The sequence below is a fragment of the Bradyrhizobium sp. sGM-13 genome (assembly GCF_018398875.1).
In the GTDB taxonomy this organism is placed as follows: Bacteria; Pseudomonadota; Alphaproteobacteria; order Rhizobiales; family Xanthobacteraceae; genus Bradyrhizobium.
Genome location: NZ_JAGWDK010000036.1, coordinates 1 through 51910 on the forward strand (window position 1 = coordinate 1; position 51910 = coordinate 51910).

Annotated in this window: 44 protein-coding genes, 2 tRNA genes and 2 pseudogenes; 20 read left to right on the forward strand and 28 right to left on the reverse strand. The window is 59.8% G+C overall.

All coding sequences use genetic code 11. The annotated features are described in order from the left end of the window. Positions 1-122 precede the first annotated feature (122 nt). Positions 123-1760: an alkaline phosphatase family protein gene (locus KJQ96_RS32600; RefSeq protein ID WP_213290435.1), complete on the reverse strand. Its 1638-nt coding sequence runs from the start codon at positions 1758-1760 to the stop codon at positions 123-125. 231 nt (positions 1761-1991) lie between these two features. Here KJQ96_RS32600 and KJQ96_RS32605 point away from each other — a divergent pair, with 231 nt between their 5' ends. Together KJQ96_RS32605 and KJQ96_RS32610 are read left to right on the forward strand one after the other, a co-directional pair. Continuing rightward, positions 1992-2438, forward strand: a complete 447-nt coding sequence (locus KJQ96_RS32605; protein ID WP_213290436.1) for a hypothetical protein — start codon at positions 1992-1994, stop codon at positions 2436-2438. A 32-nt stretch (positions 2439-2470) separates the two neighbouring features. After that, positions 2471-2863 (forward strand): hypothetical protein, encoded by a 393-nt coding sequence (locus KJQ96_RS32610; RefSeq protein WP_213290437.1) that lies wholly within the window; start codon positions 2471-2473, stop codon positions 2861-2863. A 56-nt stretch (positions 2864-2919) separates the two neighbouring features. On the opposite strand, the gene rlmB is transcribed toward KJQ96_RS32610, so the two are convergent. Beyond that, positions 2920-3747 carry a 23S rRNA (guanosine(2251)-2'-O)-methyltransferase RlmB gene (gene rlmB / locus KJQ96_RS32615; protein WP_213290438.1) on the reverse strand — a complete coding sequence of 276 codons (828 nt, stop codon included), beginning with the start codon at positions 3745-3747 and terminating at the stop codon, positions 2920-2922. Positions 3748-3953: 206 nt separating this feature from the next. Here rlmB and KJQ96_RS32620 point away from each other — a divergent pair. The 3 genes from KJQ96_RS32620 to KJQ96_RS32630 all read left to right on the forward strand — a co-directional run bounded on the left by KJQ96_RS32620 (position 3954) and on the right by KJQ96_RS32630 (position 6783). Continuing rightward, positions 3954-4039, forward strand: a tRNA-Tyr gene (locus KJQ96_RS32620). A gap of 228 nt (positions 4040-4267) precedes the next feature. After that, positions 4268-5479 (forward strand): hypothetical protein, encoded by a 1212-nt coding sequence (locus tag KJQ96_RS32625; RefSeq protein ID WP_213290439.1) that lies wholly within the window; start codon positions 4268-4270, stop codon positions 5477-5479. Between the two features lie 479 nt (positions 5480-5958). Then, positions 5959-6783 carry a hypothetical protein gene (locus tag KJQ96_RS32630; protein WP_213290440.1) on the forward strand — a complete coding sequence of 275 codons (825 nt, stop codon included), beginning with the start codon at positions 5959-5961 and terminating at the stop codon, positions 6781-6783. Positions 6784-7718: 935 nt separating this feature from the next. Here the strand turns inward: KJQ96_RS32630 and KJQ96_RS42240 are convergent. The 4 genes and pseudogenes from KJQ96_RS42240 to KJQ96_RS32650 form a co-directional block, all read right to left on the reverse strand. Beyond that, positions 7719-7829, reverse strand: a pseudogene (locus KJQ96_RS42240) (hypothetical protein); the annotation flags it as partial. 1042 nt (positions 7830-8871) lie between these two features. Continuing rightward, entirely contained in the window at positions 8872-9717 is an 846-nt protein-coding gene (locus tag KJQ96_RS32640; RefSeq protein WP_213290441.1) for a hypothetical protein, read from the reverse strand. 40 nt (positions 9718-9757) lie between these two features. Beyond that, entirely contained in the window at positions 9758-9952 is a 195-nt protein-coding gene (locus tag KJQ96_RS32645; protein ID WP_213290442.1) for a hypothetical protein, read from the reverse strand. After that, the gene (locus tag KJQ96_RS32650) at positions 9949-10134 is read right to left on the reverse strand and encodes an AlpA family transcriptional regulator (protein WP_213290443.1); all 186 of its coding nucleotides are present in this window, start codon (positions 10132-10134) and stop codon (positions 9949-9951) included. Before KJQ96_RS32650 ends, KJQ96_RS32645 begins: the two co-directional genes overlap by 4 nt. Positions 10135-10560: 426 nt before the next feature. Between KJQ96_RS32650 and KJQ96_RS32655 the strand changes: the two genes are divergently transcribed. After that, positions 10561-10956, forward strand: a complete 396-nt coding sequence (locus KJQ96_RS32655; RefSeq protein ID WP_213290444.1) for a DUF1127 domain-containing protein — start codon at positions 10561-10563, stop codon at positions 10954-10956. A 722-nt stretch (positions 10957-11678) separates the two neighbouring features. Further along, complete coding sequence (locus KJQ96_RS32660; RefSeq protein ID WP_213290445.1) at positions 11679-13589, forward strand: hypothetical protein; 1911 nt, start codon at positions 11679-11681, stop codon at positions 13587-13589. 260 nt (positions 13590-13849) lie between these two features. On the opposite strand, the gene KJQ96_RS32665 is transcribed toward KJQ96_RS32660, so the two are convergent. Both KJQ96_RS32665 and KJQ96_RS32670 read right to left on the reverse strand, forming a co-directional pair. Beyond that, on the reverse strand, positions 13850-14122 hold the full coding sequence (locus KJQ96_RS32665) for a hypothetical protein (RefSeq protein WP_213290446.1): 273 nt from the start codon (positions 14120-14122) through the stop codon (positions 13850-13852). A gap of 32 nt (positions 14123-14154) precedes the next feature. Beyond that, positions 14155-14595, reverse strand: coding sequence for a hypothetical protein (locus tag KJQ96_RS32670; RefSeq protein WP_213290447.1), 441 nt, complete (start codon positions 14593-14595; stop codon positions 14155-14157). Positions 14596-15206: 611 nt separating this feature from the next. On the opposite strand from KJQ96_RS32670, the gene KJQ96_RS32675 reads away from it, so the two are divergent. Further along, positions 15207-20201, forward strand: coding sequence for a hypothetical protein (locus KJQ96_RS32675; RefSeq protein WP_213290448.1), 4995 nt, complete (start codon positions 15207-15209; stop codon positions 20199-20201). A gap of 571 nt (positions 20202-20772) precedes the next feature. On the opposite strand, the gene KJQ96_RS32680 is transcribed toward KJQ96_RS32675, so the two are convergent. The 11 genes from KJQ96_RS32680 to KJQ96_RS32730 form a co-directional block, all read right to left on the reverse strand. Beyond that, positions 20773-21345 (reverse strand): hypothetical protein, encoded by a 573-nt coding sequence (locus KJQ96_RS32680; protein WP_213290449.1) that lies wholly within the window; start codon positions 21343-21345, stop codon positions 20773-20775. Beyond that, positions 21342-22154, reverse strand: a complete 813-nt coding sequence (locus KJQ96_RS32685) for a hypothetical protein (protein WP_213290450.1) — start codon at positions 22152-22154, stop codon at positions 21342-21344. Before KJQ96_RS32685 ends, KJQ96_RS32680 begins: the two co-directional genes overlap by 4 nt. A gap of 789 nt (positions 22155-22943) precedes the next feature. Further along, positions 22944-24107 carry an AAA family ATPase gene (locus KJQ96_RS32690; RefSeq protein WP_213290451.1) on the reverse strand — a complete coding sequence of 388 codons (1164 nt, stop codon included), beginning with the start codon at positions 24105-24107 and terminating at the stop codon, positions 22944-22946. Between the two features lie 3 nt (positions 24108-24110). Next, a complete protein-coding gene (locus tag KJQ96_RS32695) occupies positions 24111-25142 on the reverse strand; it encodes a bifunctional DNA primase/polymerase (RefSeq protein WP_249734795.1) in 1032 nt (343 codons plus the stop codon). A gap of 3 nt (positions 25143-25145) precedes the next feature. Then, the gene (locus KJQ96_RS32700) at positions 25146-25490 is read right to left on the reverse strand and encodes a hypothetical protein (protein ID WP_213290452.1); all 345 of its coding nucleotides are present in this window, start codon (positions 25488-25490) and stop codon (positions 25146-25148) included. A gap of 39 nt (positions 25491-25529) precedes the next feature. Further along, positions 25530-25733 (reverse strand): hypothetical protein, encoded by a 204-nt coding sequence (locus KJQ96_RS32705; protein ID WP_213290453.1) that lies wholly within the window; start codon positions 25731-25733, stop codon positions 25530-25532. A gap of 188 nt (positions 25734-25921) precedes the next feature. Then, the gene (locus tag KJQ96_RS32710) at positions 25922-26086 is read right to left on the reverse strand and encodes a hypothetical protein (protein WP_213290454.1); all 165 of its coding nucleotides are present in this window, start codon (positions 26084-26086) and stop codon (positions 25922-25924) included. A 10-nt stretch (positions 26087-26096) separates the two neighbouring features. Continuing rightward, complete coding sequence (locus tag KJQ96_RS32715) at positions 26097-26291, reverse strand: AlpA family transcriptional regulator (RefSeq protein ID WP_057839020.1); 195 nt, start codon at positions 26289-26291, stop codon at positions 26097-26099. A 120-nt stretch (positions 26292-26411) separates the two neighbouring features. Beyond that, positions 26412-26975: a hypothetical protein gene (locus KJQ96_RS32720; RefSeq protein WP_213290455.1), complete on the reverse strand. Its 564-nt coding sequence runs from the start codon at positions 26973-26975 to the stop codon at positions 26412-26414. 3 nt (positions 26976-26978) lie between these two features. Then, positions 26979-28229, reverse strand: coding sequence for a site-specific integrase (locus tag KJQ96_RS32725; protein WP_213290456.1), 1251 nt, complete (start codon positions 28227-28229; stop codon positions 26979-26981). Positions 28230-29499: 1270 nt separating this feature from the next. Further along, positions 29500-29649, reverse strand: a complete 150-nt coding sequence (locus KJQ96_RS32730) for a hypothetical protein (RefSeq protein WP_213290457.1) — start codon at positions 29647-29649, stop codon at positions 29500-29502. Between the two features lie 795 nt (positions 29650-30444). On the opposite strand from KJQ96_RS32730, the gene KJQ96_RS32735 reads away from it, so the two are divergent. The 3 genes and pseudogenes from KJQ96_RS32735 (at position 30445) to KJQ96_RS32745 (ending at position 32636) form a co-directional block, all read left to right on the forward strand. Continuing rightward, positions 30445-30630, forward strand: a complete 186-nt coding sequence (locus KJQ96_RS32735; RefSeq protein ID WP_213290458.1) for a hypothetical protein — start codon at positions 30445-30447, stop codon at positions 30628-30630. A gap of 110 nt (positions 30631-30740) precedes the next feature. Further along, a pseudogene (locus tag KJQ96_RS32740) lies at positions 30741-30869 on the forward strand (DNA ligase); the annotation flags it as partial. Positions 30870-31940: 1071 nt separating this feature from the next. Continuing rightward, positions 31941-32636, forward strand: coding sequence for a Crp/Fnr family transcriptional regulator (locus KJQ96_RS32745; RefSeq protein ID WP_213290459.1), 696 nt, complete (start codon positions 31941-31943; stop codon positions 32634-32636). Positions 32637-33233: 597 nt separating this feature from the next. On the opposite strand, the gene KJQ96_RS32750 is transcribed toward KJQ96_RS32745, so the two are convergent. Continuing rightward, on the reverse strand, positions 33234-33968 hold the full coding sequence (locus tag KJQ96_RS32750) for a Crp/Fnr family transcriptional regulator (protein WP_213290460.1): 735 nt from the start codon (positions 33966-33968) through the stop codon (positions 33234-33236). A gap of 167 nt (positions 33969-34135) precedes the next feature. After that, positions 34136-34531 carry a YciI family protein gene (locus tag KJQ96_RS32755; protein ID WP_213290461.1) on the reverse strand — a complete coding sequence of 132 codons (396 nt, stop codon included), beginning with the start codon at positions 34529-34531 and terminating at the stop codon, positions 34136-34138. A gap of 356 nt (positions 34532-34887) precedes the next feature. On the opposite strand from KJQ96_RS32755, the gene KJQ96_RS32760 reads away from it, so the two are divergent. Both KJQ96_RS32760 and KJQ96_RS32765 read left to right on the forward strand, forming a co-directional pair. Continuing rightward, positions 34888-34961 (forward strand) — tRNA-Gly (locus KJQ96_RS32760). A gap of 149 nt (positions 34962-35110) precedes the next feature. Continuing rightward, positions 35111-35485, forward strand: a complete 375-nt coding sequence (locus tag KJQ96_RS32765) for a YbaN family protein (protein ID WP_213290462.1) — start codon at positions 35111-35113, stop codon at positions 35483-35485. Positions 35486-35538: 53 nt separating this feature from the next. Here KJQ96_RS32765 and KJQ96_RS32770 read toward each other — a convergent pair whose 3' ends face one another. From KJQ96_RS32770 to KJQ96_RS32780, 3 genes are all read right to left on the reverse strand, one after another. Beyond that, complete coding sequence (locus tag KJQ96_RS32770; RefSeq protein ID WP_213290463.1) at positions 35539-35850, reverse strand: hypothetical protein; 312 nt, start codon at positions 35848-35850, stop codon at positions 35539-35541. Between the two features lie 152 nt (positions 35851-36002). Beyond that, the gene (gene rpoH / locus KJQ96_RS32775; protein WP_213290475.1) at positions 36003-36932 is read right to left on the reverse strand and encodes an RNA polymerase sigma factor RpoH; all 930 of its coding nucleotides are present in this window, start codon (positions 36930-36932) and stop codon (positions 36003-36005) included. A 212-nt stretch (positions 36933-37144) separates the two neighbouring features. Then, positions 37145-37753, reverse strand: a complete 609-nt coding sequence (locus tag KJQ96_RS32780; RefSeq protein WP_249734797.1) for an NADH dehydrogenase ubiquinone Fe-S protein 4 — start codon at positions 37751-37753, stop codon at positions 37145-37147. Positions 37754-38808: 1055 nt separating this feature from the next. On the opposite strand from KJQ96_RS32780, the gene KJQ96_RS32785 reads away from it, so the two are divergent. The 3 genes from KJQ96_RS32785 (at position 38809) to KJQ96_RS32795 (ending at position 40310) form a co-directional block, all read left to right on the forward strand. Beyond that, a complete protein-coding gene (locus KJQ96_RS32785; RefSeq protein ID WP_213290464.1) occupies positions 38809-39276 on the forward strand; it encodes an Hsp20 family protein in 468 nt (155 codons plus the stop codon). A 96-nt stretch (positions 39277-39372) separates the two neighbouring features. Continuing rightward, on the forward strand, positions 39373-39858 hold the full coding sequence (locus KJQ96_RS32790) for an Hsp20/alpha crystallin family protein (protein ID WP_213290465.1): 486 nt from the start codon (positions 39373-39375) through the stop codon (positions 39856-39858). Between the two features lie 89 nt (positions 39859-39947). Continuing rightward, on the forward strand, positions 39948-40310 hold the full coding sequence (locus KJQ96_RS32795; protein WP_213290466.1) for an SPW repeat protein: 363 nt from the start codon (positions 39948-39950) through the stop codon (positions 40308-40310). Between the two features lie 207 nt (positions 40311-40517). Here KJQ96_RS32795 and KJQ96_RS32800 read toward each other — a convergent pair whose 3' ends face one another. After that, positions 40518-41645, reverse strand: coding sequence for a glycosyltransferase family 4 protein (locus KJQ96_RS32800; protein ID WP_213290467.1), 1128 nt, complete (start codon positions 41643-41645; stop codon positions 40518-40520). 578 nt (positions 41646-42223) lie between these two features. Here KJQ96_RS32800 and KJQ96_RS32805 point away from each other — a divergent pair. Together KJQ96_RS32805 and KJQ96_RS32810 are read left to right on the forward strand one after the other, a co-directional pair. Next, a complete protein-coding gene (locus KJQ96_RS32805; protein ID WP_249734799.1) occupies positions 42224-44596 on the forward strand; it encodes an ABC transporter substrate-binding protein in 2373 nt (790 codons plus the stop codon). Between the two features lie 203 nt (positions 44597-44799). Continuing rightward, positions 44800-46026 carry a CaiB/BaiF CoA-transferase family protein gene (locus KJQ96_RS32810; protein ID WP_213290468.1) on the forward strand — a complete coding sequence of 409 codons (1227 nt, stop codon included), beginning with the start codon at positions 44800-44802 and terminating at the stop codon, positions 46024-46026. Positions 46027-46053: 27 nt separating this feature from the next. Here the strand turns inward: KJQ96_RS32810 and KJQ96_RS32815 are convergent, their stop codons facing one another. Continuing rightward, a complete protein-coding gene (locus tag KJQ96_RS32815; protein WP_213290469.1) occupies positions 46054-46380 on the reverse strand; it encodes an antibiotic biosynthesis monooxygenase in 327 nt (108 codons plus the stop codon). 68 nt (positions 46381-46448) lie between these two features. Next, complete coding sequence (locus KJQ96_RS32820) at positions 46449-47402, reverse strand: LysR family transcriptional regulator (RefSeq protein WP_213290470.1); 954 nt, start codon at positions 47400-47402, stop codon at positions 46449-46451. Positions 47403-47526: 124 nt separating this feature from the next. Here KJQ96_RS32820 and KJQ96_RS32825 point away from each other — a divergent pair, with 124 nt between their 5' ends. After that, positions 47527-48489, forward strand: a complete 963-nt coding sequence (locus KJQ96_RS32825) for a tripartite tricarboxylate transporter substrate binding protein (protein WP_213290471.1) — start codon at positions 47527-47529, stop codon at positions 48487-48489. Positions 48490-48612: 123 nt separating this feature from the next. Here the strand turns inward: KJQ96_RS32825 and KJQ96_RS32830 are convergent, their stop codons facing one another. Then, entirely contained in the window at positions 48613-49869 is a 1257-nt protein-coding gene (locus tag KJQ96_RS32830) for a vanadium-dependent haloperoxidase (protein ID WP_213290472.1), read from the reverse strand. A gap of 146 nt (positions 49870-50015) precedes the next feature. On the opposite strand from KJQ96_RS32830, the gene KJQ96_RS32835 reads away from it, so the two are divergent. Next, on the forward strand, positions 50016-51590 hold the full coding sequence (locus KJQ96_RS32835) for a winged helix-turn-helix domain-containing protein (protein WP_213290473.1): 1575 nt from the start codon (positions 50016-50018) through the stop codon (positions 51588-51590). The last annotated feature ends 320 nt before the right edge of the window (positions 51591-51910 follow it).

Sequence of the window (51910 nt, forward strand, 5' to 3'; positions counted from 1 at the left end):
ACCATGCACATGTACGCCGCAAGAAAAAACGTGCTCGAAAATCGCGAAATAACCCTCATTTTAAAGGGCGAAATGTTTTTCGCGACAGAAACTAGACTAGGGCGATAGCGACCGCTTTCTTCTCAAGTCTTGATCCCGATCTTCTCCCTGATGGCGCCGAGCTCGGCCTCGTCCCAGATGCCGATCAGCACGCCGTTCTTGACCTGCAGTTGCTGGGCTGCATAGGCGGCGATTTTCGCATTCGGCGTGGTGATGTGCATCTTCGGGTGTAGCGCCCAATCGAACAGCTCGGCTTGCAGCCGCGCCACGATGTCGGCGCAGGCCGGGTCGGCGCCGTGATCGCAAAATTCCTGCGGATCGGTTTTGAGGTCGTAGAGCATCGGGCGGAAGCCGGAGGCGTGAATGTATTTCCAGCGGCCGTCGAACACCATGAACAGCCGGCAGCGCTCGATCGGCTGGTTCAGCATCACGCGGACGTCCTGCATGGCGTAGTCGTATTCCGAGAACACCACCTTGCGCCAATCGGCAGGCGGCGCGCCATGCAGCAGCGGCACCAGCGAATGTCCTTCCAGGATATGATCCGGCGGCGTGGCGCCGAAATAGTCGATGAAGGTCGGCGCCAGGTCGATCGCCTCGACCAGCGCATCGCTGACCGTGCCGCGCGTGGCGTCGGCGGCAGGCGAGGGATCGATCACGATCAGCGGGATTTTCGCCGATTGTTCGTGGAACAGATCCTTCTCGCCCATCCAGTGATCGCCGAGATAGTCGCCATGGTCCGACGTGAACACGATCATGCTGTTGTCGAGCAGGCCGCGGCTCTCAAGGAACTGCATCAACACGCCCATCTGGTCGTCGATCTGCTTGATCAGGCCCATATAGGTCGGGATGACCTTCTCGCGCGCCTCGTTGCGCGACATGTTGCGCGAATAGCGCATGTCCATATAGGCGGCGAACACCGGATGTGCGTTGGCGCGCTCCTCCTGCGACCGGATCACCGGCTGCACGTCCTGCGGCCCATACATGCTGGCGTAGGGCTCCGGCGCGATGTAGGGCCAGTGCGGCTTGATGTAGGACAGATGCAGGCACCAGGGACGGCCGTCGTCCTCGGCTTCCGCGATGAACTCCATGGCGCGCCGCGTCATATAGGGCGTCTCGGAGTGCTCGTCGGGCACGCGGGCGGCCTTGTCGGCGTGAACCAAAAGCCAGCCGTTCTGCAGGCTGCCGTCCTCGGCCGCGCCGGAATTGGCCCAGTGCTCCCAGGGATTGGGCGCGTCATAGCCATGCTGGCGCAGATAATTGTCGTAGGCCGGGCGCGGCCGTCCCGTCGGATGCAGGCCGTCGTCGCGCTCATAAGGCTCGAACCCGCATTCCGACACATGCACGCCGATGATCGAGTCGGCGGGGATGCCGAGGCTCTTCAGTCCTTCGAGATCGGGCGCCATGTGCGTCTTGCCGACCAGCACGTTGCGGACGCCGATCTTCTTTAAGTGATCGCCGAGCGTCGGTTCGCCGACGCGCAGCGGCCAGCCGTTCCAGTGCGAGCCGTGCGAGCGCATGTAGCGGCCGGTATAGAACGACATCCGCGACGGGCCGCAGATCGGCGACTGCACATAGGCGTTGGAGAACAACACGCCGCGTCTGGCCATCGCATCGATGTTCGGCGTCTTCAGCACAGGGTGTCCGGTACAGCCGAGATAATCGTAGCGAAGCTGGTCGCACATGATCCAGAGCACGTTCTTTGCAGGCGTTTTGGCTGTCATCTCAGGCATTTCGGCTGGCGTTGGGAGCGGGCTGGATGGTGCGATATGCCAGCGCAAATGACAATCGAGCGGGCGGCCCCCGAGGCGTTAACGTTTCGATAGCGCCATTTCTCGCAATTGAATGGCGATCCACGGTTGCGCGTTAGCCTTACCGGCAATTTGGCCGATGGCCTTAACCCCTGAACCGGCATGTTGGATTAAATTGGGACGGTAGAAACCGGATCCCAAGCGATGCGCATCGGCGTCACACTGGCACTTTTCGTCGCGACGAATTCGACCGCCTTTGCCGGCGGCGGCTTCGAGATCGTGATTCCGGGCCGTCCCGGCGTTCCCGTCATCATCAACGGTGTCGATGCATCCTATGCGGTGGTCGAGGGTGACTGGGGCCTCGGCAAGGGCACCCATGTCGAGCCGACTGTCTACGGCGGCCGCTATGTCGATCCGGTCCCGCGCGTTGGTCATTACTATCCGAGCGCCGGCCGCATGCCCGGTTACGGGCGCCTGGAAATCGAGCCGCCGGCGAATCGAAGGTTGCCGCAACCGGCCGAGAGCTACCATCAGTCCTGGTCGGCGCAGTCGGCACCGCTGCCGGCGCAGTCCAACGTGCCCGTCGATCCACCCGAAATCATCTACGCGCCGCGCGATGACAGGCGATGGCCGCATCAGCTTCCACGCTAAGAAGACCAAGCAAATACGAACAGGAGAGAGTAATGCGTCACATACTTAAAGCATTGATCGCGGCAGTGGCCGTCATGGCCGCCGCACCCGCGATGGCCTGCGGTTACGTCCCTTGCGCAGCGCCGGTCTATGTCGCGCCGGCCGTAACCTACGGCTATGCCGGCTGCGGCCCCTGCGGCTGGATCCGCGAGCGTCTGCCTGATCCGGAGCAGCAGTATTACTACGTCAACCAGGGCCCGACTTATACTGGTCCAGGCAATTTTGCGCCTTATCCGGTCTATCGCGAAGGCGCGATCTCCGGTTACGGCTATGGCTACAACCGTTCGTACTACGGCTATCGCGCGCAGCGCTACTACCACCGGAACGGATACCGTTACACGGGGCGTTATTACCATGGCCGCCCCGTGCTGCGCCGCTACTACTGATCTGATCGATAACTGAAGCCTTCAGCGCCCGTTTGCTTCCCGCGAGCGGGCGTTGTTCATTTCATCAGTCCGAGCCGGCTCGCGCCGATATAGAGCGCCAGCACCGCGGCGTTCGAGACGTTCAGGCTCTTGATCTCGCCGGGCATGTCGAGCCGCGCCACCGCGCGGCAGGTTTCGCGGGTCAGCTGCCGCAGGCCCTTGCCTTCGGCGCCCAGCACCAGCGCTAGCGGTTGTTGCAACGGCACGGCGGCGAGGTCCTCGGTCCCCTCACTGTCGAGGCCGACCGTGAAGAAGCCGCGGTCGTTCAGTTCGGTGAGCGCGCGGGCGAGATTTTGCACCGTGACCAGCGGCACCAGCTCCAACGCGCCGGAGGCGGATTTCGCCAGCACGCCGGTTGCTTCCGGGCTGTGGCGGGCGGTGGTGACGATCGCTTTCACCGCAAAGGCCGCCGCCGAGCGCATGATGGCGCCGACATTGTGCGGATCGGTGATCTGGTCGAGCACCAGCACGATGCCGTCCTGCGGCAGCGTGTCGATATCAGGCGAGGGCAGGGGATCGGCCTCGGCCAACAGCCCCTGGTGCACGGCGTCCGGCCCGAGCCGCTGGTCGATCGCGTTCGGCCGGACGATTTCCGGAGCAACGCGGGTGTCGATATTCTCGTCCGCCAGCCGCCGGGCGGCATTTTCGGTCAGGAACAGCTTGCGGATCCGCCGTTCCGGGTTGGCTAGAGCAGCCGAGACCGTGTGCCAGCCATAGAGAATCGCCGGCCCGTCGGAGCTTGTTTCCCGGTCGCGCCGGCCCGGCGGACGGGCGAATTTCCGCCCTTTTTCGAAGGGTTTGCCGCCGCCGCGGCGGAACGGCGGTTTTCGGTCGCGATCGCTCATGGGGAGCTTGTGTCACGGGGGCCCGAATATGGCAATTTGGCCTGATCGAACCTATTTTTGGTGGGCGGCGTTGGTTGACTTTGCCATCCCGCTTCGCCCATAAACGCGCCGGTCGTAGCCGGTTCGAAACGGGCTTTCGGCCTCAGCGTCATCCTTGGGTCCGGTCCTCCGCCACTCGGGCGGCCGGTTCGGTGACGTTGTCGGACGGGGAAGTGTCCCGAGTGGCAAAGGGAGCTGACTGTAAATCAGCCGCCGTATGGCTTCGAAGGTTCGAGTCCTTCCTTCCCCACCAATAATTTCAATGGCTTAGGTAGGAAAATCAGCTGCCGCCACGCGCGGTAGATTTTCGAATGCTCCTGAGCCCCACTTCAAGCCCCACCAATTTGCCTGCTACCTCAACTTAAAAGACTGGGTTGCCTGCATCTTCTTCGAGTGCCAGCCCAGCTACCGCATTTGTTGTTCAGCAAGCGTGATACTGGAACTCCGTTAATAGGGAAGCCTCCCACCCCCACCTTGCATCATGATCATCATCTGCGACAAATCGACGATCCAGGGTCTCAATGCGGATCAGGCGTTCTGGTTGGGAATCCATTATCGGGCGAACGTCGTCCCGATCTTCCTGACCGAGGTGCTGGCTGATCTCCATAAACCTCCACCGGAAGGTAGAACGGCAGAGGATGTAGTTGCCAAGATATCGGCGAAGGTGCCTCAGCTCGGCGCGTTTCCGAATGTCCACCACGCGACATTGGTGCTGGGCGATCTGTTGGGGCATCCGGTCGAGATGATCCGGGTGCCGGTCATTCCTGAAGGGCAAATCGTTGAAGCAGGAGGCCGCGTCGCAAGCTATTACGGCGAGATGCCGGAAAGCGCCGCCGTGAGGCGGTGGCGAAAAGGCGATTTCTTCGGTGTCGAGCGAGACTATGCCAGGGCGTGGCGCGAGGCGCTCGAAAAACTCGACCTGACGGCTATTCGGAAAGCAGGGCAGGCGCGCGGGGTGTTAAAGTTCTCGGACTTCGCGGCGGTGAAAGCTGCGGCAGATGACATAGCGCTGGCGAATGGTCGGCGGTATATGGTCTTCAAGGCCGCGCTGGACGCGCTGAACATTCCGGAGAGCTACCGACCTGCAATCTTGAAGCGTTGGAAGGAGCAAGGCGGTCCGGCGTTGAGGGACTTTGCGCCCTACGCCGACTATGTGTTCCGCTGTGAGATTTTCTTTCACTTGGCGATTGCGACAGGGAAGATCGACGCGGTGCGCACCTCGAACCGCAATGACATGGCCTACCTCTTCTATTTGCCATTCTGTAGGGTGTTCACCTCGTTCGACCGCTTACATGCGTCAATCGCGCCGTTGTTCATGGGCGAAGATCAGACCTTTGTGCCAGGCCAACTGCTAAAAGACGATTTGGCTAAGCTCAATGCGTACTACCGAGCGCTCCCCGAAGAGGTCCGGGCAGCGGGAGCGATGCAGTACGCGGCATACCCGCCGCTCGAAGGCGACTACCTCACGAGCAGACTGTACGATCGATTTGAGCCAGGTTGGCGAGAGCACGCCAGAAATCCGATCAAGTTGACGCCGGAGATCAACAACAAGGTAATGGAACATCTAGGGCCAGTGCTCGATGCGATCGAGCGGGGCGAAGGAGCGCCGCAGGGCGTGCCCCGGACCGAAACGAAGGATGATATCTTTACGTTTACGGTCGATCGCAAGTCTGATCCAGAGAAGAAGCTTTAGCGCAGGAAAGCGCAAAACTGAGCAAGCAATTTAGGCCAAAACCCGTCGTAACCAATTCAAAAACGATCAGCCTGAAGGTGTCGTGTGTATGGACGGCGAGCAGCACGTCATCGTAATAGACTGAAGGAGACCGCGCGCGCTGTAGCGGATGGCGGACGCTAAAGTCCTGATCTAAACTGGCGCCCCTGCAACACGTCAACCATTGATAGGGCACGCCATGAAGGACGGCACCGCAGCATATGTAGACTGCTTTCGCGACGGCAAACTAATCCGCACATATGACTTCCTTTGTCCAGTTGGCCAGGTCCCCACCGCGCGGACACCCGACGAAGTGCTTATTCAGGAAGCAAAGAATAACCTCTCCAACGAGAGGCTTGCCAACCCGCCCTTTACCAGCATCACGTTTAAGGTCCGCCGCTAAGCGTTAAAGACATTGCGTCAAGGCTGAGTATGCTATCTTGCGGGAAGGGGGCGAGACCTTGAACTTTGAGCGCTTTGCCGGGATGGCGTCCGCCGCCGCAATCGTACTGATCTTCGCGATCACGATGTGGACAGGACTTTGGGGGCCGCTCTGGCAAAATATCGGGGGCGCAGAGATTCTGAACCTCTTTGTCGCAATCATCGGCTGGGTTGTCACAGTCGGCATCGGCTGGCGAGCTTTCGTCCTGTCCCAGCGCCAGATCGCTCTCGCTCAAAACCAGATCTCTCTTGCTCGGGATCAGATGGCGATTCAGCAAAACCAAATCCGCGAAGCGCAGGCCGAATTGGCTCAGGCGAACTTCCTCCGGGCCAACGCCGAAGTCGACCAGCTTGGTTACGACATCGACACACTGAAGACGGCTTCCGGTTATCTCGGAAGGTTGGTTGCGCAATTCCCGCAGGGGACAATCGATGGTTGGACCAAGGCGCTGCTCCATGCCCGCCGAATTGGCGTCGATGCGTTGAGCCAGAGCGCAGCCAGCGCTCCCTTTGGTTATGGTCCCCGAGTGATGACGGTCGTAAATCGCCTGCAACGGATAGGCGATGTCTTGTTCGAGGAAACGACATTGAAATCAGTGCCCATCGAGGGTGCAGCTATGCTTTGGGACCCTCACATCAAGGGGGCAATCGAAGGAATAGCCAATCTTTCCACTCAGATCAGAGAAGAAGTGCCCAAGCGTGAAAAGATGTTGCTGATGCTCGCCGACCGGCGAGACATTCTTGCCGATCAAGCGACCAAGCTTGCGGCTCGCGCAGGAAAGCTCTCGCCGGGTCGCCCGACACCAATAGCGCCTGGAGAAGATCACGAGCGAGCAATCAGCTAAGATTGCAACGATTTGCGGATGCATCGAACACTGCTTTGCCTTTCAAATTTTCTGCGACGACTTCGTTCGCTACGCTGATCCCGAGGATATGGTCTGAAGTTTGGACAGATCGGTCGATGTGATTTTTGATGCGACCCGTTTGCAGAGTTTCCTAGCGTTGCGAAAATTGGACGAGTTACTTCGTTCTGCTAAGAGCAGAAAGAATGCGGTCAGGCAGCCCTTAGTGAAAGTTTTTCGAGGCCGTGCGGGGGTCGCCAAAACCATTATCACGCCCCGCGGTCTTCTTTGAATGGCATGACCAGCACAACAGTGCAGGTTGCTTGCATCAACGATCCGCCCACCTTACGCGACACCCTGTGATCCAAATGTCTGAGTAGCTTTAGCGATGTCCCGGACACCAGTCGAGTTGGACCGGGATATCCTCCGTCAATGGATCAGAGGAGTCTTTGTACCGTGCCCATTCATCAGCTTCGGCTAGCCAGTACTCAAATTCTTTCTTAGCGATTTGAGCACGCTCGCGGCACATGGTTTCCAAAGCTAAGAATCGCTTCCTTGAATCCACGGGGCGGCCCCTCGAACTGATTTACAAACTGTAATCCTCTTGAGGAGGCCGGATACTTACCGTTCTGTAATAGACTTGACAGTTTCGTGAGTGATGATCTGGACGCACGTCAATCTGAGTCAGAAGTTGCTTACTTATTTGTCACTGGATGTCACCGGTCGCCTGAATTAATGCGGCCAGCAGATGCGATACTTTTTTCATATCTTTGACGGTTCAGAACTCCATCCTGATGTAACCTACCAACTCTTGAGAGCGCAAAACGCATGGCCCAAGTCGTCGCTGATGAACTAAAAAAAGGCGGCCAGTTTTCGCAGTCGAGTTTGGTAATCGTTGCGGACGCGGACGATAAAATACTCTTCGAGTGTGAAGCCTCCTAAAAGAGAACGCGTTGCACGGGGTGACCAAAGCCACCATCATGCTTTGCCGTCTTACGTGAGTGGCACGGGTGACAGAGCCAATGAAGATTTCTCGCGTCATCGGTGCCGCCAGTTTTGCGGCCAGCTTATGGTCGAAGTGGTAACCTGCCTTCCAAGGCCGTGAGCAGCCCGTGCAGGGCGTATGCGAAGTAGAGGCGCGCAGGGCTTGCCAATCCGTGCCATAACCTCTAGCGCTGGGCCGACCTGCCTGCCTACGCCGCTGACATATGCACATAGCGCACCACCAGCCACGCGATAGCCACACGCGCAGATGCGTGAGTGCTTCATTTGATTATTCCAGTTTGATTGTGCACGCGAACCGCCTGGTCATGCGATTGCCATTGTCATGCCTCACAAGACCCGCTTTACAAAAACCGGAGCAAAAATGGCTAGGGCTAAGAAGATTGTTCGTCGCGAGTGGACCAAAGCGGACGTGAAGCAATTAAAGACAATGGCGAAGGCGAGAGTCGGAGTTACTAAGATATCCAAGTCGCTGAAAAGGACTCCGGGCGCTACCTCCGTGATGGCGGCCAAGCTTGGCGTGTCGTTGTCGATGCGACCCTAAATGCGTGAGCAGAACCGGGCCCAGGCACGGTACATCGGCGTAGCCAGCCCGTTCCGTGAATTGGTGGCTACGTGCGGGGATGACGCACCTAGCCGGTGACCATGGAGAGGATTTGAGACTCACACTGTGGTCAATGGATATTCAAGCCACCCGGTTACACAGGCCGAGCGCGTAAAGAAAAGCCGTCGCCGCTCTCAACCCGGCGACGGCTTGTTTCTGCTATCTTATCGCTGAGTGCGGTTCTTGATATTGCGTCGGGCAAAATCCGCTCATAAAGACCGATTAGTTGCTGCGGTGATGAGTCTCTTTTTGGCACTTCTGCGACTTCCTACGACGTCCGCTATTGCGCCGCTATTGGCTGACAAGCCGACGTCAGGCGTGCGCGTGATGGTTATTTTCGATAGCGCAGCACCAAGATCAGCATGGGTCATGTCACGACCGCGCTTCCTCCGCACGACGGCGACCTTCCGCGTAACGTGACTTGCCGCACACCAGCCCGCTAATTTCGACGAGATGGTGCAAGGCGACTTTAAGCGCCCCACGCGTCACTGCTCGCGCGGCCAGTGCGATTTGCCCATAGCGAAGCCGGGCGGCAAATGGATTTCAGACAGAGGATGCTCGATGCGTCCGGGCCTGAAGTTAGTCCGCTCGACAACAATCTCGCGCACTTCGAGCACCGGTTTAAGGATAAGCTCTCGGCCAAAATAGTTATGGCGCTCCGGCGTAACGGGGATTGCCTTGCCCGTGTCAGGACTGATAGTCGCTTCGACTACCGCTTCGCGTGCGGCCTCCGCTTGATACTTCACCCGTTCGGTGTCGGGCGGGCTGGCAGGGTACTTAAAGACCCAGCACAGCCGCTTCTCGCGCTGTTCACTTGCCTGCCGGTCGGGCTGCTTGCGGTGCGCAACATCGGTGTTGCGTACAGGCTCGAAGCCCGGCGTGTGTCGGCCAAGCTCGTTGACCGCGTTAGCTTCGGCGTTCATCGCGTCAAGACGCGTGAGCACATCCGCAATCGCAGCGGCGTGTTCATCGTAGGAGCGAAGAAGAGTGGCGGCTTCAACCTCGACCGCCTTGCGGGCGGCTTCAACGCGAGCACGAAAGCGCTCGGCTTCGGCCTGCTTCTCGACTTCCGCCTCTGCCGCGAGCGCTTCGGCATGCGCTTCTTCGAGGTCGGCAACACGAGCCTCGGCGCGGTCGGCGGCGCGACGTTGTGCCTGGTACTCGGCCTCGGCCTTGATGTGTTCGGCATCATTCATGGTCGAAAGCCCAGCCAGTGCGGCCCCGCGCTTGGCGACAGCGGCGACGTGCTCAGCGCGCGCCTTTTCGATCTCGGCAGCGATGGCCAGGGAAGTGGGAGCTTTCTTTCCGAAGAGGTGATTCAGAATATTCATTGCCGGTTAGCCTTCGTAATGGTGCGGGGGCGGGGGGTGATCAGCGATAGTTGGCGAGAGCTTCGCCGATGCGAAGCCAGCGATGGTAAGTCGTGTGCTCAACGTGCGCTGCGAATATGAGATTGTGCGCCATGCCATGCCGCGCACGGAACTGTTCATCAGCGAGCGCTCGGCGCGCCGCTGCGAGGTCGGTAGTCGCAGCCTTAAGGTCCGCAAGAAGTCTGGCGCGGCTCATTGGGCGGCTCCGACCTTGTGTTGCGCAAGCCATGCGTCAAATGCGGCTACGCTGTAGCGGCAAGAGCCACCGACCTTCACGAACTCAGGGCCAATCCCGCGTTCGGCATAGTTTTTGAGCGTATTCGGCGAGAAACCGCCGCGCGATGCGATCTTGCGTCGGGAGAGAAAAGTTTCAGACATTTCGACCTCTAGCAAAAGTCACAAGGGGTTCGGCCGCCGAAGCGCCCCGCTGAACTTTGTTTTTGCTTTGTCAGAGCGATAGTGACGCGAGTAATGTGCGCAATCTGCTCAAAGTCGTCAGGCCCGTTTCGGTATCCCTTACCGATACAAGGCAGACTTCGCGTCGGGTCAAGCCAGCTCGCCTCTAGGGTGCGAGTAGCACCGGCACACCCCCTGATTTTGCGCGATCTCCGTGGTAACTACGCTTCGTGATGAAAACGTCGTGCGCATCGTGGACCCGTAAAAACGTAACCCGCTCTCGCTGGGCCGTGGAAGGAGTCGTGCGCTAGGATTTGACGACGCGATCTTTTTACCAGGCCCCGCCGGCATCGGACGGGGCCTTTTGTTTGGTCACGCTCCCTGCCGGCACAACAGCAGGAGCATCCGATGTCACCCCAGCAGACGAACCTCACATCCGAGACCGGGCGCGATGCCGCAGGGCTCCGCCTCGACCTCGCCATCGCTTTGGTGAAAGACGCCCCGGGCAATGCTTTGGCCGAGGCGTGCCCCGATGCCTCCGTCGCGGCGCTGAGAGACGCTTCCTCGGAAAAGGAAGCGGCTGGACCACCAGTCGCATCGACGCGGAGCGTCTTGAGTTTGCTCCAGGGATATTGGCGTGCGTTCAGAAAACGGCGCCAAGCCGAGAGTTTGCACAACCTGAGTGACAGAGAGCTGGCGGATATCGGCCTGACACCCAGTGACATCGACCACCTCGTCGCTCGCCGAGCTATTGAGAGGCTCAGAGATGGCACAACGTATCTATGGCTGTCTCGTGGTGTGTGATGGTAAGTCACCGCCTGTTCTGCACTTTTACTGGCAGGCAGTCTGGCGGATCAGTGAAGCGTGATCCGCCACTTTTCTACAATCGTCGTGACATGGCGGATTGCGCTAACACCGATCCGCCATCGAGCTGCGACTCGCGACCAACACACTTGTTGATGGTGCCATCTTCTTCATCTGCTAAGGTCTCAAGGGGCAGTGGAGGCGAGCATGGGCCGGCGTCCGGTCTGCCTCTGATTGTGTTGCAAAAGTCGATTTTCGCCGATGGCCAAAATTCTGCGGGCCGTGGGCGCGACTTTCGTGTACAAGATGTGAGGGACCTCACGGCCTCACGCAAAATTCACAGGCGACTTCGGTAACGCGATTGAGGTCATACGAATCAGCGAACGCTCGCCGCTTAGTGTTTTCGCGAAAAATCGTGAGCCCTGCAACTTTCGACTTTTGCAACAGTATCCCTCTATCAGCCGACATGACAGCGGCTTAAGCGCTGTTCTGCTTGGGGACAAGAACGGAATAGTTACTGCAAACAAGCGGAATGGGTGCTGACGTGGGGACGGTCGATATATGTTGGATCGTAGCCACATGCTGAACCGCCAGCATCCGGCGCCGCGGTCGTTTATGCCGTCTGAGACACTACCGTTGATTGTTCAAATATTGTGACACTAAGGTCTGTGTGTTACATTGAGGTAATTTCTGGTGCTTGTATGAACTTGCGAGGTGTGAGTATGCGCACCATCGTGTTCTTTTTCATGATTGCCGTCGGACTCGCTTGTGGCACTTCGAGGGTAAGCGCTGCTACAAATCCGTGGTGCTTCGGTGTATTTCCAGTTGATATAATGGACTGCAAGGACCGACGCTTGCGCGCACTTCATAAAAGAGTAGGTGCGCTCCATGAGGAGGCCCTCTCTCGGGCAAAAGGAGCGAAGCGACAGGCGCTACTAGAAGAGCAAAACTCATGGTGGAGATCCCGCGGCGCAAAATGCGGCGTGCGCGTAATAGAATGGGTCACCGATCAATCTGCGCAACGGGCGCGGCCTTGCCTAGCCCGCGTCTACCAGGCTCGCATTACTCGACTTTCGCAATCTTTGACTCCGAATGAGCCCGAGAGCGACTCCCAGACATCCCTCCATTCTGATACTGCCAAGAACGTCATTGCCTGCTACAAAGCTGGCAACGAAACCGTCGCCGACATGTACGCCTGTGCTGGTGTCTGGGTCACCCCACGTATACTGACGTTGTGTTTCCTTCAAGCCGATTGTCCAGTCATCGATGATAGGATCAATGCAAGCTCAGTTGTTAACAACGCGCTCGGTCCGGACAATCTCAATACGAAGCTTTCAATCGAAATGAAGTACGTCCTTTCGGTCCCGAACCGTAGGGATATCGAGGAATGCAAAGGCACTGGGTCAGCGACTGTTGAGTGCGTCGCACCTAGAATGATTCATGAGTCGATGAAACCTTTGACGGATTGCGGCACAATAACGGAGGACAAAGGCAAAGCCCTTTGCCTAAGCAAACAGGTTTCAAAAGAGCTGCTTTCAGTGACTGAATGCATGTCGGCCAAGGGGGGCGGCACCGCAGCATTTTCCGAATGCACCGAGAGCCTACCTTGGGCCAAGGTCCAAGATGTTCAAAAGTGCGCCATCAGTGCATCGGCAAATGCCAAGGTCGATTGCTTGCTGGTCGGCGCTGACCCTGCTCAGCGGGAGCTGGCCAAGTGTCTTTCCAGCGCCTCAGGTCAAGCAGCTGTCGCACTTGATTGCCTCAGCAAATCAAATCCGCAAATGGCGGACAAAATAGCTGTTGCTTCCTGTGCGGCTAATGCTGTCGACAAGACAGCCGCTGCATCGTGCTTCACGACCGTTTTGGACGGGGACGCTAAGAAGATCGCAGAGTGCGCTAAGGGCGGAAAGGACAAGATGGTGTCTTGCCTCCTAGGCGACAGGCCCGAGTACAAGGCTGCTGCTCAGGCCGTAGCGTGTGTCCAAGGGGGCCGGGATGCGAGTTCCCTCATTACCAATTGCAGCGACTTCTTAATCAAAGACCCAAAGGCTCGCGCCGTGCTCGCGTGTGCGGCACAAGCCTCCGATAGCAGCAAGCTCGCAGCCTGTGCGGCATCGACGGTGTTGCCTCCCGAGGTCGCGCGCTACGCTGCGTGCGCTGCGACCAGCCAGGGGGGAGCAACGAACTTCGCGCTGTGTGCGGCAGGATCCCAAATGAACGAGGAATGGCGCATTGCTGCAGAGTGCGCCGTACAATCAGGTGGTGAACCCTTCAGTTTTGCAGGATGCACCGCCGGACGTCTTACGTTGAGGGAACTCACAAAGTGCTTCACTGGCGGAAGCTGCTACGGTCCGAACAATACCATTGTCAAAGCGTACACCAATGCTTTCAATGATGTTTTGCATGGTCCTGGAGCCAACAACGAAATCGTCGTCGCGTTGGGCAAACTTCGCGAAGCGACAGGCGGCCCGAACTCGGTGATTAACAAACCTGAGCAGATCTTTGGAGGCGAGAACTCTGTGTTCCGCAAGCCACGTCAAATTTTCGGGGGTGACCACTCGGTAATCAATGAGTTTATAGATAAACCCTTAGGCGGGAGTTGTTCCTTGGTTCGTCGTCCACTCGGCTGCTGATGACCGCGCGTTCGGATCGTTCCGTAAACGTTGTGGCATTTTCGATCGGTTTCACTCTGCTCAACGGAGTGCGCTTGCTTAATTCGGCGGGCTCAACGTGTGATTTTGCGTTAAGTTGTGCGTAATAGCTGCCATCGCGGGATGTCCGAAAAGGGTCACGAGCGGTAATGCTGTAACCGATCAGAAGCTTTCCGCTTGGCCGTCAGAAGCCGACATGCCCTAAAGCTCGATGTCGCGCATCTTCGCCAGCACGGGGTTCTTCATAGCGCGAACCACCGATGCGACGGCGGCGTCGAAGCGAACCGCTGCTCGATCTGCTTTGACTCAAGGAGTTGTTGCGTGGTGTCGTTCAGGCGGCGCAGGTCGAACTCGTCGTTCACCATCTTATTGAGTGCCGAACTGGTCACGCCAGCCGAGGCCGCTTCCTTGATCCACCGGCGGACCTTCAGGTACTCGGCCTGCTTATCGTTGAGAGCCAGGATCGTTGCGTTTGGCCGGACTCTCGTGATTGATTCCCAAACTGGCCACAACAATGGACTTGCCGGAACTTCTTCGAATCCACGCCCTAAATCGTTGAGGCTGCGCTTTCGCCGGCTCGCTGTTGCGGAGTGTTATCGTTGTCGTGGCGTAATCGACGCGTGTCATGCTCAGCCAGCACAGCAGCGCGTTCGTCGGCGCGCATGCGGAGTAGCTTTTGCTCAACGCCGATGTCGATCAGTGCGGCCCACGTCTGCGGGATATTCATTCGCAGCTTGAGCGCGAGGGCCGTGAGTTCGCCAGCGAGTTCGGCGGGTAGCGCTTCGAGCGAGGGGACCGGACAAAAGCCGAACCCAAGCGTTGCCAGCGCAGCTTCAAGGCTTTCCAGGCCGGGCCGGTTCTTACGTCGCCACGCCTTCGTAGTGGCCCGGCGGACCCCACTTCGCTCTTCCAGCGAGTCATACGTCATGCGCTGCCGCGCCATCTCGGCAAAGACCAGCTTCACATGCGGCCCGACGTGCTCGGGCATCGTAACGGTGCGGGGATTTTTGCGACCCTTTCGCGGGGCGGGGGAAATTAGCGCAGTTCGAAATTCGGCGGGATAAAGCGGGGGAGCGGGCATCGGCAGTATCCTGAGGCGATTGAACCGCCTCAAAGATCAGGGAAAGAGCGATTCCGATACAGCCCATTGCAATCGCCTTTGCACGTGGCCCCGCATCACAGGCGCAAGACGATCCGAGAACAACAACCGACCTCAATTTTTTCGCGCCTAGAAAAATGAGGCGGTCGCGCGTCACCCGCATGGGGGAGCGCCCCGGAAGGACCCAAAGCTCGTCAAAATGCATGGCTTTAACTGTGGTCAGGTCAGCGGGCTCTGGTCGTAGCACCGCATCTACAGATTTGCTAACGACACCAAACGAATCGTTTCGAGCATGTCCTCTCAGTCGGAGCAGCGCGGGCTAAAGGTGCCGATCCATTGACAGACGGTCGGCCGGCTCTCACATTCAACCTATGGCAGAAGAAAAGGATAGCGCGAGAGGGTCCAGCCCAGCCTCCCGCGGCGGCGCTGGAGTTTACATTGAGGGCGAGCTCGGTGCCTACTATCTCCTGGCTATGCTGGCCGGCACGGAAGCTCGAGGAATGCCGGGTGCGAAGATAACCGGCGTGCGCTTCCAGGGTGTCGATCAGGGCTTCGCAATGGATGACCTGATTCTCGAAGGGGTTGGTTCGGGCGGCGACGCGCTAATCGAAATTCAGTCCAAGCGAGATATCACCTTCTCCCCAAAGGATGCGACGTTCGCAGAAGTGGTGGCGCAGGTCGCTCGCAGCCGATCGAGGAACGTGCCGGAGGACAGGCATCTACTGGCTGTTGCGACGCAACGACAGAGCAAGTCTATCACGGGCCCCTATCAGGACGTTCTGATCTGGGCACGCGCAGCGGAAAGCAGCGGCGATTTCTTTGAGAGAATTGAGGCCAAAGGCATTGGAAGCGATCCGATGCGCACTTTCGTCGCAACGTTTAAGGCGAATCTTCTCGCCGCAGGTGTAATCGATGATAACGATGTCGTTTGGAAGTTTATCCGACGCTTCGCGATCCTCGTTTTCGACTTCGAATCGACGGCGCCACTTGCGCGCCTCCATGCTCTGGCGCTGGCGAGGCAGGTGCTAGCGGATGAGGATGTCTCGCGCGCGGAGAGCCTTTGGAGTGACCTCATTGAGCTTTCGATCGCCATCGGTAAAGTCGGAGGTTCGACCAGCCGAGATGACCTGCGCTTAAAGCTTGTGGAGCGCGGCTACCGTCTTGCAGGAGATCGAGACTATCGATCGGCACGCGCTCGGTTGGCGGACTTGGCTAGGATGACGCTAGCCGGCATTGGAACAACAGTAGGGGGAATTAACCTTTCCCGCCATCAAGCGATCGCAGGCATAAACGAGGCGTTCGATGTGCATAGATTCGTACAATTGCGCGGAGGGCCAGGCGTAGGCAAATCGGGCGTCCTGAGACTGGTAGCTGAGCGCTTCGGGCGAGAGGGCCAACTGATCGTTCTCGATCCGGTCTCGACCCCAACTGGAGGATGGCTCGGGTTTGCACAGGCGTTAGGCGTTCCCGGCCCAGCAAGAGATTTTTTCAACGACTTGGCCGCCAGCGGCGGTAGCCTGATTGTCATCGACAGCGTGGAGATGTTCGCCGATCTTGGTCGGCAACGCACCGTTAACGAGCTTCTGCGCGATGCGGCAGCCATTCCAGGCTTTCTAGTTCTCACAACCACACGTGCCAATGACGATGTCGGTGCAGGGGACTGGATGGCGGAGGATGTGATCGAATCGTTCGGCGGGGTCCATTCCGTTGCTGTCGGCGAGCTAACCGACGAGGAGGTGAAGGCTCTGTCGGAGAAAGCACCCGAACTGCGGTCGATCCTCGCGCCAGGACATCCAGCCGGCAACATCGCACGCAACCTCTATAGGCTATCGCGGCTTCTCAAAGTACCGGCGTCCGGCGAGTTCCGGACGGAGGCAGCGCTTGCGAGCCAATGGTGGTCTACCGCAGACAACTCGGCCAGCGTATCCATAAGGGCTGGCCAGCGCATTATCGCCAATCTCGCGGAGATCAGCTTAGCCGGCGGTTCTCTCATGGAGTTAACTGAGGACTCTGCTGCTCGCTCGCATCTCACCAGATCGCTGACGCTTACCGAAGTCCGTCGCGATCAATTAGGATTCTATCACGATGTCCTGCGAGATTGGGCGATTGGACATCTTATCCACGAGGATCACGCAAGGCTTTCGCGCGTGGATCTTACCGTGCCGGCCTCGCCGCGGGTCGCGCGTGGTATCGAGTTTGCCGCGCGTTTTGCTTTAGAGACGTCGAGCGACGGCTCCCAATGGTTAAACCTGCTCGACCGATTGTCTCCGGCGGGAGCGCATAGCTCTTGGCGGAGGCACGGACTACTCGCGATAGTTCGCTCCGAAGCTGCCAAAGACCTTCTGGATAGGGCCAGCGAAGAGTTGCTCAGGCGTGGTGGCGCGCTCTTCGTTGAACTCGTCACGGCGATCGGTGCCGTGGAGACTATATCGACAGCCGAGTTCTATGCCTCGATGCAGGTAGTGACCGACAAACCACTCCCAAAGTCGCTGCGCACTAACACGACCGGATCAGGTTACAAGCTGCTCTATTGGGTGTTGACTCACGCGAATAGTATACCGATCCAGGCGATCGATGCCGTCGTCAATCTCATCCAGATTCAGATGCAGTTGATCTTGGCGATGCCGCGGCTGGCGTCGCCAACCGCGACCATGCTGTTCAATTGGCTGCGTCAACTCGACGTGCGAAATGCGACAGTCACGATCCCGACCGATCTGACCGCTGGGCGATTGGACAGCGACGTTCGACGTCGAATGGTTGAAGATCTCCGAACTATGGCACTTCTGTTGTCCGTGCATTCGCCGGACGAGGCCAAAGCCTACCTCCACGAAATCGACCCGGAGCGTGACACTTACAAAGTTAAGGCGATACGGCAGTTCAGTACAACGTTAGTCTCGGCTGCTCCGGCTGAATTGGCCGATCTGATAGTCAATAGCCTCATCGAGAGGCGAGGCCATAAGTCTCGTTATGGCGCAGCGGGTGATCGGGCCTTCAGCTATGCCGACAGCGACTACCTGCCGGCTTCGCCGGCTCAGCCGCCGTTCTTGAATCTCCTGCTCGCGTCGCCCGAGCACGGACTCGCGCTGGTGCGGCGCCTCGTGAGCGCAGCGGTAGACTCTCACAGTGACGCGAGAGAGGCCGGCAAGAACGGGTTCACGGTTGTATTCGATGACGGTCCGCGCTTCTTTCCCTGGACCCAGACCTATTTTTGGTCCCGTGACCAAGCGCGCGAGTATTCGGCAGCCTCTGGCCTCAAGGCACTTGAGGCGTGGGGGCATCGTCGTCTGGACTCGGGTGAGCCAGTTGAAGCGGTTCTCTGGGACGTTCTCGGCCCTGTTGGTAGTTGCGCGGCGTACCTACTAGTTGCCGTAGATGTTTTGCTATCCCATTTCCCGGCGACGCGATCGGCCTTGGTGCCCTTCCTCGCCAGCCCCGAGCTTCTTGCCATCGAACGGCAGCGCCGGGCCCTTGATGGAACAGGTCGCGGGGGCTTCGTGATAGGCGACGAGCCCTCTGGGACCGTGACGCTTGCGGACTTGCAGGCCAAGCCGTCGCGCAATGCATCGCTTGAGGACGTGCTACAATACTTCATCTCCACCGATATCGAGGCGCAGAAGTTGAGAGATCGTTTACGTGCCGCAGTCGAACTGCTTGAGCCGTATGATGAACACGCTGATTTCGCTACGCCGGAGTTCATGGGGCGCTACGCGCAGAACGTTCTGAATATCGAGAATTGGGAGAAGGTTGAAGGAGGCTATATTTATCGATCGCCATCGGTTGAAGCCGCGCACCTTGAGGGGCTCAATGCTCGCCGAGTGCGCCTAGTACGCGAAAGCGAGATGGAAGCACGCATTGGGCTTGCTATCGATGGCACGGAGCATGCGACGCCAGAGACGGCGCGGGACGCCGTCGAGCATGCCAGCGGCATGCTGCCGGACGGTAGTGATACTGACTCATTGAAGTCCCGATCGACCCGATTGATCGCAACCGCGCTTCTTGTCGCTCGTGATGGCGCCGATGACCTTCTTGATGCACATGAGGTATGGGTACGGGAAGTCATCAGACTGTCGCTAGCGGAGGAAGCTGACCGCTATTCCGGCTCCCGCAAGAACCTGCGTTATAACCGCCCGGCGCTCGGGACCCTCGCACTCCTCAATCTCTGGCGCAGGCGAAATCTAAAAGCAGATCGCGACGCGTTGGTCTCGATTGCCACGCGCAGAGATGGAGCTGCAGTGCCGGCATTTACCGCAGCAGTTTCCATGATTGTGGGCAAGGATGCTAGGCTGCTAAAGGCAGCAATGCGCACGGCGTTGACTGGATGCGTCCGGCGCTGGCATCCCTACGATGAGGACGAGACCGTGCAGCAGCGCTTCGAGAAGGAGCGTGAGGCAACCGCAAGAGCAGCCGTAGCTGCAGAGATCGATTGGCTTGACGGTGGCGTGGAGCCGGCGTGGCCGGCTTTTCCGGACGAGAAACCGGTCTTAAGAAACTCACATCGGATTCGACTTCCCGGAGAAACGGAGCCGGAGATTGACGAGGACTTTGCCGAGGAGATGGTCGACGGCGCCGCAACGATTCATCTCGAAAGCCAGTCAGCGGCGAAATGGCTTCGGTTGCTCAACGAGCCTGCCGGCAAGAGCGTCGGCTGGGCTGCCGAAATCGTCGGAGCTTACTCCGGCTGGAGCAGCAGAATAAACGGATCAAGGCTGCCAGCGAACGCCGAGGTGGACCACTTACCCAGCGAATGGAACGCGGAGTTCTATGCGCTGTTCGCCAAGGCGTTGATGGATGCGGAGCCACAATATTTTGATGGTCTCATTGGGCAGGTCATGAACCTCCCGGACAAGTCCTTCTGTCATGTCGCCGAGACACTCCTGCATGCCGCCGATGTCCTCTACTTCAACGAAGCATCGCGGGCGCCGCAGTTGCCGGTGGAGCTGCGCACGCGGATAGCGACCCGAGCGATGTTATTGAGGCGTTGGCAATACAACTATGCGCCGGGCGACCTGTCGATCGACTACGATACGGGGGGCGTCGTCGCGAAAATCTTCCTTAATACACATGACCCGTTCCTGGGTACGCGCAGCTATCTCGTACCGGCGGTCGCTGATAGGCTGGACCCGCTACTTGAGCCGATGCGCCCACTCTTGTCAGGTGGGCCAACGAGCTTCGTCGCCCTGTGTACGATGAACATGCTGATGGTCACGCCGCGAGCAAGACACTTGGACTTCTTGCTCGCGGCAGTTGAGGCTTGGTTCGACCGATTGCGCTCTGACACCAGCGTTTGGGGTACGCTCGGGGTCGGTCGGAAGGTCGTCGCGTGGTTCGAGGCCGTCGTGCTTGAGGACCCGGCTCTCTTGGGTCCCGCCCATCCACAGAGAGTGCGCATCGACCGCGTCCTTGGCCAGCTCGTCGCGGTCGGAATTGCAGAAGCCCACGAGCTTGAAAAGCAGGTTGAGGGCGTCGCGGCGAATATCTCGGAAGGCCGTCCCTAAGCGCACATCAGCAAGAAGGGCGAAATGTTTGGTAGGCGATGCTTCAACTTTAATCAGTCAACTTTATAAACAACAACCTAAGTTTATCATCTTGCATCTAGGATTGTTGAGGGGTCGCGCGTCACCCGCAAGGGGGGCGGCCCTGGAAGGACCCAAATCGAAAGAACGTTACAGAAAGACGCTGTTCACGAGCAGACAGAAAGCGATCAAACGAACGATGCCACTATACCACTACACTTCAGTGCTCCCGTGGCCGTGCCGCTAATGCTCTGAACTTCCTTCCGCTTCCGGCGACATAAGGGACATTGCCGGACTTGTTGCTGGCCCGGTCCCGTCGCGAATACCTCGTTGCGGACCTTCGCGGCCTCAATCGGAACGGCGCGGGCAGGACTTCGTCCGCTGTCGTTCTGGCGCGACAGGCCAGACTTGCTCGCCACCAATATCACTCCTGATCCGTCCGCGCGATCTTTAGCAGCGCATTCCGAGCTGCTTCACGGTATCGAAAGGACGAAATCGGAGGCTCGCACAAATTATAGCAAGAGGGGGCATTAGCCTCCACTGGGCTGATTCATCACCCCATTAGGAGTATCGCGGCCGTAGCAAGGGACAAGCTGCCGAAGACCTGCAGCATCAGAAATGCCGCAAGAAACAGCAATTTTGCCAAGGCCTGTGAAGACCTCGTCCACACAAGATCCTTGTCGTAGGCAGCACCTTCAAAGAGTTGCTGAATCGTTTTGGGGCCTTGCTTCTTCGCTAACGCGGCGCGCGCATTGGAGGTGAGGGATAAGCCACCGATGACCTTGGTGCTACGAGTCCTACGGGCATCCACTGCTATTATGGCCGTGAACATCTGCGTCTGAATTAGCCAAACGTATAGGAATAGCCCGATGACTGTCGCCACGCCGCAAATGATCAATAGGGACAGCAACCAGTCGATGTCGCGTCGCCCCCTGGTCAAGACGAAGATCACCACGATGAACACCGCAGCCAGGAGTCCAGCGACCTTCGCAGGTGCTCGAGGAATATCCTCCTCCACAGGCTCCCATCGCTCCCGACCTTTGAATGCGAGGGTTATCGCCCCCCCGGCCGCAATGATCACACCAGCCGTACCAACAACTTGGCCCAAAACGGCATAGTCACTCATGGCCGCACCATGTGGATGATGTTATTGGGTGGGATTTCATAGGGCACCGTGTCGTCCAAGACGAGAGGACGGTTCGGTCCATCGGCACCAAAGATGTATTTACCCGGCGGCAAGTAGCCACTAACGGGTGTAGACAACGAGTTGCCGAACACACGACGGACGTCCGGGAAATAGGCTTTTGCGGCAATGATTCTAAGGCCCGTTTGAAGGTTATGGACGGTAACGTCCAAACCGGGAACTTCAGGGACTCCGCAGCGTAAATTCTCTCCACCACTGAGTACGCGCAATCCCATGGCCGCATCCACGCGCACTCGTAAGAAGTCGACCAGCAGGGCCGCAAAGGATCGGCGTGCCTGGGGTACAGGCATCGTGGTGAGGAGCATCTCAGTTTTGGCAAATGCGCCCGGTGCTTCTCGGGCGAAACCGACAATATCGGCTGGAGACGCAAATGATCGGCGCTCCTCAGGCACAGAATTGGGAAGATCGAGCGGCGCCCATCCAATCGCCGAAATATGCACCATTGGATAAGGCATCTGCATTGACATCAACACACTCGCTGCAGAATGAAAATCCTGAACTGATGTTGCGATGTCGGCAGCGGCAAGTGGGGTAGGAATCTCTGTTAGATCGAGCCGCCCCGTCTCGGCAGCTTTGTTCGCGACTTTCTCAAGCACCGAGCGACTTACGGGTTCTTCCTTGTGGTGCCTCTTACTTTCGACCTCGACGTCATTCTCGGCTTTGGAGTCATTGTTTCCGCTGCGCATCTTAACGCGTGTTCGACCAACTTCATTGCTGACGGTATCAGGCATGCCAGCTTCCTCCCGATTGCCCAGTTGTCACCGAGTGGTCGAGGAATGTTAATCTTACACCGCTTACCACCCAGGGTTAAGTGAAATAGTGTCCGGCCTGGTCATCGTGTGAGCGCGTCGCCGACTTGTTCTGTCGGGATCGCACCAGAGCGGACGGCGCCCTGTTCGCTGACAACAACCGAAATCAGGTCGATTCCCGATTCCCCGGACCGGGCTAATCGCTTAGAATTGAAAAACTCGATCCCCGGCTTGTTACCGCTCGCCCAAGGCGATCGACTGTGGCTGGGGTTGTTGTAGATGGCCCACCGCGTTGGCCTCGAATGAGGGGCAACGGGAACGTGTGAGTTTGGCCCATCGCGTCATTTCGCTGCGATGCGGAATTTGATCGCTATCTGGGCATAGCGGACTCTCGCGAGCCGTCAGTTCGGTCGATTAATAGGTTCACGGCCCAGATCGTCAAAGAACGCAGCAATCGTTTTCAGTGCTGGCGAAAATACGTTTGAGAACTTCAGGCGGCCTGCCGTCTCCCGACCGATCTTGACAGGATGATCCATTCCGCCGCGTATCTGACCCGTGTCTTATTTGCGAAAACAACTTGCTTGGACCTCGCGGTCTGCAACACCTCTAACAAAAACCTCAACGAAAGTGGACAAAGTGGACATTCACCCTAAGGGTCCTGTCCACTCGTCCACTTTGTCCACTCCCCACACCCCTTCGGGGGTGGTGTGGGGGTAGACATTGGACCGTTGGACAAAGTGGACGAATGTCCAACCCGTCCACTTTGTCCACTTAGGGCCGAATTGACCAAATCATCGCAATGTTTTGAGAGTGGGCAATGCCGGCGATAACATTCTCGTCCTTTGCAGCAGCAAGCGCACGATCGAACGCCTTGTATTTTGCGGAGGTGGTAGTTTCCGGATTTCCAGTGATATACCTAGCCATAAACTTGTTCCGGACCTCGGCTACATTTACGGCTTTGACGGTCGAACCTTCGGGGATTCTATAATCCTGCCCGTGGCCCGCCAGCGCCTCATTGAACGCCTCGGTGAAGTCGCGCGGAATCTTGCTCTTCACCTTAGCTACCACTGCCTGCGGGACGGCTTCTCCGGCACCTTCGAAGAACTCGATATAGCCGGCGGTCATCGGGTCGCCGTCTTCGTCGAGACCGAGCATATGGCTTCGCACTTCAAATGACCCCAGCGAGCCAGTGCCGCCACGCCGAGATTTGGTCAACGCCAGCGATCGTTTGGAGCTCTTGCCGGACAAAGGGTCAGTGGCGCCAAGCACCGACAGGATTGCATCGGCCCCAGCACCGTATGCCGAAGCGCCCCGAACGCCGGTCTCGGCGTTCTTTCCGTGGTGGGCAATCGGCATGACCAGCACGTCGCTGGCGTTGCCAACCCGGGCTAATTCTTTCATCAAGCGAGCCGCTTCGGCGTTGTCGTTTTCGTCGGTGATATTGAAACACGCCGCGAGGGTGTCGATCACAACCAACCGAAGGTCGATGCCGAATTTATCGGTAGACTCCAAGGATGCCTCGGCAACGGCATGCTCAAGCCAGGTGATGATGTTGTGCTGCGACAACCCGGCCGGGGGCTCGGTGACAAAGAACGGAATTTCGCCGGCTTGGCCGTCTTGAAACTTCCCTGCGCGGGCCCCCTCAACCCGCGAGTCAACTTCGCCACCACCCTCGGCAGCAATCCAGAGAACGCCGCCCGAGCGCACGCGGCGTCCTAGAAACGCCCGGCCGAACACAAGCGACAAACCCAGGTCAACGCCAACGAAAGTCTTGCCCGCCGCATACTGCCCGGAGAGCAGCGCAACCCCGCTAAGCGGAAGCATACGCTTCACCAGCCATTGCGGCCGTTCCGGCGTAGTCGCTCCGATGGCCCGCAGCGATACGGTGTTGACCGGGCTGGGGTTCGGCGCGGGGAAGATAGTGATTTTGGCCATCGGTCAGGCTTTCTTTTTCATCGCGGCCGCAATGATGCGATCCGCGAGCGCCAACGCCTCAGGGTCGACGAGCGTCACCCCAACACGGGGAGCCAGCCAATCCAGCGCTTCGGACGCGGACACGCGGCGAGCTTCCATGACAACATCAATAGGCGTGTATCCGCGTTCATCTCCGAAATCGCGAATGCCGTCCGCCTTGAACGATAGGTTCAGAGCGCGCAAATGGAGCGCCCTGCCGGTGCCGGACGCTCGCCATTCGGCTACGGCCTTGAAGCCACCACCGGCGCGACAGCAGCGCTGCAAGCCGAGATACGGCACCCATGCATGCAAGTTCGCGAGCGCCGCATTGTTCGCCTCGCGAAACAATGATCCCCCGTCAGAACCACCGGCAAGCGCAACAGTCTCGCCATGCGGCTTATAGCGCCTGTCCGCCTGGGGATCATACCCATACGCCTTCAGCGCTTCACCGATGCGCTCGGCGATGTCGTCCGGCAACTCGGTCAGTTGATCGAGGGACACGTCAAGAAGCGTGTCGTCCGTCCACCAATAGTAAGGCTCGCCGGTGTCAGGATGGATCGAGGGCGGCAAGACGGTTTGCTTGCCTTCCGAGAGTAGATCGACAAGGCCGATGCGCTCGGGCGTGCGGAAGTTGCGCGAGCGGATCGCGTCGGTGTTGCCGCGATAGAAGAGCGAGATGCCCTTGTGGCCCTTCTTTTGCACATTCGATTGCGGCAGCATCGCGAGCAGCGCGACCATCGCGGGCTCGAAGTCGATGTCTATCACAACGACGCCACCAAATCCGCAAGCAAGGCCAAGCCCGCCGCCACATCTATCGGCTCGCCGCCCCCAAGCGGCGGTCTTATGAATCGACGCGCGTTCGGTGCAGTAATCCTGCCATCCCGCCATAGGGTAATCGGTGCCGGGTGCCTTACCCCGCCCCTCAAACGGGGCATTATGCGGCACAATAGGCAACAGCGAGTACCCGTTGCCGTACATCGCCAGCGCGGCGCGCTCGAAAGCGGAGGAATCGGACATTGCTCAGAGCCAGAGCGCCGCGATGTGCTGCCAAAGCGCGCGACTCGGACTCATCCAGAAGTCGCGAGACGCCGCTTGGATGTCCGCGAGAGAGAGAAGCTGCCTCAACGTCGGTTGCGCGGTGTTGCGGAAGAAGACGCTGCCATCCTCAAACACGCGCATTTCGTAGTCGCGGCGCGACTGGCGGCGCATGTATTTGTCGAACTGGCGGGCAGCGCCGAGAACGGTGTCGGCGGTGATCGGCGTGTACGCGGGAGACGCAATCCATCCCCTATGCGCTTGTGCGCACTTCGAGTCGGGGCTATAAAAATCGGACCTCATCGGACTTTCCTTTTCGTGTTTTTGCATCACCCGCCGCCTGCCAGCGCGCGGGTTTTGCTTGTGGGGTCATGCGGCGGTCTTGCCGCCGGGCGTGATGCGGTTCGCCTGCATCCACGCCGCGATGTCCTGACGGGAATATTTCGGCGTCCGACCGATCAACGTATACGCAGGGGAACGACCAAGCCGCCGCTCACGACGCGCCCAAGCATGAGACTTACCAACGAACTCGGCGTACTCAGCTTCCGAAAAAAGAAAATCATCATTGCTCATTTTAGAATGCCTCATTTGTTCGAGTGTTCGGATTTGAGCAGATTTCACCACTCGCTAGGGATCGGTTGAATCTCTTTTCAAGCGATTTTTGCCCGATCGGGCGCAGCTCAGCCATCACGCGGCGGATACCGCGTGATGGCGATGTTGAGGTTTTGTTGAGAGAAGTTAATGCCCGTGAAAGCGCTGACTTAGGAGGCCGACAAGGGCGTGTTGGCGTCCAAAAACGCGGCATAGTGCAGGAGGGCGACCGCCGCCAGATGGCCGTCAGTCGGTCCGAGCGTGGTTTCTTCGGAAGCTTCAAGAACTTCCGCGAGTTCGATCAAATAGGCGGGTTCATCGGTGATGTCAGTCATTGTCATGCACTTACGCATCGTTCGCGGGATGGCTGGTGAACCCGGCCATCCAAGCGTCGATTTCTGCCGCATCAAAAAAACGCGAGCGTCCAATATAGATCGGGGAGGGCAGGCTATTCGTGCGCAGCTTCACGTGCCGCTCAAACGTTGAGCGCGGCATGTCGAGCTTTCCTCGCACGGTTTCCGACTTAATCAGTTGCTTCATGTTGGTCCTCTTGGGGTTGGTGACATCTCAAGAAGTACCGAATAGGAGCGAGAAAATCTGGGTAGAAAGTCGCTAACGGATACCACCCAAAATCAAAGGATTATCCTTCACATCAAGGGATCATCCGTCACCGTGGGTGATGGATTGACTTTTTTGCAACTTCGTCTTCAGGCGTTTCCAGATTTTCTCGATTTGGTCGAGTTCAAGGCCCGCATATCCGCTGTCCTTGACGATCTGCCGAGCGCGTCCAGGTCTCACACCTCTTGCGGTCAACGACTGAAGTGCTCCGAATATCCGAATGTCGCGCCATTCGATTTGCAGTTGCCCAACGGGATTTTCGTGGGCCTTGCCGCGCCACGCAGCGTAGAGTTCTTTCGCGCGAAAATTGACAATGCGGTCTTTATGGTTGGCCGTCCTGTTCTTCTTCTGGTCCTCCAGATTTTCTTTCGGGGGCCGCGATGTAGCCGCAAGCAAGTCAAACTCATTCTGAATTACCTTTCCAGCAGCCTCGCTCACGCATGCGGCAAAACGATCAACCTCAGCCTGAATCACGCGCGGCACGGGCCGGGTGTATATTTGAGCAAGACTGTATGCCCGCCAAGCCGCCGCTGGATTCTTGGTCCGCTCGAAAAAATCAGTCATTTCGGCAATCTCATTGCCGACCAAATCGGGGAGTAGTGCCATCGGTCAGCCCTCTAACGCCTTGAACTGCACAACATTCGACTCGCGCGCCACCATCAGATTGGCGAGGAAGTCCGCCCATAAGTTAAGCGCGTGCCGCTTCTCGGCAGCAAAGGTGTGAAGCTGATAGACCGCCATCACGCCGCGCATTTGATGGTTCAGCACCCGTTCAACCACTCCAACCTCTATCCCCAGATTGGGCATGGTGGTGGCGGCCGTGCGTCGCAAATCGTGAAGTCGCCAGGGCTCGATTCTAACTTCGTCTGGATCGTCACCGACCGCCGCCGCGTCTTCTCGCGCGATCTCCAGCATCACTTCGTCAATGCGCGCCTTGGCGTGGGTGGCAGAGAACGAGGGGAACACACGGGGCGAGTCCTTGATCTGGTCCATGCTGGTCAGAATCTCGACAGCGACCGGGGCAAGGGGGACGATATGAGGGTTGCCGTTCTTCGAGTCTGGGAGGGTCCACAATGGCGCGTCGCTGGTCAGGTCGAGTTTCAACCATTCCATGTTGGCGACCTCGCTAAACCGCTGCGCCGTCAGCAAGAGCAGATGGGCGAATTGACGCCGGGGCCATTCGAGCCGTTCGATTGCCCGCAGCAAGAGCCGCAATTCACCGTTGGTCAGGATTCGTTTACGCGAAACTTCTTTGACGACAGCGGTTCCGTCAAACGGGTTCTTTTCGACCAGTTCTTTGGTGATGCACCATTGAAAGAAGTGCCGCCCATACGCGCGGAGCCGCTTCGACTGGATCGGCGCACGCGCCTTGACCGTGTCGAGAACCCGGATTGCATCGCTGCGCTGGATGTCGTCCACGCGCCTCTTGGCCCAACCCTTTAATTCCTTGTCGAGAACCCGCCGCACCTCCCGGCCGGACTTCAATCCATCGGCGTGGTCGCCGTAGTAGCGCACGAGCACGTTCGCGACCGTGTCCTCCCGGCGCCGGGCTTCCTTCTCCTCCGCAGCGATCCTAGCGGCTTCCGCCTTGCGCGTAGCGCGCTTCTGGTCGGCCGGGTCCGCGCCCATTGCGCGTTGTCGGCGTGCATCACCAGCCGCCTCACGGGCCTGTACAAGCGTAAGCGCGCCGGGACCGCTTGCAGGGCCAAGCACTACAGTCACGTCTTGCTTGTCACCCCGTCGGAACCTGTAGACGAACGTCCGCACTCCCGACGGATACACCAGCACCCGCAAGCCCGGATGACCGATATCGGGCAGGGCGTAGCGCTTCGCTCGCGGTTTTGCGTGCTCGATCGCCAACGCAGTAAGCGGTCTTTTCATTAGCTCCCCCTTTCAAGCCCCACTCTAAGCCCCACAAAATACCTAGCTGTAGTGGTATTTCGGGAGATGTAATCAGCTATCAATAGGGAGCTATATCCTTGATTGGAAGAGAATTTTTTGTCCCAGTGGGGCTTCGTGGTAATCGTTGAAACCACAAGATGGCTGACTGTAAATCAGCCGCCGTATGGCTTCGAAGGTTCGAGTCCTTCCTTCCCCACCACCTTGTTTTTGTTGAAACGATTTCCGCTAAGCCCTTCGGGGCCGTAAGCAATCGCGGCTTCATGATGTGTTCACGCAGCAGCGAACGGTACTGTCGGTATTCCGAACCCAATATCCTAAGTTGATTTCGCGGTGCCAGTTAGCCGACGCCGTAAGGCTTGTTGAGAAATAGTCGCGGTTACCTAGTGCCTTCGCGTAGCGATCGATTGCGACGGTCATCGCCTGAACGTGCTGATAGCGGTAGCCCTCTCGCGCTGCCCGCTGCCGCAACTCGGCAAGCGCGCCATGGTCTTCGTAACCGTGGCCGCAATTATTTTCGTTCGCGCCAGGCTGTCGCGGTAGGAAGTGCTTGCCAGGGTGAACAAGACGGCCCTAGCGAGATGCGCCAGAGCCGTCCACTTCCGGCGGGAGCCTGTTTGGCGACGCAAACCGGAAGCCACCGAATCGACTCATTCAAGCCAACATCGTTCCTAATAGAGGGCCCGACGCTCGACGATTCCAGACGACACGCGCCCGGCCTTACCACCGCGGTCACGCCTAAAGAGATTTGCGTTTGCTCGGAACGTTCGAATAAACGCGCTGGTTGTTCTATCATTATGAAAGGACAACCCATGAAGCTCACGACAATCGCTTTGGCGTCAGTCCTGACGCTCGGGTCCACACTCGCATTTGCACAAGCTGGTAGTTCTAGCGATGCCGCTGCTGCCGGCGGCGCGACGGGCGGACCGGCCGGGGCTGGTTCTTCCACCGCAGTCAAGGGCGACGCGACGGGTCCCAGCGACACCCGGGACAGTGCACAAGGCTCCGGTTCGGGCGATGCCTCAGCCGCTGCCGCCGGTGGTGCGACTGGTGGGCCAGCTGGGGCTGGTTCCTCCAGTGCTGTTAAGAGCGACACCAACACCACAGGCTCTTCAAAAGACCCCGTCCGGCGCTAACAACCATCAGAAGAGAATGAAGCGCGACACAGTTTTTTGCTTCGACCGGCGAGTTGCGCGAGTCGGGCCTCTTCGTTGCCGTCGTCTTTCGAGTCTCAGGCTACGCCGTAGGGCTTGTTGAGAAAATAATCGCGGTTGCCGAGCGCCTTCTCAGCGTACTGATCGATCGCGACCGTGATCGCCTGGACGTGCTGATAACAGTAGCCTTCACGCGCGGCCCGCTGGCGCAATTCGGCCAGCGCCATAAGCCCCTTTGCCGATCCGGAAAAAAGCCGCCGCCGGATCCTCGAGATCGCCAACTCGGTCGAGGCGGTGCAGGACGGCCGTATTAGTATCGAGAAAATCAACGGGCCGTTTCTTTTTCGAGATGGCGGCAGCCCGGCCGAGTACGCCGCTGGCCTCGAGCTCGCGATCGACCGCGGCTGGCTCACGCTGCATAAGTCAGGGACTTTCGTCACCTTCACGCCCCCCCGGCGCTGAGCTATTTGCCTGACGCACTAGTCCGGGTGCCACCATGCCGGCTTCAACGGTTAGATGTTTCTGGTCGGCAATGTCGGCCGATTTACTTCCTCGGCCTTTTCATTTCATCGTCTGGCGTCCTCACGTCGGCAGGGCTACGGGTGCTGTCAACTCGGGCGGGCGGGCCCCCTCCGCCGGCAGCACCGCCAGAACCGGTTCCGCCCGCGCTGCCGTCACTGGCGCCTCCGCTTCCTGCGCCGCCGGCACCGGCGCCTCCGCTACCTGCGCCGGCACCCGCGGCACCCGCGCCTGCACCGCCCGCGCCCCCGGCTCCTCCGGCACCTTGGGCGACAGCCAACGTTGAGCCGAGCCCAAAGAACAACACTAACGCGATCGCTGATATTCTCATGGTGGTTCTCCTTGCAACCATGGAAGCACCGGTAATTTTTCAGGCTTTGCCCCGTTCCTATTTTTTGCTGCGGCAAAATGCGTGGACGCAACATCAGCGCGATAGGAACCATTCCTCGCGTAGAACCTAAGCTAGAGCAGCAATCGCCCGGCGCAACGCAGGGAGGAAGGACATGATACTGAATTCAAAGAAGCCACTAAGCCCCGAAGATTTTCCCGTAGATGTCGAAGGTCAGAAGATAAAGAAGCAGGATGGTACTCCCATCGCAGATGCGGAGACTCCCGCCGTCGCTGCCGAAATCGCAGAGCGCCTTAACGAAAACGAAGACAGGCGCGAAGAAGACAAGTGGTCAGCCTGACCTTTTGCGACCCAAAACTCGAATTCTGTCGAGCCGTTCCTAACGTCCGAGCCGCCGCTCGACCCCCGTTCGGCTGGTGCCCACCTTTCTTGACCGCCTTCTTCACTGCAGCCGCCGAAATCGCTCACCGGGGAATCTGGGTCGAGCCGGAGCTGATGGCCGAGATCGAATACCGGGCGAAGTCGGCCGAGGGCAAGGTGAGGCATCCATTCTTCAAGGGCCTACGGGAGGATCTGTAGATGGATGCCTTTGATCGGGTCTGGCGATGGGCAGAGAAGCCGCTGGATAGCCCGCTCACCATTCCGCCGACATTCACCACGCGGTCATGTCGTTGCCGCCGGCAGAGCGGCGCGATCGCTCCACCGTCAACCACGCCGTGCGCCAGGCGTTGGAGAGATCAGATGAAAATCCCGCGCAACACCGGCCGACATCGACAATCGCGACCGGCCGGTGATCGAACATCTCGGAAACTGTCCGGTTTCCGACGCACTGGTCGAATGCGCGACCTCGCCCAAGTGATGGCGCATATGCATGACGAGCAGGCGCCCCCAGTAGCTACGAAAAGTTCTGCGACGAGCGCTGTCTATTTCCCTGGTCTGTTTCAGAACCGGACGAAACTAGACTGACGGCGGCTAGTTAACTTTGATGGAATACAAGGGCATCCCGTTGTGCAGATGGCCAACCCCAACTGGCTGGAAGTGGACCGTGCAGGTTCCCGGTAACCGGCCAAGATCCGGGTCGGAGTTGAGTCGCGCTCTCGCAATTCGCTTTGCGGAAATCGCTATTGATAGAGCGATCGCGAAGCAGCCGATGCACAGGAAGGACTTGCGATTTCCGCTGGCAACCGAACAGGCAAAATTAGAGCAACGGTCCTGTAGCTTGGCAGTGCCACAAGAGGATCCAATGACTCAACAGCGTAGACGCTCGAACACGAGAAAACCCTCAAAGAGCGGCTGGCGGAAGAGGCTCAACGCCTCAAAGCGGCGGCAGATACGCTGCCTCCCGGGACTGACCGCGAACGGCTTCTACAGCGGGCCCGAGAAGCTGATACGACCGCTCACCTTGACGAGTGGCTGAGCTCGCCCGGCTTGCAACCTCCCAGGCCGTTGGAAAATTCACTTGCCGATCAGAAGAAGTAAGGCGGCTCAGGCGAGAGGGGCCCCCAGCGGCGGCACCGGGACTAGCAATCGTTCTTATTTTTCTTGCCCGGCCGAATGGAAACTCGCGATGCGGGATGATGCATCAGACCCGACGACGCAGCCGCGCAAAACTGCTAAGTTGGAGGGAGCCTAATAAGGGGGCGAAGCCAGATGAATCGCCTGATCGCTTCACTGCCGGCCGATGCGCGGGAGCTCCTCGAACCAGAACTTCAACGTGTCCCGCTCGTGAAAGGTGAGGTGCTCTACCGGCCCGATGAACCGGTCGATTACGTGTTTTTCCCACACGGCGGATTGATCTCGCTGGTCGTTACAATGGAGTCAGGCCAAACAGCCGAGGTGTCGTTGATCGGCCGCGATAGCATTGTGTGCTCAGCGGTCGCTCTGGACGTTCAAGACGCCATCGATCAGGCAACTGTTGAGCTTGACACCGCTGCATCCCGCATGAATTCGGCAGCGTTCATCCGGGCATATCGCTCTCACGACAAACTGCGCACCATAGTGAACCGGCATCATGCCCTTTTCATTGCCGAGGGTAGACAGTCCACCGCGTGCAACGCGATCCATCAGGTGCACCCGCGTCTATGCCGCTGGCTAGCAAACGCGCGTGATCAGTCCGGCGTAGATGACCTGCAACTCACGCAGGATTTCCTGGCCCGAATGTTGGGAGTTCAGCGGACCACGGTCAATCAAATCTGTGGCGATCTCAGTGCCGAGGGTATAATCGACACCAGCCGCGGCCATATCCGGATACTTCGGCTCGATATTCTGCGGGATCGGGCATGCGAGTGTTACGGGATTCTCCGCAAGCGCTTCACACACCTATTTCCAGACTGGCAGTTCGATTGAGCCCGCCCGGCCAGCGCAAAAAAAAGCCCAGCGGGTTCGCTGGCCCCCTTTTTTAGCCTGAGGAAATCGCGCACTGATGCGATGCCTGCTAATTATGACCGTTCTTATCCTGAGCCGCCGAGTGATGGCGCATATGCATGGCGAGCAGGCGCTCGAATTGACGGGTAAGCCAAAGGCGGATGAACAATAGATCAGCGCGACGAGCTGAGGGATATCGGGAACACTCAGCGGATTGACCGGATGATGGCGATGGAGATCGCGGCAAGCACGACCAAGACGGCAGAACCAGCAATCCAGTACATGATATCCATAGCGCGAAACGCGCCGCCCCAGCGAACGTTCTTTTTTAGATCACTGCCAAGCGCTCTCTACCCGCGCTTGAAATTGCCCGCGCATGTGGCGGAGGGCGGGAATGACAAAAAAATCAGCCGCCGTATGGCTTCGAAGGTTCGAATCTTTCCTTCCCCACCAGCCTTCGCTCGCTCCGCGAGCTACGGCTAGGCAAGCCCGATCGTAGTAGCGAAGGCTGCCGCGCCGAAGTGCGAAGGGGCGTAGGCGGGCTGTGGCCGCGAGCTACGGCTAGGCCAACCCCGAAATTCAACGACAGGTGCTCGGGCGGAACGGAAGCGCTGCTCGTTCGGTGTCATCGAACTCCGCAGCATACAGCTCCCGAACAGTTCGGTGGCACTCGCACGCGCGGCGCTGCAGGAGATCCTGGTCCAGGATGCTTAGCTTGCCCCTGCTGTACGAGATCAGCCCCTCCTTTTGAAGGTGGCTGGCAACACCGGTGACGCTGGTTCGCCTCACACCCATCATCTGCGCCAAAAATTCCTGCGTCACCGGCAGTTCGGTGCCCACCAGATCGCACATCCTGACTAGCCACTTACAGGTCCGCTGTTCAACGGTGTGAACCGCGTTGCAGGCAGCCGTCTGCTGCACCTGCCCGAGGAGGAATTGTTCGTACTTGATGAGCAGTGCGAGCAAGTCAGGGGAAGACAGGGCAACCGCTTTGAGGTGCTCCGCATCCACGACGCTCGCAAGGCCGGATACCTGGACCACCACTTTATGCAGCGACGCCTTGCTATCGATCGCTTGTGCAGCCCCGAAAGCACCATCGTTTCCGATCATGCCGGTTTCGATCGCCCAACCATCCTCCAGTTCAACAACGCACGAAAGTATGCCGCCGTGCGGGAAGTACACCTGATTGACACGCCCGCGGCTCTCCACAACGACCTTGCCGCGTTGCATTTCGACAATGCGAAGATGCGGCCGGAGGTCTTCGAGATCGACAGGGCTTGCTCGGGACAGAATACGATTTTTTGAGTGAGGCATCGTACCCCTCCTTTCCTTTGCAGGCGGGAGCACAACACTCTCAGCCACCGACGCCCACGGGCATGGTTGTTATCGGTGATGCATTCAATGTGGGCATCGGAGGCCCCAATAGCGAGTCAATTATTGTGTCGTGTTTTGAGCCTCTTGCAGTGCAGTATGGTGAAGCGTCAGCCCTGACCGGGTCCGCTGGAGGTTTCCGGCAACGCTTCGCCGGGAAGATAAAGCCTGATCGGGCGGATTTCGTAGACGGCGGACGGATTGGCGCGCCGCAGGTCGCGGGCGATCGCGATCGCTTCCTCCTCGTTGGCGCAATTCAACACGTACAGACCCAGCAACTGCTCCTTGGTCTCGGCAAATGGCCCGTCCATGACCATTCCCGCGCCCGGTCCACGCAAGGTGCGGGCTTCCGCCGTGCCGCCCAGCCTCGCCGCCGGCCCGAGCACCTTCTTGGCGTTGAGCCGTTCATGCACGGCCAGCAGTTCGCTCATCAGGGCCGCGTCCTCCTCCGCCGTCCAGGATGTGACCTCGGCTTCGACGTGATAGGCCAGCATGGCGTAGAGCATCGCTTTCTCCTTTAGGGCGGACCGGACTGGCGGCCTTTCGAGGACATTTAAGAAATAAAAAGGCGCGGCGGGAGAACTCCCGTCGCGCCCCAACTGTTGTGCTCGCTGGTCCAGGGCTGAGAGCGCCCCGATGCCAGGCCAAAAGACAAGCCTAGCGGGCGATCCCAGCGAGGTGACAGCGCTTGGTATAAGACACTGGATCACCTCCTTTCGTTGTTGATGGAAACCCGAATATAAGTGGCGAATCAGCCCCTGTTAAGGGGTGTGGACCTGGTCGAAAGGTCCGCACAGGACATGCGGACAGGGGCGGCGGGACGGTTGAGGCCGCCTGCGCGTCGTGTTAGGTCAACGCCAGCGCGGGTGTAGCTCAATGGTAGAGCAGCAGCCTTCCAAGCTGAATACGAGGGTTCGATTCCCTTCACCCGCTCCAGCCTTCGCTCGCAAAGCGAGGGAAGGCTGCCGCGCCGAAGCCCGGCGGGCGAAGGCGGGCTCGTGGCCGCGAGCTACGGCTAGCCAAGCCGTGGCATGAACGGGAAGCGAGCGGTCTTTGTTTGACGGGAAGGACAGGCGGCAGGTCTGATGCGCATCATCTACTTCAGCCTCGGTTGGGTGATGGTTGCGCTCGGCGTGATCGGCCTGGTGATGCCGCTGATGCCGGGGGCGGTTTTCCTGATCGTTGCAGTGGCGTGTTTTGCGCGCTCGTCGCCGCGGTTCGAGGCATGGCTGCTGGATCATCCGACATTTGGCAAACCGCTGCGGGATTGGCGCGCCGCCGGAGCCATTCCGCGGTCGGCCAAGGCCATGGCTTGCGTGGGAATGACGATCGGGTTTCTCGTGTTCTGGTACAGCGTCGACCCGTCCTTGCCGCTTGCCGTAGGTGTGGCGGTCATGTTCCTTGCCTGTGCCGCCTACGTCGTATCACGGCCGGCGGTGGTCGATGAGAACGGCATCTAGGCGTCGCTACTGAAGGAGCCACGGCAGCCGCCGCTCGCCCTGGCCAACGGGGCCTAAGTGGCTTGCCTTGCCCGTTCCAGGAAGTCTTCGAGGCCGACCGGTACCTCGTCGAGATCGATGCATCGCTCGCGTAGTTCGTCGGCGATTTCGCTCGTCACGTCGCGCGACCATCCCCCGGTGATGTTGAAGGCGACGATGCGTACCGGATTGACGTACTGGCCTTCGAGCAGTTCGCGGATCAGCGTGGCCCGCCCGGTACTCTCCTCGCTGGTCTCGCGCCATACCCGTCCAATCCGACCCAGATCGTCCAGCACGAGGTAGACGTCGTGGTCTGCACCTTCCGGCACGATGGACGGCGTACGCATTTGCGAAACTCGAACCAGGCACACCGTCGATTCAAAACGCGACTTCGTGAGTTGTTCCTCGATCGATGCGCCCCCGCAACTGGCGGAGGGTGGGGAGACTTTCTTCGCAGGCTGGGGCGAGCACCCAAGCTCGGTGCTCGCCCTGCTTTGCTTTAAGCTAATCGAATGGCGCCGGAAGTTGGCGGCAGCCTCAAGCGCCCATCATTGGGAAGCGTTCCGCCGAGGCGGGCGCGCAGCGTGGCCTTGATCTTTTGCAAAGCGCGAACCTCGATCTGGCGGATCCGCTCGCGGGACACGCGGAAGGTGGCGCCAAGGTCCTCCAGGGTTTTCGGCTGTTCGGTCAGGAAGCGTGCTCCGATGATATGCTGTTCGCGAGGCATCAGGCCGGCAAGCGCGTCTTTCAATGCGCTCCTTACCTGGTCGCGATCTTGTGCTTCCGACAATAGGCTTTCGGGATCTGGCGCTGGATCAACCAGGCAGTCCTGCATTTCCTCGGAACCGTCCTTCCGGGTCTTGGGCAGGTTGAGCGAAATGTCACCTCGCATCCTCCCATTCATCTCGACGACATCGCGGGAATCGACCGCGAGTTCGTCGGCGATGTATTTGACCTGCTCGGACGACAGATCGCCGTCCTCGCCTGCGGAAATCCGACTTTTCAGTTTTCGCAGGTTGAAGAACAGCTTCTTCTGGGCGGCGGTGGTGCCAATTTTCACCAACGACCAGGACCTCAGAATGTACTCGTGGACAGTCGCCTTGATCCACCACATTGCATAGGTGGCGAGCCGAACGCCTTTTTCGGGTTTGAACCGCTTCACCGCATGCATCAGGCCCAGATTCGCCTCCGAGATCAGGTCGGCGATGGGAAGGCCATAGCCGCGATAACGTAGCGCCAGCTTCGCAGCCAGCCGGAGGTGACTTGTCACCAGGCGATAGGCCGCTTCGCGGTCGCCGTGTTCGCGCCAGCGGCGCGCGCACATGGCCTCGTCGGCCGCACTCAGCAGCGGAAATTTTCTGATAGCGGTGAGGTAACGGGAGAGCCCGCCTTCCGAGTGAAGCGAAGGTAGGTTCGATAAAACTGACAGGGTGCTCATATCCAATTCCTCCTCAGAGCAAAGTGGGTGCGAGCTACCGAGCATGTGCCGGGCCCGGAAACGGCGCCCAAGCGCATCAAGCCGGAGCGTTCACAAAATGTCGTTGCTAGCGGATTGTTCCGTTGAAGATTGGCTTGAAAGCCGAAGGCGGTCAGCGGTGTGCCGGTGCAGGCCCCTGGCTGCCTCAACCGGTCCATGACGCCTTACGCCGCGACGGCTGGGGGGAGCCGTTTGCGCTGGCGCCAGCCTGGCGTGCTCCGCCGCAGCGTTGCCGCGCTCGAGAGCCAGCAGCGCAAGTTCGACCTCGTGAAGGCGCGAGGGCCGGCCATTCTCCGGCATGCCTTCATGGTCGTCTGGTCGATCAAATATTCAGTCCAGGCCCAGTCGATCAGGATCGAGCGTTTCGCATCCAGCGACAGGCTCGGATCGCACACCACCGCCATGGGCCAAGCCCAGCCTTCCTCGCCACGCTGATCGTGCCGGGCTTCCGCGCCGGCAATGGCCTTGTCATAGCTCTCCTGAAGGGAACCGAGGCCGAGGCGTTCGAGGGTCTCATCCGAGAAGGCATGCTTCATCTTGCGCGACACCGACTGTCGCTGGTTTGCGTTCTGCTCTTCGGTCGCCTCGACGACATACGGAAGTTTCTGCCGCTCGGCGTAGCGGATCGCCGACCTGAGCGTCGGGAAGCTGAGTTCGACGATCGCGAGCGGGTCATCATCTCCGGTCCATCCCATCAGGGGTTCGACGTAGGGGGCGCTGCGGCGCTCGAAGGTGAGCCGCCAGCCCTCGGTGCCGGCCTTTCCCGAGGTCATTACCGATCGTGTGGGCCGAAAAATGCGCGCTACCGCATCCCTTGGAAAGAGGGACGGGGTCAAGCGCCGGTCCGGCACATGATTGTCGTTCGCGGCGAATGCCGCATCTCGTGTCGTCGTTTTCAATCCGTCAATTCCAACCCTCTCCATTTTCTCCCTCCCACTTCTGGCGAAGGAAAACCGCTCGCGGCTTGGCATCTATCAAGCCGCCATACGTCATTGATCCGTCCAGCGCGACCAAATCGACAGCCGGTCAGGAAGAGCACCCCCTGCAGATATCCGGGACAACCTCCTCGGCTCGGAAGGGCGGGATCACCACGGTGGTTGCTCGGTTGGACCTTGTATTCCGACCGGACACCGGCGGCTCCGGCGCTTCCGTCTGAACCGCGGCATTCGCACTGCCAAGCTGCTTCGGCTTTTTCCGTTGCGCACTGGCCGCTTCGGTTGCGCTGAACAGCATGGCGAATAGGACGAATACTGCGAGTAGACCGCGCATCGTTCTTCCACCAGCGTTAGCGCTTGCGAGGAGAGAGCCTGATGCGCCAGTTCCTGGATGCCGTCGCGATCCGATCGGCCAGTCGTTCCAGCCGACGGACGATTGCCGTGCTCCAACGCAGCACCGACTGGGCGTGATCTGTCATCTTCATAACCACATCCTCCTGAAAGCAACGTGGACACCCAAGCGCCTTCTCCATGCCGGATCCGGCCCGCCAGTCCTGCCCAGGCCTTGGCGGCGGGCGATTTAGGGAAGCGCCATGCGACGTCAAGAGGTGCGACGCTCGGACGCGGCTCGCGGGGGGGGGGGCAGCAGCTGACCATCGTTTGAGACCGCCGTTACGACGGCGGCGGCTGAGGTCGCACATCGCCTTTCGAAGGTCGAGCTAGGCCGTGAAAAAATGAAACATGCGCGCCGGTTGTGCCCTTGAAACCAAATCGAGCCCTTCTAGTTCATGTGGTGCCACAGGTGTGGCGCCGGATGCCGTCAGGGTCCGGCCAAGGCCGCCGGAAATGTCCGGCGTAGCTCCTATCCATGTTGCTCAAAGGAGGATGTGGCTATGAGAACCTACGATCTATCCCCGTTCTGGCGTTCAAGCGTCGGGTTCGATCGCGTGTTCGACCTCGTCAACGACACGGTGAACGACAGCGACACTTATCCGCTGTACAACATCGAGCGTACCGGCGAGGACCAGTACCAGATTTCGCTGGCGCTGGCCGGTTTCAGCCCGGAAGAGATCACCATCACCGCGGAGCAATCGACGCTCACGGTTGAGGGCCGCAAGGCCAACAAGGGTGTTCACGACTACCTGTACCAGGGAATCTCGATGCGGCCGTTCCGCCGCGCATTCAACCTGGCGGACTATGTCCAGGTGAAGGACGCGACCTTTGAGAACGGTATGCTGAAGATCGCACTGGTTCGGGAAGTGCCGGAGGCGATGAAGCCGCGTCGCATCGCGATCGAAACCGCCGGCAGCGACAACCAGCAAATCGAAAACCAGCAAACCGAACAGAAGCGGGCAGCCTAACGGAGGCCCGTCAAGGCTGTCGAACCACCTGTGCGCGGCTCGGCCGCGCGCGGGTGATCTCTGTCCACTGAACACGAAGAACAGAAAGGAGGAACTATGGCACTACGCGATCTCATTCCGTGGAACAACGGCTCTCGTGATCTGAGCCTGCACCGCAATGAACCCACTCCGTTCCTCGCGCTTCATCGCGAGATGAATCGGCTGTTCGACGATGCGTTCCGCTCGTTCGACATCGCTCCGTTCAGCTCCCACGCGATGGGTTGGCCGAACGTCGAGGTCAGCGAGACCGAGAAGGAAGTCAAAGTGATTGCTGAACTTCCCGGTCTCGAAGAGAAGGACGTCAACGTCGAACTCAGGGACGGTATGTTGACCATCAGTGGTGAGAAGAAGAGCGAGACCGAAGACAAGGAGCGTCGCTTCAGCGAGCGCTACTACGGGCGTTTCGAGCGTTCCGTCCCGGTCGATGATGTCGATCAGGACAATGTCGGGGCCTCGTTCAAGAATGGCGTTCTCACCGTGACGCTGCCGAAGTTACCGACCGCGCAGCACAAGGTGAAACGGATCGCCATCAACGGCAAGTAACGGCGGGACGCGGGCGGGAAGTCTCGCGCTCTCGCCCGCGAGGTGCTGTCAATCAACAATGAAAGGAGCCAATGTAAGGAGTTGCAACCATGAACACCGTCTGGAAAAAGGATATGATTACCGATGTGGTCAACCTCGTGATCGGCCTGGGCTTGTTCGTGTCGCCGTGGGCCTTAGGGTTCGCCGCTGAAAGTCCCACTAACTCGAATGCCTGGCTGAGTGGCATCCTGATCGCTGCGCTTGCGGTAGCAGCGCTGGCGGTATTCGCAGAATGGCAGGAGTGGCTAACGCTTGCCGCCGGCGTTTGGGTGGCCCTGTCGCCATGGGTGGTGCAATTCTCGGCCAACCAGACCACCACGACACTTCACGTCATCGCCGGGATCGTGGTGGCGGCCGTTGCGGCTCTGCGACTCTGGTATCTGCACCAGAGCCCTCCTCGCGTGACGGCCTGATGCTCGGCGAGGGAGGCCCGCTGCCGGCCTCCCTCGCGTTATCTGGGTCGGGCGTCGGTTTGGTTTGCGGATCGGGGTGAACTCGCTCGCGGTCCCTATTTCCCTGTCTCACTGAAACCCAATCTCATCCAGTGAGGGCACCCGCAAGCCGTCGCCGGCAGTCATGAACGATTGCTGATGACAGCCGGCACCCACCCAGCCCCGCGCTCAATTGTCTTTGCGCGCAACCAGCGGGGGTTCGGAGCCGTGCCCGTTGGCGGCGGCCGAAAGTGCGGCCATCGCCGAGAGTTCGAGTTGCGGCGCGGTGTGCTGGCGCAGCATCTTCTGATAGATCTTGACGTAGTCCGCTGCCATCCGCGCAGCGGAGAACCGCTCCTCGAAGCGGGCGCGGATCGCCTTGCGGTCCAGCGCCAGCAACCCCGGAACAGCGCGCACCGCCTCATCGACGTCGGAGACGATCCGGCCGGTCAGCCCATCCTCGATGATTTCCGGCACCGATCCGCAACGGAATGCCAGCACAGGCGTGCCGCATGCCATCGCCTCGATCATCACCAGGCCGAAGGGTTCGGGCCAGTCGATCGGGAACAGCAGCCCGGCGGCCTGGCCGAGAAATTCGCCTTTGGCGTTGTCATTGATCTCGCCGATGAATTCGATCCCGCCGCCGTCGAGCATCGGTGCAATGACGTCGCGGAAATACGCGTCGTCCGCCTTGTCGACCTTGGCTGCGATCTTGAGCGGAAGGCCCGCCGCGCGGGCAATTGCGATGGCGCGATCGGGCCGTTTCTCCGGCGAGATGCGGCCAAGAAAGGCGAGATAGCGGTCGTGCCGGTCGAGGCTGGGCGTGTGCAGGCCGACCGGTAGCCCATGATAGACGGTGTCGACGAAGTTTACGCCCGGGAGCGGCGTCCGCTGGGCGTTCGATATCGAGACCAGCGGCATGTCGGAAAAGCGCCGGTAGAAGGGCATATGATCGGCGAGGTCCTGCCTGCCGTGAAGGGTCGTCAGTGTCCGGCTGCGCTCGCACCGGAACAGCGGGAAATGCAGATAATCGACGTGGAAATGCAGAACGTCGAACTCGTCGGCGCGCTCGCGCACCTTGTCGAGCATGACCATGTGGTGGGGCAGGGCATCGCGGACGTCGGGATCGAGGCGCAGGGCGCGGGGCGTGCAGGGAACGAGCTCGGCGGAAGTGATGGAATCCTCGCTCGCAAATAGCGTCACCTGATGCCCCTGCCGGACCAGCTCCTCGGTCAGGTAGGCAACGACCCGCTCGGTCCCGCCATAGAGCCGCGGCGGCACGCTCTCGAACAGCGGGGCAATTTGCGCAATTCTCATTTGATCTCTCCGTTCGTGTAGCACGGGCCGGTCTTGCCACCGGGAGGGGCCGCGGCTGACCGCCTTATCGTTGATCACGTATTGTCTGCGCTGCCGCACGTGGCCGGCAGCGCGAGCCTATGAACTTGGGAGGGCCCGACTGGTTCCTAGGAAGCTGTTGGGGGGAGAGTGCGGTTGACGCTCCCCGTGCCCAACTGGCGCGGGGTCGTGCGGCTCGCCGGCAACGAGGCGATAGCCGGTCAGCCCGGCTGGGGTTTGCGATCGGACGAACCGCGTGCTGCTCCGTCGGTCAAAATTTGATCAAAATTGTCCCCGACAGCGTGTCCGCAAGATGATGCGCCGCAGGCATCTGTGGCTGCACACGGACACGTGCTGATTGCGCGTGTGGTGAGTTAATGGCAATTCCGTGCATTTCTTGGGCGAAAATACGCGCTCGGTAACCATGCCTTACGGAACGCCTGGACTCGCCACAAAATCAATCCGATTGAGACACAATGTCGGCGAGTAGGGTTGAAACGGTGCCCGCTCGCATCACGCGATTATTATTTTGCAGAGTATGGGCTCACAGGGGGACTGTAATGGGAGCTACGATCGGCATCACGCGCTGGCGAATGGAACAATTGTCCTGGGCTTCGGCCCGCGACGCCATGTGCCGGCTCAGCATCATCCCTCGGAGCAACGCGGCAGCGGCGCTGGTGCTGGCCACGATGGCCGGCTCGATGATGAGCGATCGGGCGTACGCGGCGCCTCCGGGCAGCAATGAAATCCGGATCGGCAACACCGCTCCCTATACCGGTCCGGCTTCCGCCTACGGCGTCATCGCCAAGGTCATCTCGGCCTATCTGGACAAGGTCAACGCCGAGGGTGGCATCAATGGCCGCAAGGTCAATATGATCACCTATGACGACGCCTACGACCCCAACAAGACCATGGAGATGACCCGCAAGCTCGTCGAGGACGATCAGGTTCTCTTCACCTTGGGGACCATCGGCACCAACACCAACGCGGCGATCCAGCCCTATCTGAACTCAAAGAAAGTCCCGCAGCTTTTTGCCTTGTCGGGCGCAGCAGCCTGGGACCAGCCGCGCGAATTTCCCTGGACCATGGGCTTCCTGCCGACCTACACGGCTGAAGCGCAAATTTTTGCGCAGTATATCCTGGAGAACCATCCCCGCAGCCGGATCGCCGTCCTCTATCAGGAGGATGGCATGGGCAAGGAGTACCTGAAAGGCCTGAAGGACGGCCTGGGCGGCAAGGTCGCGATCGTGGCCGAGGCTCCTTACAAGGTCACCGACACCAATATCGATGCGCAGATGGCCAAGCTGAAGGCGTCCAATGCCGACGTCTTCATTGAGTTCACCACGCCGAAATTCGCCATCATGGCGATCCGGCGCAGCGCCGAACTCGGCTGGCGGCCGGCCCATTTCGTGGCGTCGATCGCCAATTCGTACTCGGCCGTGATTCAGCCGGCGGGCCCGCAAAATGCGGAAGGCCTGTTGTCGGCGGCATACAGGCTGGAGGGCGAAGACGCGGCTGCGGCCGGTGACGTGGCGTTCCGCGAGTGGAGCGCCTTTATGCAGCGTTATGTCCCGAGCGTGAGCAAGACCAACGGCCAGGCCGTCCTCGGCTATCTGGTCAGCAGGACTCTGGTCGAGGTGCTGAAGAACTGCGGCGACGATCTCTCGCGCGAAAACATCATGAAGCAGGCTCGCGCGATCAAGGGCGTCCAGCTTCCCATGATGGTGCAGGGCATCCTGATCAACACCAGCCCGTCCGATCACGCGCCGATCGAGCAGATGCGGATGATGCGCTTTACCAATGGCAATTGGCAGCACTTCGGCCCGGTGCGAAGCGGCATCGATCCGGGCGCCGTCTCTGATTCGTTCAAGACGATCTTCAAGTACGGCACCGCCACCAAGCGCGATCTGGCCAACCAGCTCAACGCCAATACCGTGAGCCTGATGACGGGCTCGTTCGGCTCCACCTATGCTCAGGTGGGCGCCGATCTCGCCTCCGTGCTCGACAACGGCACGGCGCTGCGGATCCTGCCGGTCATGGGCCGCGGATCGGTGCAGGCGGTGGCGGACATTCTGCTGCTGCGGGGCGTCGACGCCGGCATCGTGCGCAAGGACACGCTCGCCTATCTCGACCGCAAGGACTTCGCCAAGGACATCCGCAACCAGTTCGTCTACGTGGCCAAGATGTTCAACGAGGAAATGCACGTCCTCGCGCCGCGGACGATCACCAACATGCGGGAACTCGACGGCAAGACCGTGGTGGTCGATTTGCCCGACAGTTCGACATTCGTGACCGCGATTAACGTGTTCGAGCGGCTCGGGATCAGGCCGCATCTGATCTACCAGGAGCCGCGACTGGCGGTGGACATGCTGCGCAAGGGTGAGGTCGACGCAATCGTTGCGATCGAAGGCAAGCCGTTGCAATGGTTGAACCAGGTCAACGATCGCAACCTGCATCTGGTCCCGGTCGACTACGCCAAGACGCTGCAGGAGGAATATCTGCCTTCCAAGCTTTCTTCGGCGGACTACCCGGGCCTTGTGCCGGATGGCGGCTACGTCGAGACGGTTGCGGCAGAGGCGGTGCTGGCGTCGTATAACTGGGCGCCGAACAGCGATCGCTACCGCCGCCTGTCGCTGCTGGTGGACACGATGTTCGACAAGGTCGCGCAGTTGCAGCGTCCGCCGTTCCATCCGAAGTGGAGGGAAATGGCGCCGCGGGCGACGGTGTCCGGCTGGACCCGCTTCAAGGCGGCACAGGAATGGCTCGACCGCAACATGCCTCCGGGCGCGGCCGTATCGGCAGCATCGGGTGCCGTGCCGGCGCCGGTCGCCGCGCCAGCCGCCGCCGCATTTTCCCCGCAGGAGCGCGATCCGCTATATCGCGAATTCCTGGAATGGCGTGCCAGCCGCGCCAAGGCCGGCGCGAACAGGTAATTGCGGAAACCAAGATTGATGATGGGAACGGCCCGCCTCGGCGGACCGTTTTATTTTCGGCAGGGGGCGGGCCTTGCCGCCTGCGAACGGATGGCGTCATGCCGACAATGCAGGGCTCAGCCGCACAAAATAGTGTATCGGCAAGCATCAAAGCGCCGGACCCTGTTCCCGCGCCACCACGCCAAAAATTTCGGAGGAAGTTCATGTCGGCTCTGCCACTATCGGGCATCAAAATTCTCGACCTGACGCGGGTGCTCGCTGGTCCTCTGTCGGCGCAGATGCTCGCCGATCTCGGCGCCGAGGTGATCAAGATCGAACGTCCCGGCGGCGGCGACGACGCGCGCGCCTTCGGCCCGCCTTACCTGAAGGACCCTGAGGGCAAGCAGAACAATAACAACTCGTTCTACCTCTGCGCCAACCGCAACAAGAAATCCCTCACCGTCAATATCGCGGCCCCGGAGGGCCAGGAGATCATTCGCGAGCTCGCCAAGAGCTGCGACGTGATGATGGAGAATTACAAGGTCGGCGATCTCAAGCGCTACGGGCTCGATTACGAGTCGATCAAGGCGATCAACCCCGGCATCATCTATTGCTCGGTTACCGGCTTCGGCCAGACCGGCCCTTACGCGCCGCGCGCCGGTTACGACGCGATCCTGCAGGCAATGGGCGGCTTGATGAGCGTCACCGGCCATATCGACGGCGAGCCCGGCGCCGGCCCGATGAAGGTCGGCCCCTCGATCGTCGACTACATGACGGGCATGAACGCCTCGATCGGCATTCTGGCCGCGCTCTATCACCGCAAGGTCAATGGCGGGGAGGGACAGCATGTCGACGTCTGCCTGTTCGACACCGTGATCGCCGCGCTGTCGCATTACGCGCAGATCTTTCTCGTCAACGGTCAGACCCCGCCGCGGCGCGGCACCTGGGGCAATGGCGGCATGCCGGCCGGCGTGTTCCGCTGCACCGATGGGGAATTGATGCTGGTGGTCGGCAATGACGGCCAGTTCCAGCGCACCTGCGCCGTGCTCGGCGCGCCGGAGCTAGCGACCGATCCGCGCTTCGTCAAGAACAACGACCGCGTCGTCCACGGCAAGGAGATCATGGCGATCTTCGCCGGACTGTTCCTGAAGAAGCCGGTGGCTTACTGGCTGGAGGAGCTGGAGAAGGCCGGCGTGCCCTCCGGTCCGATCAACGATTTCTCGCAGGTGTTCAACGATCCCCACGTGCAGTCGCGCGGCATGCAGGTCAAGGTCAACCATCCGCTGCAGTCCGACCTGTCGCTGATCCGCAACGCCATCACGTTCTCCGGCACCCCGGTGAAGGACTATCGCGCCCCGCCGCTGCTCGGCGCGAATACCAAGGACGTGCTGGCGACGATCGGCTACGACGAGGCGAAGGTGGAGGAGCTGAAGGAGAAGAGGATCGTCTGATCTCGCGACCGCGCAGGGTCGGCAATCTTAACGTAGCCCCTGCCGGTCGACCAGGATCCGATGGATCTGAATGAACTCGGGGAGTTCGATCAGGAATTCCGGATCGCGCTCGAGATGATGAACCTGGGTCGGCTCGCCCTTGGTGAAGGCGGTCATCGAATCGAGATCGCTCCAGTACGAGATGGTCGTGAACCAGCTCTCATGTTCACGATCTTCGCGGAACAATTGCACGCCAAGCGCCGTCTTCTCCAGCGGCGGGATTCCTTCGGCTTTGATATAGGCTTCATAGCTATCCGCGATCTCGGGCCGCGTTCGGCCGCGCCAGATGCGCGCGATGGTCGGCTGGGTTGGCATCGGCATCTCCGTTGCTGGAATACGACAACCCCAAAGCCGGCCCGAGCGTTCCCGGTTGTTCGGATGCACTAGCTCCGCTTCGCGCGCGCTATCCGCTTTGGCTTGATGTCCGCCACGACGGGCGCCACCGACTGCGCGAACAGTTTTGCCACCGGACTGAGCGACCGCTCCTTCAGTGCGATCAGGCCGATCGCGCCGCGCGTGGTCGGCAGTCGCACATCGACGGCGGTCAATTGTGGGTGTTCGTTCGGTGCGGTCAGCATCGCGCGGGGATGGATGCCGAGGAAATTGCCGTTGCCGACCAGCACGCTCAGCGAATAGGTGCACGCCGTGGTCACTGTCGCGCTCGGAAATTCCAGGCCTTGATCCTCAAAGGCACCGCGCATGACTCCCGTGAGAAAGCCCGCCGGCGGTGGAAACACCCACGGCTCGTGGACGAGGTCGGCCAGGGCAACGTTGCGGCGCTTGGCCCATTTGCTACGCTTGCTGCAAAGCACGACTAACTCGTCGTGAAACAGCGTCTCGACGGCGAGATCCTCATTGCCGGCCATTGATGCCAGCCGGCTGATGACAATTTCGACGTCGCGCTGACGCAACTGCCGCAGCAGCACGTCGGTCGGGCCAACGGTCAGTTCGAACCGCATGCGCGGATAGCGCGGCACCAGGCGGTTGAATACCGCTGACGCGACCGCCGACATCGGCGGCGTGGTGCCGATCCGCAGCTCGCCAACCTCGGGGTCGGCGAGCGAAGCAATCTCGCTTATGCCATGCCGCAATTCGTTGAACACGATGGCGCTGCGCTCAAGCAGAGCCCGTCCGTAGACCGTCGGCGTCACGCCCTGCGACGAACGATCGAGCAGCGGCGCGCCGACAGCGTGCTCCAGCTCAGAGATCGCGTAGGAGACAGCGGGCTGCGTGATCGAAAGATGCGCGGCCGCCTTGGCCATGCTGCCGGTCTCGGCCGTGGTCTGAAATACATGCAGGTCACGCAGCTTGATGCGTCGGTCGACATTCCAGACCACGGCAAGGCTCCAATAAATGAATTTTATCGCCTTATAAGGAGAACGAGACTTCCTTTATGTATCATTGAGGTACACGGTCGCCCGGTCAAGACAATACGAGCATCTCCATCGACGGGGGCATCCGATGCGCAAGATCCGAATAATATTGGCGGCTTCCCTCGGCCTCCTCTTCAGCGGCCCCGCCGCCGCACAGAGCAGCGAAGCCACGATCCGGATTGTCTTGCCGTATCCGGCCGGCGGCGTCGGCGACACCGCAGCACGGATGATTGCCGAGTCCATGCGTGCGCGGCTCAACCGAACTGTCATCGTCGAGAACAAGCCCGGCGCGGCGGGACGCCTGGGCGTGCAGGCGGTCAAGGACGCTCCCTCCGATGGCAGCGTCTTGCTGTTCACGCCGATCGCGCCCATGGCGCTGTTTCCGCACGTCTATGACAACCTCGCTTACGATCCTGCGCGCGACTTCCAGCCGATATCGCAGGTCGGCACCTACGATCTTGCCATGGCTGTCGGCGCCAATGTGCCCGCCAAAGACCTCAAGGAGCTGGTCGACTGGCTGAAGGCCCATGCCGATCAGGCGGCCTACGGCACGCCGGCCGCGGGATCGTTGCCGCACTTCTTCGCGGTGCTGTTCGCTCGCCATGCCGGCCTGGAGCTTCGTCACGTCGCTTACAAGGGCAACCCGCAGGCCATCACCGATCTCATTGGCGGTCACCTGCCGATGTTCTTCACCTCGACACAGGATCTCGTCGAAGCTCACAAAGCCGGGCGTGTCCGCGTCTTGGCAACGTCGGGGCGGGCGCGGTCGCCGGTGCTGCCCGACGTGCCGACGTTCACGGAAAGCGGCTATGGCATTCACGGCGAGGGTTGGTACGGGATCTATGCCCCGGCCAGGACGCCTGCCGAGGTGGTCGCGCAATTGAACCAGGCCGTGGTCAAAGCCGTGCGCAGTGATGAATTCAGCAAGCGGCTGACACCGCTCGGCGTCCAGCCGACAGGGACACCGGCCCAGGAATTTGTGCAGATTCAGAAATCGGATTCCGAGCTGTGGGGGCCGGTGATCAAGGCGTCTGGCTTCAAACCCGAGTAGGCGGTAGCTCCCGTCCAGGTGCTCTCCAGCTCCCTGAAGACCTGCGAATTGCTGCCCTACGACCTTCGGCGATTTGCGCCAGACAACGAGGCCGACTGAACTGCCGGCCTCGGCGTTACTCGATCAGCGTTTCTGCTGGGCATCGGCCACGGCGCCCAGCATCTGCGTGCCAAGCGTCAGGTCACCAATTTTCTTTCCCATTTCTTTGCCGGCTTCGGTGGAGAAGCGGTAGTGAAAGCCGGCATAAATGCGCGCGCTGGAAACCTCGTCGCTATAGTCCTGCAGCCGCGTCCACTTGCGTGTAGCGCCGGCAGCCGTCGGGCTCGTCAGCGTGATCTCGCCGATTTCGTTGCCCACCACATGCTGCAGCACCGTCGAGATGGCGCTGGCGACGATGCAATGCGCGCAGGGATATTCCGGGTGCATCGGCGTCACGCCCAAAGGCTGCCAGGATGCCTCGCGCGGGGTCGCGGAATTGGACGTGAGGTCGGCGTTGCGGATGGCTGTCACAGGACGCCAGAGATTGTAGGCATATTTCGCATCGAATACGGCGATGAAGGCATCAGCGCCGGCCATCGATGTCAGCGCATACAGGCGGGCGCAATCGACCAGGTCCATCTTCCGGATCGAGGCGACCTGGCGGACAATCGCATTGTAGGTTCTGGGCCCCGTGAAGAACCAGAAGCGGGCGATTGCCGTCTGCTCGGCCGAGCGCTTCGCGCTGGCATTGCTGCCGATCTCGCGGATTTCGTTCAAATCCCTGGTCCAGGTTTCGGATGTCAGCGCGGGAGGTGGGCCGGCGCGAAATTGCGACGCGCTAACCATCACGAAGGGCTTGATCTTCGAACTCTTGGACTCGATCGGTATCGTGGTCGGCACATAGACGCCGGCTGTGGTGGCGGGCCGGTAATCTTCCGGTGTGTTGCTACCGTCATTGGCGCGCAAGGCGATGATCCCGGCGGCAGCCTTTTTGCCGAGCTCGACGCCCTTCGACTTCGCCTCGTCCTCAGCCATCCCGGCGAGGGAGCCGGCAAGCGCAGCATCGAGATCGGCCTTCTTGTCGGGATGGAGCGCCAGCAGTACGTCATACGCCGCAGCAGCCGCGGCGGCTTCCCTTGACGCGGCGCGGTCCGCGGAGAGGTTGAGCTTGTAAGACGCATAGCGCCTGTCGATGGCGTTGACCGCCTCGAACATCGCAACGTGAAGCATTGCCTGTCCGCGGGCATTCGGGGCATTTGCCATCTGCTTTTCGACCGCGATCGCGTCGGCCTTGGCGTTCCAGTCCATGATGACGTCGCCGCGGGCGGCGGTGGCAAACAGTGCGACCGCGAGGGCGCTGCCGATCTGAATGGCCGGTGAGAACCCTGATGTTGGCTTCATTGGAACTTCTCCTTGCGTGTCGCCCCGAAAGAGGGCTTGCCCGAAGGTCCCACATTCGGGAGCGTGGCAGCCGTGAAGAACCAGTGAAATTGTGATGAAATGCGCTAGATTGTCCGCGGACGCCGGATAGGCCGCGTATTACAAAGATGTCGGAATTCAAGAACTACCGATTTGGCCCGTTCCTGGTCGACCGTCGATCGGCATGTTTGCGCCGCGAGGGCGTCAACGTGCCGCTGCGGCCGAAGTCTTTCGATGTGCTGGTGTATGTCACGCAGCATCCCGGCCGGCTCGTTCCGAAGGCAGAATTGATCGACAACGTCTGGCAGAACCTCAACGTCACGCCGAATTCGTTGGTTCAGTGCATCAAGGAGATCCGGCAGGCCCTGCAAGACGACGCTCAGGCGATCATCGAAACCGTTTCAAAACGAGGTTATCTGTTTGCTTCGCCGGTAACAGCTATTTACGGCGACGAGCTTTCTTCGAGCGCACGCGCCGCGACGATGGATGCCGATGAACACCGCGCGCTGCCTTTGCCCGATCGTCCCTCCATTACGGTGCTGCCATTCGACAATATGAGCGGCGATCCGGACCAGGATTATTTCGCTGACGGCATATCCGAGGACTTGATCACGGGCCTGTCCCGCGTCCGCTGGCTGTTCGTCATCGCCCGCAATTCGACGTTTGCTTACAAGGGCCGTGCAGTTGACGTCAGGCAAGTCGCGAGCCAACTCGGTGTCCGCTACGTGCTCGAAGGCAGTGTACGCCGCGCCGGCCAGCGGCTGCGTGTCAGCGCGCAACTGATTGACGCGGTCACCGGCGGCCATCACTGGGCGGAACAATACGACCGCGAACTGGGCGACATCTTTGCGATACAGGATGAGATCACGAGCAGCGTCGTTGCCTCGATCCAGCCGCGCCTGTTGGCAGCAGAGGGCGTTCGCGCGTTTTCGCGCTCGTCAGGCGATCTCGGCGCCTGGGAGTTGGTGGCGCGCGCGCAAACGCATGTCTGGCGCCTGACCCGGTCGGACAACGAAGCCGCCATCGAAGCACTCAATCGCGCCGCCGAAGCCTATCCGGATTACGCCCCGGCCCGAAGCCTGCTTGGCTTCTGCCTAGTGTTCGCCGCGCACAATGGTTGGATCGAGCGTGATCAGGGTTTGCAGGCTGCCCGTCCACACATCATTAGGGCGATTGCGCTCGATGATTGCGATCCGTGGGCACAGATAGCGCTCGGCTATTGGTCGATGATGGAGCGGCGCACCGAGCAATCGATCGCGGCATTCCGGCGTGCCGTCAACCTCAATCCGAGTTCGGCGGCAGCGCATTGTTATCTCAGTCATGGGCTGGCGTTCTCGGGGCAGCGTTGCGAAGCGATTGCTCACGGCAACGAAGCCATCCGCCTTAGCCCATTGGATCCCGATACCGCGATGTTTCTCGGAGGCATTACCGTAGCCAACTATCTCGCGGGCCGATATCAGGAAGCCTTCGAAACCTCGGAGCAGCTATTGCGGCTGCGCCCGGGCTTCCACGGCGCCCAACGCCTGCGTTGCGCGAGCCTGGCCCAGATGGGGAGAATAGAGGAGGCCAAACAATCTCTCGCCGACGTGCGCCTCGAGCAACCCCAACTCTCGATCGAATGGATCAAATCAAGCGTGCCCTATCAGAGGCCGGAACTGATGGAGCGCTTCCTGGAGGGAATGCGCAAGGCCGGGCTGACATGAAATTGAGGTAGCGAATGGCAGGCATTCAGGCTCGGATATTGAAACGCTTGTTTTTTTCTTGCGCCCGTCGGGCAAATCACTTCTGATTTTCAGAAATCATGTCAAGCCCAGGAACAAAAAATATTCCGCTTAACTTCTCAGGCAAATCAGATGCATAACTCCGCCCGTCTCACGGCAGATGAGGGGCGCTCGCGATCGTCACGAACGTGCGGTGAGATGCGATGGACGCGGAATGCGCAAGACGTAGGCGCAGGAAGCGTACGGTGAAGTCGTGTGGTTCGGGCGCCGCGGTGCTGGCGCTAAGCTGCGTGAAACTATTT

Coding starts and splice junctions, on each gene's coding strand:
- KJQ96_RS32785 (WP_213290464.1), top strand. CDS start 38,809: ATGAGAACCTACGATCTATCCCCGTTCTGGCGTTCAAGCGTCGGGTTC.
- KJQ96_RS32735 (WP_213290458.1), top strand. CDS start 30,445: ATGATACTGAATTCAAAGAAGCCACTAAGCCCCGAAGATTTTCCCGTA.
- KJQ96_RS32790 (WP_213290465.1), top strand. CDS start 39,373: ATGGCACTACGCGATCTCATTCCGTGGAACAACGGCTCTCGTGATCTG.
- KJQ96_RS32660 (WP_213290445.1), top strand. CDS start 11,679: ATGCGCACCATCGTGTTCTTTTTCATGATTGCCGTCGGACTCGCTTGT.
- KJQ96_RS32710 (WP_213290454.1), bottom strand. CDS start 26,086: ATGACTGACATCACCGATGAACCCGCCTATTTGATCGAACTCGCGGAA.
- KJQ96_RS32645 (WP_213290442.1), bottom strand. CDS start 9,952: ATGAGCCGCGCCAGACTTCTTGCGGACCTTAAGGCTGCGACTACCGAC.
- KJQ96_RS32670 (WP_213290447.1), bottom strand. CDS start 14,595: ATGCCCGAGCACGTCGGGCCGCATGTGAAGCTGGTCTTTGCCGAGATG.
- KJQ96_RS32755 (WP_213290461.1), bottom strand. CDS start 34,531: ATGCTCTACGCCATGCTGGCCTATCACGTCGAAGCCGAGGTCACATCC.
- KJQ96_RS32705 (WP_213290453.1), bottom strand. CDS start 25,733: ATGAGCAATGATGATTTTCTTTTTTCGGAAGCTGAGTACGCCGAGTTC.
- KJQ96_RS32730 (WP_213290457.1), bottom strand. CDS start 29,649: ATGGCGCTGGCCGAATTGCGCCAGCGGGCCGCGCGTGAAGGCTACTGT.
- KJQ96_RS32720 (WP_213290455.1), bottom strand. CDS start 26,975: ATGGCACTACTCCCCGATTTGGTCGGCAATGAGATTGCCGAAATGACT.
- KJQ96_RS32810 (WP_213290468.1), top strand. CDS start 44,800: ATGTCGGCTCTGCCACTATCGGGCATCAAAATTCTCGACCTGACGCGG.
- KJQ96_RS32830 (WP_213290472.1), bottom strand. CDS start 49,869: ATGAAGCCAACATCAGGGTTCTCACCGGCCATTCAGATCGGCAGCGCC.
- KJQ96_RS32610 (WP_213290437.1), top strand. CDS start 2,471: ATGCGTCACATACTTAAAGCATTGATCGCGGCAGTGGCCGTCATGGCC.
- KJQ96_RS32605 (WP_213290436.1), top strand. CDS start 1,992: ATGCGCATCGGCGTCACACTGGCACTTTTCGTCGCGACGAATTCGACC.
- KJQ96_RS32680 (WP_213290449.1), bottom strand. CDS start 21,345: ATGAGTGACTATGCCGTTTTGGGCCAAGTTGTTGGTACGGCTGGTGTG.
- KJQ96_RS32825 (WP_213290471.1), top strand. CDS start 47,527: ATGCGCAAGATCCGAATAATATTGGCGGCTTCCCTCGGCCTCCTCTTC.
- KJQ96_RS32690 (WP_213290451.1), bottom strand. CDS start 24,107: ATGGCCAAAATCACTATCTTCCCCGCGCCGAACCCCAGCCCGGTCAAC.
- KJQ96_RS32675 (WP_213290448.1), top strand. CDS start 15,207: ATGCCGGGTGCGAAGATAACCGGCGTGCGCTTCCAGGGTGTCGATCAG.
- KJQ96_RS32805 (WP_249734799.1), top strand. CDS start 42,224: ATGGGAGCTACGATCGGCATCACGCGCTGGCGAATGGAACAATTGTCC.
- KJQ96_RS32800 (WP_213290467.1), bottom strand. CDS start 41,645: ATGAGAATTGCGCAAATTGCCCCGCTGTTCGAGAGCGTGCCGCCGCGG.
- KJQ96_RS32655 (WP_213290444.1), top strand. CDS start 10,561: ATGTCACCCCAGCAGACGAACCTCACATCCGAGACCGGGCGCGATGCC.
- KJQ96_RS32745 (WP_213290459.1), top strand. CDS start 31,941: ATGAATCGCCTGATCGCTTCACTGCCGGCCGATGCGCGGGAGCTCCTC.
- KJQ96_RS32815 (WP_213290469.1), bottom strand. CDS start 46,380: ATGCCAACCCAGCCGACCATCGCGCGCATCTGGCGCGGCCGAACGCGG.
- KJQ96_RS32770 (WP_213290463.1), bottom strand. CDS start 35,850: ATGCGTACGCCGTCCATCGTGCCGGAAGGTGCAGACCACGACGTCTAC.
- KJQ96_RS32695 (WP_249734795.1), bottom strand. CDS start 25,142: ATGTCCGATTCCTCCGCTTTCGAGCGCGCCGCGCTGGCGATGTACGGC.
- KJQ96_RS32650 (WP_213290443.1), bottom strand. CDS start 10,134: ATGTCTGAAACTTTTCTCTCCCGACGCAAGATCGCATCGCGCGGCGGT.
- KJQ96_RS32640 (WP_213290441.1), bottom strand. CDS start 9,717: ATGAATATTCTGAATCACCTCTTCGGAAAGAAAGCTCCCACTTCCCTG.
- KJQ96_RS32750 (WP_213290460.1), bottom strand. CDS start 33,968: ATGCCTCACTCAAAAAATCGTATTCTGTCCCGAGCAAGCCCTGTCGAT.
- rlmB (WP_213290438.1), bottom strand. CDS start 3,747: ATGAGCGATCGCGACCGAAAACCGCCGTTCCGCCGCGGCGGCGGCAAA.
- KJQ96_RS32780 (WP_249734797.1), bottom strand. CDS start 37,753: ATGACCTCGGGAAAGGCCGGCACCGAGGGCTGGCGGCTCACCTTCGAG.
- KJQ96_RS32685 (WP_213290450.1), bottom strand. CDS start 22,154: ATGCCTGATACCGTCAGCAATGAAGTTGGTCGAACACGCGTTAAGATG.
- KJQ96_RS32700 (WP_213290452.1), bottom strand. CDS start 25,490: ATGCAAAAACACGAAAAGGAAAGTCCGATGAGGTCCGATTTTTATAGC.
- KJQ96_RS32765 (WP_213290462.1), top strand. CDS start 35,111: ATGCGCATCATCTACTTCAGCCTCGGTTGGGTGATGGTTGCGCTCGGC.
- KJQ96_RS32795 (WP_213290466.1), top strand. CDS start 39,948: ATGAACACCGTCTGGAAAAAGGATATGATTACCGATGTGGTCAACCTC.
- KJQ96_RS32715 (WP_057839020.1), bottom strand. CDS start 26,291: ATGAAGCAACTGATTAAGTCGGAAACCGTGCGAGGAAAGCTCGACATG.
- KJQ96_RS32600 (WP_213290435.1), bottom strand. CDS start 1,760: ATGACAGCCAAAACGCCTGCAAAGAACGTGCTCTGGATCATGTGCGAC.
- KJQ96_RS32625 (WP_213290439.1), top strand. CDS start 4,268: ATGATCATCATCTGCGACAAATCGACGATCCAGGGTCTCAATGCGGAT.
- KJQ96_RS32835 (WP_213290473.1), top strand. CDS start 50,016: ATGTCGGAATTCAAGAACTACCGATTTGGCCCGTTCCTGGTCGACCGT.